The 45,162-nt window shown below is 74.8% G+C and carries 38 protein-coding genes and 1 pseudogene; 21 read left to right on the forward strand and 18 right to left on the reverse strand.

The annotated features are described in order from the left end of the window. Positions 1–156: 156 nt before the first annotated feature. The 4 genes and pseudogenes from EF918_RS04660 to EF918_RS04675 all read left to right on the forward strand — a co-directional run. Positions 157–1,872: pseudogene (locus EF918_RS04660) on the forward strand (SpoIIE family protein phosphatase); the annotation flags it as partial. A gap of 135 nt (positions 1,873–2,007) precedes the next feature. After that, positions 2,008–3,537, forward strand: coding sequence for a sugar ABC transporter ATP-binding protein (locus tag EF918_RS04665; RefSeq protein ID WP_125641154.1), 1,530 nt, complete (start codon positions 2,008–2,010; stop codon positions 3,535–3,537). Continuing rightward, on the forward strand, positions 3,534–4,586 hold the full coding sequence (locus tag EF918_RS04670) for an ABC transporter permease (RefSeq protein WP_125641157.1): 1,053 nt from the start codon (positions 3,534–3,536) through the stop codon (positions 4,584–4,586). Before EF918_RS04665 ends, EF918_RS04670 begins: the two co-directional genes overlap by 4 nt. A gap of 8 nt (positions 4,587–4,594) precedes the next feature. Further along, a complete protein-coding gene (locus tag EF918_RS04675; protein ID WP_125641160.1) occupies positions 4,595–5,770 on the forward strand; it encodes a substrate-binding domain-containing protein in 1,176 nt (391 codons plus the stop codon). Positions 5,771–5,844: 74 nt separating this feature from the next. Here the strand turns inward: EF918_RS04675 and EF918_RS04680 are convergent, their stop codons facing one another. After that, complete coding sequence (locus EF918_RS04680; RefSeq protein ID WP_125641163.1) at positions 5,845–6,480, reverse strand: DUF305 domain-containing protein; 636 nt, start codon at positions 6,478–6,480, stop codon at positions 5,845–5,847. Between the two features lie 132 nt (positions 6,481–6,612). Then, positions 6,613–7,104, reverse strand: coding sequence for a DUF6153 family protein (locus EF918_RS04685; RefSeq protein WP_125641166.1), 492 nt, complete (start codon positions 7,102–7,104; stop codon positions 6,613–6,615). A 95-nt stretch (positions 7,105–7,199) separates the two neighbouring features. Between EF918_RS04685 and EF918_RS04690 the strand changes: the two genes are divergently transcribed. Beyond that, positions 7,200–7,598, forward strand: a complete 399-nt coding sequence (locus tag EF918_RS04690) for a nuclear transport factor 2 family protein (RefSeq protein WP_125641169.1) — start codon at positions 7,200–7,202, stop codon at positions 7,596–7,598. Positions 7,599–7,600: 2 nt separating this feature from the next. Here the strand turns inward: EF918_RS04690 and EF918_RS04695 are convergent, their stop codons facing one another. After that, positions 7,601–9,286, reverse strand: coding sequence for an FAD-dependent monooxygenase (locus tag EF918_RS04695; protein ID WP_125641172.1), 1,686 nt, complete (start codon positions 9,284–9,286; stop codon positions 7,601–7,603). 138 nt (positions 9,287–9,424) lie between these two features. Between EF918_RS04695 and EF918_RS04700 the strand changes: the two genes are divergently transcribed. The 4 genes from EF918_RS04700 (at position 9,425) to EF918_RS38960 (ending at position 18,137) form a co-directional block, all read left to right on the forward strand. Further along, a complete protein-coding gene (locus tag EF918_RS04700) occupies positions 9,425–11,842 on the forward strand; it encodes a SpoIIE family protein phosphatase (RefSeq protein ID WP_125641176.1) in 2,418 nt (805 codons plus the stop codon). A gap of 111 nt (positions 11,843–11,953) precedes the next feature. Then, positions 11,954–14,014, forward strand: coding sequence for a discoidin domain-containing protein (locus EF918_RS04705; protein WP_125641179.1), 2,061 nt, complete (start codon positions 11,954–11,956; stop codon positions 14,012–14,014). Positions 14,015–14,043: 29 nt separating this feature from the next. Continuing rightward, positions 14,044–14,640: a TetR/AcrR family transcriptional regulator gene (locus EF918_RS04710; RefSeq protein WP_125641182.1), complete on the forward strand. Its 597-nt coding sequence runs from the start codon at positions 14,044–14,046 to the stop codon at positions 14,638–14,640. A gap of 92 nt (positions 14,641–14,732) precedes the next feature. Further along, on the forward strand, positions 14,733–18,137 hold the full coding sequence (locus EF918_RS38960; RefSeq protein WP_125641184.1) for a BTAD domain-containing putative transcriptional regulator: 3,405 nt from the start codon (positions 14,733–14,735) through the stop codon (positions 18,135–18,137). Here the strand turns inward: EF918_RS38960 and EF918_RS04720 are convergent. From EF918_RS04720 to EF918_RS37655, 3 genes are all read right to left on the reverse strand, one after another. Continuing rightward, on the reverse strand, positions 18,134–19,069 hold the full coding sequence (locus EF918_RS04720; RefSeq protein ID WP_125641187.1) for a TIGR03619 family F420-dependent LLM class oxidoreductase: 936 nt from the start codon (positions 19,067–19,069) through the stop codon (positions 18,134–18,136). The two genes, EF918_RS38960 and EF918_RS04720, sit on opposite strands and share 4 nt — an antisense overlap. Before the next feature lie 59 nt (positions 19,070–19,128). Further along, a complete protein-coding gene (locus tag EF918_RS04725; RefSeq protein WP_125641190.1) occupies positions 19,129–19,812 on the reverse strand; it encodes a hemerythrin domain-containing protein in 684 nt (227 codons plus the stop codon). Positions 19,813–19,896: 84 nt separating this feature from the next. Further along, a complete protein-coding gene (locus EF918_RS37655; protein WP_221889688.1) occupies positions 19,897–20,295 on the reverse strand; it encodes a hypothetical protein in 399 nt (132 codons plus the stop codon). A gap of 141 nt (positions 20,296–20,436) precedes the next feature. On the opposite strand from EF918_RS37655, the gene EF918_RS04735 reads away from it, so the two are divergent. Beyond that, positions 20,437–21,300, forward strand: a complete 864-nt coding sequence (locus EF918_RS04735; RefSeq protein WP_125641193.1) for a hypothetical protein — start codon at positions 20,437–20,439, stop codon at positions 21,298–21,300. Between the two features lie 22 nt (positions 21,301–21,322). On the opposite strand, the gene EF918_RS04740 is transcribed toward EF918_RS04735, so the two are convergent. Continuing rightward, the gene (locus tag EF918_RS04740; protein ID WP_260609786.1) at positions 21,323–22,891 is read right to left on the reverse strand and encodes a hypothetical protein; all 1,569 of its coding nucleotides are present in this window, start codon (positions 22,889–22,891) and stop codon (positions 21,323–21,325) included. Between the two features lie 295 nt (positions 22,892–23,186). Between EF918_RS04740 and EF918_RS04745 the strand changes: the two genes are divergently transcribed. Continuing rightward, positions 23,187–24,566, forward strand: a complete 1,380-nt coding sequence (locus EF918_RS04745; RefSeq protein ID WP_125641196.1) for an AMP-binding protein — start codon at positions 23,187–23,189, stop codon at positions 24,564–24,566. A 31-nt stretch (positions 24,567–24,597) separates the two neighbouring features. Here the strand turns inward: EF918_RS04745 and EF918_RS04750 are convergent, their stop codons facing one another. The 6 genes from EF918_RS04750 to EF918_RS04775 form a co-directional block, all read right to left on the reverse strand. Next, entirely contained in the window at positions 24,598–24,792 is a 195-nt protein-coding gene (locus tag EF918_RS04750; RefSeq protein ID WP_125641199.1) for a hypothetical protein, read from the reverse strand. A gap of 99 nt (positions 24,793–24,891) precedes the next feature. Next, entirely contained in the window at positions 24,892–25,551 is a 660-nt protein-coding gene (locus tag EF918_RS04755) for an ABC transporter ATP-binding protein (RefSeq protein ID WP_125641202.1), read from the reverse strand. Beyond that, a complete protein-coding gene (locus EF918_RS04760) occupies positions 25,544–26,548 on the reverse strand; it encodes an ABC transporter ATP-binding protein (protein ID WP_260609789.1) in 1,005 nt (334 codons plus the stop codon). The genes EF918_RS04755 and EF918_RS04760 overlap by 8 nt, the downstream gene beginning before the upstream one ends. Further along, positions 26,545–27,381, reverse strand: a complete 837-nt coding sequence (locus EF918_RS04765) for an ABC transporter permease (protein ID WP_125641205.1) — start codon at positions 27,379–27,381, stop codon at positions 26,545–26,547. The genes EF918_RS04760 and EF918_RS04765 overlap by 4 nt, the downstream gene beginning before the upstream one ends. Then, positions 27,374–28,339 carry an ABC transporter permease gene (locus EF918_RS04770; RefSeq protein ID WP_125641253.1) on the reverse strand — a complete coding sequence of 322 codons (966 nt, stop codon included), beginning with the start codon at positions 28,337–28,339 and terminating at the stop codon, positions 27,374–27,376. Before EF918_RS04770 ends, EF918_RS04765 begins: the two co-directional genes overlap by 8 nt. A gap of 41 nt (positions 28,340–28,380) precedes the next feature. Continuing rightward, on the reverse strand, positions 28,381–29,979 hold the full coding sequence (locus EF918_RS04775; RefSeq protein WP_125641256.1) for an ABC transporter substrate-binding protein: 1,599 nt from the start codon (positions 29,977–29,979) through the stop codon (positions 28,381–28,383). 194 nt (positions 29,980–30,173) lie between these two features. Here EF918_RS04775 and EF918_RS04780 point away from each other — a divergent pair, with 194 nt between their 5' ends. Together EF918_RS04780 and EF918_RS04785 are read left to right on the forward strand one after the other, a co-directional pair. Then, the gene (locus tag EF918_RS04780; protein WP_125641208.1) at positions 30,174–31,148 is read left to right on the forward strand and encodes a fibronectin type III domain-containing protein; all 975 of its coding nucleotides are present in this window, start codon (positions 30,174–30,176) and stop codon (positions 31,146–31,148) included. A 129-nt stretch (positions 31,149–31,277) separates the two neighbouring features. Next, a complete protein-coding gene (locus tag EF918_RS04785) occupies positions 31,278–33,311 on the forward strand; it encodes an NB-ARC domain-containing protein (protein ID WP_125641211.1) in 2,034 nt (677 codons plus the stop codon). 179 nt (positions 33,312–33,490) lie between these two features. Here the strand turns inward: EF918_RS04785 and EF918_RS04790 are convergent, their stop codons facing one another. After that, on the reverse strand, positions 33,491–33,682 hold the full coding sequence (locus EF918_RS04790; protein ID WP_125641214.1) for a DUF5999 family protein: 192 nt from the start codon (positions 33,680–33,682) through the stop codon (positions 33,491–33,493). A 154-nt stretch (positions 33,683–33,836) separates the two neighbouring features. Between EF918_RS04790 and EF918_RS04795 the strand changes: the two genes are divergently transcribed. Beyond that, entirely contained in the window at positions 33,837–34,271 is a 435-nt protein-coding gene (locus EF918_RS04795) for an SRPBCC family protein (protein WP_125641217.1), read from the forward strand. Between the two features lie 43 nt (positions 34,272–34,314). Here the strand turns inward: EF918_RS04795 and EF918_RS04800 are convergent, their stop codons facing one another. Next, on the reverse strand, positions 34,315–35,541 hold the full coding sequence (locus EF918_RS04800) for an acyl-CoA dehydrogenase family protein (RefSeq protein WP_125641220.1): 1,227 nt from the start codon (positions 35,539–35,541) through the stop codon (positions 34,315–34,317). Positions 35,542–35,724: 183 nt separating this feature from the next. Between EF918_RS04800 and EF918_RS04805 the strand changes: the two genes are divergently transcribed. Continuing rightward, complete coding sequence (locus tag EF918_RS04805; protein ID WP_125641223.1) at positions 35,725–36,372, forward strand: TetR family transcriptional regulator; 648 nt, start codon at positions 35,725–35,727, stop codon at positions 36,370–36,372. Positions 36,373–36,445: 73 nt separating this feature from the next. On the opposite strand, the gene def is transcribed toward EF918_RS04805, so the two are convergent. After that, positions 36,446–36,985 carry a peptide deformylase gene (gene def, locus EF918_RS04810; RefSeq protein ID WP_125641227.1) on the reverse strand — a complete coding sequence of 180 codons (540 nt, stop codon included), beginning with the start codon at positions 36,983–36,985 and terminating at the stop codon, positions 36,446–36,448. A gap of 124 nt (positions 36,986–37,109) precedes the next feature. Here def and EF918_RS04815 point away from each other — a divergent pair, with 124 nt between their 5' ends. The 6 genes from EF918_RS04815 to EF918_RS04835 all read left to right on the forward strand — a co-directional run bounded on the left by EF918_RS04815 (position 37,110) and on the right by EF918_RS04835 (position 42,452). Further along, positions 37,110–38,348: a MurT ligase domain-containing protein gene (locus EF918_RS04815; protein WP_125641230.1), complete on the forward strand. Its 1,239-nt coding sequence runs from the start codon at positions 37,110–37,112 to the stop codon at positions 38,346–38,348. A 20-nt stretch (positions 38,349–38,368) separates the two neighbouring features. Further along, positions 38,369–39,097: a type 1 glutamine amidotransferase gene (locus tag EF918_RS04820; RefSeq protein WP_125641234.1), complete on the forward strand. Its 729-nt coding sequence runs from the start codon at positions 38,369–38,371 to the stop codon at positions 39,095–39,097. A gap of 185 nt (positions 39,098–39,282) precedes the next feature. Beyond that, complete coding sequence (locus EF918_RS04825; protein ID WP_125641238.1) at positions 39,283–40,308, forward strand: 6-phosphofructokinase; 1,026 nt, start codon at positions 39,283–39,285, stop codon at positions 40,306–40,308. Positions 40,309–40,411: 103 nt separating this feature from the next. Beyond that, entirely contained in the window at positions 40,412–41,368 is a 957-nt protein-coding gene (locus EF918_RS04830) for a cytochrome c oxidase assembly protein (RefSeq protein WP_125641241.1), read from the forward strand. Positions 41,369–41,400: 32 nt separating this feature from the next. Continuing rightward, positions 41,401–41,559 (forward strand): hypothetical protein, encoded by a 159-nt coding sequence (locus EF918_RS36750; protein ID WP_185921592.1) that lies wholly within the window; start codon positions 41,401–41,403, stop codon positions 41,557–41,559. Positions 41,560–41,741: 182 nt separating this feature from the next. Next, a complete protein-coding gene (locus EF918_RS04835) occupies positions 41,742–42,452 on the forward strand; it encodes a 1-acyl-sn-glycerol-3-phosphate acyltransferase (protein ID WP_125641259.1) in 711 nt (236 codons plus the stop codon). Between the two features lie 60 nt (positions 42,453–42,512). On the opposite strand, the gene EF918_RS04840 is transcribed toward EF918_RS04835, so the two are convergent. Then, on the reverse strand, positions 42,513–44,177 hold the full coding sequence (locus EF918_RS04840; protein WP_125641244.1) for an alpha/beta hydrolase: 1,665 nt from the start codon (positions 44,175–44,177) through the stop codon (positions 42,513–42,515). A gap of 225 nt (positions 44,178–44,402) precedes the next feature. Continuing rightward, a partial coding sequence (locus EF918_RS04845; RefSeq protein ID WP_260609792.1) for a class I SAM-dependent methyltransferase occupies positions 44,403–45,162 on the reverse strand: 760 nt, incomplete at its 5' end.

Consider the following 45,162-nt stretch of genomic DNA (forward strand, 5'->3'; position numbering starts at 1 on the left):
CCCACGGCCGCGGGGTCACCCTCCTGAGCCACTCCGTCACCAGCCCGGCCGGGGTGGCCGGCGTGGTCGTGGAGGCCGTGCTCACCGGTGAGACCTCCCCCGCCGTGCATTCGCTCGCCACCGCCCGGCTCCGGGGGTTCCGCCCGCGGCGAGGTGCGCGGGCTGGTGCTCGTCGGCGAACCCGAGGTGGGCCGGTACGCGGTCGCGGCGCGCCGCCGGCTGGAACTGCTGGCGGAGGCGAGCACCCGGATCGGTACGACCCTGGACGTCAGCCGGACCGCCTGGGAACTGGCCGAGGTCGCGGTCCCCCGGCTGGCCGACTTCGTCACCGTCGACCTGCCCGAGGGCGTGCTGCGGGGCGAGGAGGCCGCGGCCCCCGCGGCCGACCTGTACCGCACGGTGGTCCACGGCATCCGGGAGGACTGCCCGTTCTACCCGGTCGGGCAGCGGGTGGAACTGCGCCCCGAGACCCCGCACATGAGGTGCCTCGCCAGCGGCGAGGCCGTGCTCGAACCCGATCTGACCGCGGCCGCCGGGTGGATCGTGCAGAACCCCGAGCACGCCCGGCGGATCCTGGCGCAGCAGGTGCACTCCCTGATCGCCGTGCCACTGCTGGCCCGGGGCAAGCTGCTGGGCATCGCCGGCTTCTACCGCTCGGAGGACCCGGCCCCGTACGGCGAGGACGACAGCCGCCTGGCGCAGGAGCTCGCGGCCCGGGCCGCCCTGTGCATCGACAACGCCCGCCAGTACACCCGCGAGCACACCCTGGCCCTGGCGCTGCAGCGCAGCCTGCTCCCGCGCGGTCTGCCCGAGCTGGGCGCCGTGGAGGTCGCGCACCGGTACCTGCCCGCCGAGTCGGGGGTGGGCGGCGACTGGTTCGACGTGATCCCGCTGTCGGGGACGAGGGTCGCCCTGCTCGTCGGGGACGTCGTCGGGCACGGCCTGCTGGCCGCCGCCACCATGGGCAGGCTGCGCACCGCGGCCCGTAACTTCGCCGAGCTGGAGCTCGCCCCGGACGAGCTGCTCACCCACCTGGACAACCTCCTGGTGCGGCTGGACCGCGAGGAGGGCGGCGACACCGCCGAGGACAGCTCCGGGATCGTCGGCGCCACCTGCCTCTACGCGGTCTACGACCCCACCACCCGGCAGTGCACCATGGCCCGGGCCGGGCACCCGCCGCCCGCGCTGGTCCACCCCGACGGCTCGGTCCGGCTGCTGGACCTGCCCGCCGGTCCCCCCCTGGGCCTGGGCGGGCTGCCGTTCGAGACGGCCGAGGTCGAACTCCCCGAGGACAGCACCCTGGTCCTCTACACCGACGGACTGGTGGAGGACCGCGAGCGCGACATCGAGGCGGCCCTGGAGCAGTTGCAGACCGAGCTGGCGCGGGCCGACCGCAACCCCGAGGACACCTGCCAGGCGGTCATCGAGGCCATGGCCCCCGAGCACCCCACCGACGACATCGCCCTGCTGGTGGCCCGGACCCACGGCCACCCCGCCGACCGGATCGCCTCCTGGGACGTGCCGGCCGACCCGGCCCGGGTGGCCGACGTCCGGGCGGCCGTCACCCGGCAACTGGCCGACTGGGGACTGGAGGACCTGGCGTTCGCCGCCGAGCTGATGCTCAGCGAACTGCTCACCAACGCCGTCCGCTACGGCGGCGAGCCCATCCAGGTGCGGCTGATCCACGACCGCACGCTGATCTGCGAGGTGGCCGACGGCAGCAGCACCGCCCCGCACCTGCGGCGGGCGGCCAGCACCGACGAGGGCGGACGCGGGCTGTTCCTGGTCGCCCAGCTGGCCCAGTCCTGGGGCACCCGCTACACCCCGCGGGGCAAGGTGATCTGGGCCGAGTGCGCCCTGGACGCGGCATGACGCGCACCGACATCCCGGCCCGCGAGCTCCCGACATGTCGGGAATGCCGCCCCGGCTCCCGTACCATCCTCGGCAGCAGCCGCACCGCCCCCGTCCCGTGCGGGAGACCCTCCCAGGCCGGCCCCGGAGACGTCCGTGCATGAGCCCTCCGACCCCGTGACGACCCCGCTCGTGCGCGTACGGGGCCTGTCCAAGCGGTTCGGCGGCACGGTCGCCCTGGACTCGGTCGGCTTCGACCTGCCCGGCGGCAGCGTGCTGGCCCTGCTCGGGCCCAACGGGGCGGGCAAGTCCACCCTGATCAAGGTGCTCGCCGGGATCCATCGCGCCGACGCGGGCGAGGTGACGGTCGCCGGGCACCCGCTCGGCTCCGAGGCCGCCGCCCGCACGATGTCCTTCATCCACCAGGACCTCGGCCTGGTGGAGTGGATGTCGGTCGCCGAGAACGTGGCCCTGGGCACCGGCTACCCGCGCCGCCTCGGCCTGATCTCGTGGCGGCGGACCCGCGAACGCTGCGCCGAGGCCCTGGCCCTCGTCGCCGGGCACCTGGACCCGGGCGGCCGGGTCGCCGATCTCGCCCCCGCCGAACGGTCCCTGGTCGCCATCGCCCGGGCCCTGGCCCGCGACGCCCGGCTGATCGTGCTGGACGAGCCGACCGCCACCCTCCCGGCCGCCGACTGCGCCCGCCTCTTCGACGTCCTGCACGGGCTGCGCGACCGGGGGCACGGCATCCTCTACGTGAGCCACCGGCTGGACGAGGTGTACCGGGTGGCGGACTCCTTCGTGGTCCTGCGCGACGGCCGGATCGTCAGCCAGGGCCCGCTCGCCGGACACGCCCCGGCCCGGCTGGTCCACGACATCGCGGGCGGGCAGCCGGCCGGACGCGGCGCCGGCGCCCCCGTACCGCGGGGCGGGCCGCCCGTGCTGAGCCTCGACGCGGTGACCACCGCCCGCACCGCGCCGGTCAGCCTGGACGTACGCGCCGGGGAAGTCGTCGGCCTGGTGGGGCTGACCGGCGCGGGCCACGCCCACCTGGGCCGGGCGCTGGCCGGGGCGCTGCCGGGGTTCGGCGGGCGGGCGCTGCTCGACGGACGTCCCTACCGTCCGCGGTCGGTGGCCGAGGCGGTCGGGCGGGGCGTCGGTCTGGTGGCCGGCAACCGTCAGGAGGAGGGCTGCGCCGCCGAGCTGACGGTCCGGGAGAACTTCCTCGCCAACGCCCGGGCGGCCGGGACCCCGGCCCGGCACTGGACGGCGCCCCGGCGCGAGCGGGCCGAGACCGCCGCGCTGATCGAGCGGTTCGCGGTACGCCCGCGCGACAGCGAGGTGCCCATCGCCACGCTGTCGGGCGGCAACCAGCAGAAGGTGGTCCTCGGCCGGTGGCTGCGCGGGCGGCCGCGGCTGCTGGTCCTGGAGGAGCCGACCGCGAGCGTGGACGTCGGGGCCAAGGCCACGCTGCACCGGCTGCTCGACCGGGCCCTGGCCGCCGGTCCCGCGGTGCTGCTGCTGTCCACCGACTTCGAGGAGGTCGCCGATCTGTGCCACCGCGCGCTGGTGTTCGTACGGGGGCGGGTGGCGGCCGAGCTGACCGGTGAGGCCCTGACCGTCGCCGAACTGACCCGGACCGCCTCGGCCGTGCCGCCGGTCACCGGAAGCCCGACGGGCCGGTGACGCCCCCGCCGCCGCCCGGGAGCCGGCCCGCGCGCCACCGGCCGGGGCCGCTGCACGGGCACGCCGTCGGCAGGTACGGGCTGCTGACCCTGACGGCGCTGGTGTTCCTGGTCTTCTCGCTGGCGCTGCCGCGGACCTTCCCCACGCTGGGCAACGTCTCCTCGATCCTGTCCAACCAGTCGATCCCCGCCCTGCTGGCCCTCGGCGCGACCATCCCGATCACCAGCGGCAAGTTCGACCTGTCCCTCGGCTACGGGCTGGGCCTGGCCCACGTCATGGTGCTGCACCTGATCGTGGACGAGGGCTGGCCGTGGCCGCCGGCCTGCCTGGTGGTCGTGGCCGGCGGGCTGGTGGCGGGGGTGGTGAACGGGGTCGTGGTCGAGTTCGTCCGGATCGACTCCTTCATCGCCACCCTGGGCACGGGCAGCATCATGTACGCGGTGACCGGATGGCTGACCGAGGGTGGCCGGATCGTCCCCGGCCCGCAGGGCCTGCCGCCCGCGTTCACCGCCCTCTACGACACCCGTTTCCTGGGCCTGCCGGTGCCCGCCTTCTACGTGCTCGCCGTGGTGACCGTCCTGTGGATCGTGCTGGAGCGGCTGCCGCTCGGCCGGTCCCTGTACGTGATCGGCTCCAACCCCCGGGCCGCGGTGCTGCTCGGCATCCCGACCCGCCGCTGCTGCATCTACGCCTTCGCCGGGTCGGGCCTGGTCGTCGGGTTCGCCGGGGTGCTGCTGGCCGCCCAGCAGCAGATCGGCAACCCCAGCGTGGGCCTGGACTACCTGCTGCCGGCGTTCGTCGGCGCGCTGCTGGGGTCCACCACCGTCCGGCCCGGGCGGGCGAACGCGCTGGGGACGCTGGTGGCCGTGACCCTGCTGGCCGTGGGCCTGGCCGGGATCGGGCAGCTCGGCGCCGCGTTCTGGGCCACCCCGCTGTTCAACGGCTGCGCGCTGCTGCTGGCCGTCGGCCTGGCCGGGTACGCCGCCCGCCGCAGGCTGCGCACCAGGGCCGAGGAGGACCCGCAGCCGTCCCCGTCCGCCCCCGTGTGAGGAGCACCGTGCACCCGTACCGCAAGAGCGTCCCCGTGACCGCGGCCCTGTGGGCGGCGGCCGTCCTGGCCGTCGCCGGCTGCTCGGGCGGCTCCTCCGCCGGGTCCGGTGCGGCCTCGGCCGCGCCGTCCGGCAACGGCTGTCCGGCGGCCCTGGCCAGGGCCGGGCAGGAGGTCGAGCGCGCGGAGCGCACCGACGCCGCCTGGACCGGCCCGACGACCGGCCCACGGGCCGTCCCCGGCAAGAACCTGGTCTACGTCGCCCAGACCATGACGAACCCCGGGGTCGCCGGGGTCGCCCAGGGCGTGCGGGAGGCCGCCGCGCGCCTCGGCTGGGACGTACGGGTGATCGACGGAAGCGGCACCCCGGCCGGGATCCAGGCCGCGTTCAGCCAGGCCGTCACCCTCAGGCCGTCCGGCATCGTGATCGGCGGCTTCGACCCCCGGCTGACCTCGCAGCAGCTCGCGCAGGCCGAGGCGGCGGGGATCCCGGTGATCGGCTGGCACGCGGTCGACTCGCCGGGGCCGAGCACGGCTCCGAAGCTGTTCACCAACGTCACCACCCGGGTGGAGGACGTGGCCCGGGTCAGCGCGGACTGGGTCATCGCCCGGTCCGGCGGCGGGGCCGGGGTGGTGCTCTTCACCGACGACTCGATCCCGTTCGCCCGGCACAAGGCCGAACTGATCCGGCAGGAACTGGCCGGCTGCCCGGGCGTACGGCTGCTCGCGTCGAAGAACATCCCGATCCCGGACGCCGCCCAGCGCACGCCCCAGGAGGTGTCCTCGCTGTGGTCCCGGTTCGGGGAGGACTGGACCCATTCGGTCGCCGTCAACGACCTCTACTTCGCCGACGCCGCCCCGGCCCTGCGTGCGGCGGGCCGGCCCGGGGCCGGGCCGCCGTTCAACGTGGGCGCGGGCGACGGCGACCCGTCCGCCTTCCAGCGGATCAACGGCCGGCAGTACCAGGCGGCCACCGTGCCCGAGCCGCTGGGGCAGCAGGGCTGGCAGATCGTCGACGAGTTCAACCGGGCCTTCGCCGGGCAGCGGCCGAGCGGGTACGTCGCCCCCGTCCACGTGGTCACGGCGCGGAACAGCGGCGGCGCCACCTCCTGGGACCCGCCCGGGTACCGGGAGGCGTACGAGCGGATCTGGCAGGGCGTGACCGCCGGCCCCGCGTCGCCCTGACGCGATCCGGGGCCGCCGCGGCCCGGCCGGCGGACACCCGGTGCGGGTGCCCGCCGGCCGGGCCGGTCGCCGGCTCAGCTCGTGCCGAGGAGCTTCTTCATCCGGTCGATCTCGGCGGACTGGGAGGTGATGATCGCCTCCGCCATGGTCCTGGCGTCCGGGAAGGCGCCCTGGGCCTTCTCCGTCTTCGCCATCTCCACGGCGCCTTCGTGGTGCTTGATCATCAGCTGCATGAAGGCGGTGTCGAAGGCCTTGCCGGAGGCGTTCTTGAGCTGGTCGAGCTCCGCCGCGGTCATCATGCCGCCGCCGCCCGCGCCGTGCGCGGAGTGGTCCGTGGCGCCCTCGGCGGGCACCGGGGCGCCCCAGGTGGTGAGCCAGCCGGTGAGGGTCCTGATCTCCGGGTCCTGGGCCTGCCGGATGGCCGCCGCGAGCTCCTTGACCTCGGCGGACGCGGCCCGCGACGGCGCCAGGTCGGCCATCTCCACCGCCTGCCGGTGGTGGGGGATCATCCCCTGGGCGAAGGCGGTGTCGGCGGCGTTGTGCGCCGCGCCCGGGGACGCGGAGGCCGGGGCCGGGGCGGAGGCGGAGTGGGCGCCGTGGCCCGTGGGCTCGTCGGAGGACGTGCCGCCGCAGGCCGCGAGGGTCAGGGCGGCGGCGCCGGAGGCGACGAGGACGGCGGTACGGCGGACGAGGGAACGCTGAACGGTCATGGTGGGAGGAACTCCTTGACGCGCGGTCCGTCCGGGGACGGTCCCGCGCAGCTGACGGATGACGAGGGATGCCCGGAGCACGGCACGCCGCGCCGCCCGCGGGGCGGGGCAGGGGCGGCCGCGCGGGCGGTCCTATATCCGCAGGAGCTGGAGTTCGGCGAGGTCGGGCGGGGCCCGCCCGGGCTGCGTCGCCACCGCCAGGGCGCCGGCCAGGGCCGGCCCGGCGGTCCGGACCACCCGTGCGGGGGCCGGCGCGGGCGGCGTCCAGGCGGAGACGGTGCCCGCCGCGGCACAGGTGGCGTCGGCGTGCCGCAGATGGCCCGAGCCACCGGCGCTGTGCCCACAGCCGGGCTCCGCCACGGAGGCCACGGACGCCCCGGGCGCCCCGGAGACCGAGGGCACCCCGGTCCCGGACGCCACGGCCCCGTGGGCCGCGGCCCCGTGGCCGGCGGTCGGGGCGTGGGGCATCGCGGCGTGGGCGCCGGTCGGGAGCGGGGCCGTGGGGCCGGGGGTCAGGGCGTGCATCCCGAACAGTCCGGCCAGGACACACAGCACGAGCAGCACGAAGCCGCGCCCGGCGGGGCGGCGGCTGAGGAGCTGGTCGGCTGCGGTCACGGGGGCCATCGTACGAGCAACCGCCCCCGGCCGGTCGCACCCCCTCGACCACGCCGCCTACCCGCACCAACTGTCCCCCGGTCGGGGCGTGTTACGGTCCCGCCATGTCCAAGGCCGAGATAGACCAGCTGACCGCCGAGTTCTTCGGCGCCTTCGACAACCGCGCCGGCGGCGCCGCCGACGTGGCACGGATCCGCCGGCTGATGCTGCCGACGGGGGTGGTCGTCAAGACCGGCCCGGACTTCACGGCGTACACGGTGGAGGAGTTCGTCGCGCCCCGCGAGGAGCTGCTGGCCGGGGGCCGGCTGGTGGGGTTCTCCGAGTGGGAGACCTCCGAGCGGACCGAGATCGCGGGCGACGTCGCCGCGCGGTTCGGCACGTACGAGAAGTCCGGTGTGCTGGACGGTGAGCCGTTCGAGGGCGGCGGGACCAAGTCCTTCCAGTTCGTCCGTACGGCGGACGGCTGGCGGATCTCGGCCTTCGCCTGGTCCGACCGGCCCTGAGCTCAGGCGCGGAAGACGCGCGCGAAGTGGGCCCGCAGCCCCGCCGCGTCCGGCTCCGGCAGGCGGGCGCCCAGGTAGCCGTCCGGGCGGACGACGAAGGCCGTGAGGCCGCGGGCCGCGTAGCGCAGGGCGAACTCGCCCGCGGTGTCGCGGTAGAGCGGCACCTGGGTCGCGGGGTCGGGGAGACCGTCCGCGAGGAGGGCGCAGACGTCCAGCAGGCCGTGGGCGGCCTCCCGCGCGGTCGCCGCGAGCGTGTCGAGCCTGCCGCCGACGGCCGTGGCGTCCTCGCCCGCGCCGCCCGTTCCGTCCGCGCCCTCCGCGCCGTCCACGTACAGCAGCAGGACGTGGCCCGGCCGGCGCAGCAGGTCGTACAGGCGGAGCGGATACGTGGCGATGCCCTGGGTCAGGCCGGCGCAGTCGGGGGCGCGGTCGCCGGGCACGGGCCCGGTGCCGCTCTCGGCCGGTGGGCGGTCCACGAGCGGGCCGCCGCGGTAGCCGACGAGCAGCTGGGCCTCGCGCAGCAGGACGGACTCCGGGGTGCCGGGGTCGGCCCGGGCGCCCACGTTGATGTTCCGCACGGTGCGGCCGACCACCTCCTCACCGACCGGCCGGCGCTCGGCGTCGTAGCTCTCCAGCAGGGTCGGGCGGCCGGCGCCCGCCACCGCGAGGGAGAGCTTCCAGGCCAGGTTGAAGGCGTCCTGGATGCCGGTGTTCATGCCCTGGGCGCCGGTCGGCGGGTGGATGTGGGCGGCGTCCCCGGCGACGAGGACGCGGCGGTCGGCGTACCGGTCCACGATCCGGTGGCTGATCCGGAACACCGAGGACCAGCGCAGGGCCGAGGCCGTGACCGGCCGCGGCGACAGCCGGTCCAGGACCTGCTGCATGTCCGCCAGGGAGGGGCCCCGGCCGGCCTCCAGCCCGTGGGCCACCTCGGCACCCCCGGCCCCGTCGGCCCCGGCCCGGCCCGTGGCGGACCGGTCGGGCGGGACCTGGGTGGAGATCCGGTAGCGGCCCGTCCCGGGCAGCGGGATGCACACCATCAGGTCGTCGACGGCGCCGTCGGGCCCGTGGTGCAGGACGCGGACGCCGTACCCGGGCGGCAGGTCCCAGTCGAGCTGCACGTCGGCGAGCATGTACGCCTCGGGGAAGGCACCGCCCTCGAAGGTGAGCCCGGCGCCCTTGCGCACGGCCGAGTGCGCGCCGTCACAGCCCACCAGGTAGGCCGAGCGGACCTCCTCCTCGCCGCCGCCCGGGGTGGTCAGCCGGCTGGTGACCCCGTCGGTGTCCTGGTCGAAGCCCACCAGCTCGGTGCCGCGCTCGATCCGGGTGCCGAACGTGTGCAGGAACTCCTCCAGGACCCGTTCGGTCTCGTACTGCGGCAGCGCGGCGAACCCGTACGGCACCTCGGGCGGCAGGGCCAGCTCGGTCCGCGGCCGCTCGGTCCCGTCGACGTAGAGGAGCTGTCCGCGCAGCGGCACGGCGGCGTCCAGGGCGGCCCGGACCAGGCCCATCCGGTCCCAGACCTCCAGGGTGCGGGGCATGACGCCGACCGCCTTGGCGTAGGGCAGCCGGGCGGGCAGCCGGTCCACGAGGCGGCAGGCGACCCCGCGGCGGCGCAGTTCCGCGGCGGCGGTCAGCCCCACCGGGCCGGCCCCCACGACGAGCACGTCCGTACGGCGGGTGTCCACGGCGCCACCTCCCGGTGCGAGGGCCCCCGGTCCTCCCTCATGGTCACCCGGGCGCCGTACGTCGGCCACCCGTGCCGGGCCGCCGTGCGGGACAATTGACCAGGGGTTGTCGCTACCGCCTGGTGAGGTGTGGTGTGTATGCGGAGTGCGGGCAGCGGGACCCCCTGGGACACGGCGGATCTGGCCGCCCTCGTCCTGGACGGGACGGGTGCCGTGCTCTGCTGCACTCCCGGGGCGGAGCGGCTGCTCGGCCGGTCCGCGGACGAGCTGTACCGGCGGTCCGTGCGCACCCTGCTGGCGGATCCGCGCCGCTGGCCGAACATGCGGCGGCTGCCCGGCACCGAGGAGTGGGACGGCGAGACCGTCCTACGCACGGGTGAGGGCGCCGAGCTGCGGGCCTCGTTCCACATCTCCCCCGTCGGCCGGGGGACCCGGGGCGGCGGCCCCCGGTGGCTGGTCCTGGGCGCGCCCGCCGAGGTGGTGGCCGCGGGCCGGCACGAGGTCGCGTTCATCCAGGAACTGTTCCTGCAGAGCCGGGTGGGGTTCGCGGTCTTCGACGAGCGACTGCGACTGGTCCGGACCAACAGTCCGCTACTGCCCTACACGGGACTGCCCGCCGACATGGCGGGGCACCGGCTCGGGGACTTCATCTGGGCGCAGGACGCCCGGGCGATCGACCGGCTCCTGAGCGAGGTGCTGGAGACGGGTGTGCCGGTGGTACAGGCGGACGTGCTGGTGCGCACGGTCGTCGATCCGCGCCAGGGCCGGGTGCTGTCCTTGTCGGCCTTCCGGCTCCAGGCCCCGGACGGCCGGGTCATCGGGGTGACCGCGCTGTTCACGGACGTGACCGAGCAGCAGCGGGCGACCCAGCGGCTGGAGCTGCTGCACCGGGGCACGGAGGCGCTGAGCGGTTCGCTGTCGGTGGACGACGCCGCACGGCTGCTGGTGGGCGTGCTGGTGCCCGAGTTCGCGGACGTGGCCGCCGTCGACGTGGCCGGCTGGGCGCTGGCCGGCCGGGAGCGCCCCGGCTCCCGGGAGGCCCCGGGCGGGCCGGGCGCCGACCGGGCGGCTCCGCTGCGCCGGGTCGCCACGGCCCCGGAGGGCGGCCGGGCGGTGGCGGCGGTGCCGGAGGCGGAGCTCGCGGGTCCGGACCTGATGAGCGTGCCGCTGCGCGCCCAGGACAGCGTGCTGGGGCGGATCGTCGTACGGCGCTCCCCGGACCGGCCGCCCTTCGAGGAGGACGACCTGTCGTTGCTGCGGGAGATCGCCTCCCGGACCGCCCTGGTGGTGGAGAACGCCCGCCGGTACGCGCGGGAGCGGCGGGTGGCGGTCCGGTTGCAGCGCAGCCTGCTGCCGCCGCCGGTGACCGAGAGCGCGGCCGTGCAGACCGCCAGCGTGTACCTGCCGACCGGGGCGGCGACCGGGGCGAGCGGGGACTGGTTCGACGTGATCCCGCTGTCCTCCGCCCGGGTGGCGCTGGTGGTCGGCGACGTCGTCGGGCACGGCCTCCAGGCCACGGCGACCATGGGCCGGCTGCGGACGGCCGTACGGACGCTGGCCGATCTCGACCTGGAGCCGGACGAGCTGCTGGCCCACCTGGACGACCTGGTCGCGCAGCTGATGCTGGACGAGCGGCGCGAGGACACCGACCGCGACGAGGAGGACGAGGACGAGGACGCGGCGGACGAGGAGGAGCAAGAGGCGTCCGGGTCCGAGCGCATCTTCGACTCGTACGGCGCGACCTGCCTGTACCTGACCTACGACCCGGTCACCCGGCACTGTGTCATGGCCAGCGCCGGGCACCCGCCGCCGGTGGTCCTCGGCCCGGACGGCACCGGCGGGTACCCGGACCTGAGCCCGGGGCCGCCGCTCGGCGTCGGTGGGCTGCCCTTCGAGCGGCTGGAGCTGGTGGTCGAGGAGGGCAGTGTGCTCGCCCTGTTCACCGACGGGCTGGTCGAGCCGGGGCGGACGGACCTGGACGTCGGCATGGCCGCCCTGTGCCGGGAGCTGCGGGCGGCGCTCCCGCTGACGCGGCCGCTGCGCGAGACCGGGCGGGGCGTGGTGGACACCCTGGCGCCCGGCCCGCTGGACGACGACGTGACGCTGCTGCTGGCGCGCACCCGGGTGGTGCCGGAGGCCGACACGGTGTGCTGGACGCTGGAGCCGGCGCCGGAGAACGTGGCCGTGGCCCGTGAGCTGGTGGCCCGGCAGCTCACCGGCTGGGGCCTGGAGGAGCTGGTGTTCACCACCGAGCTGGTGGCGAGCGAGCTGGTCACCAACGCCCTGCGGTACGGCGGCGGGGGTCCGGTCGAGCTCCGGCTGGTCCGCGCGGGCACGCTGATCTGCGAGGTGGCGGACGGCAGTTCGACCCAGCCGAGGATGCGGCGGGCGCAGACCGAGGAGGAGGGCGGGCGCGGGCTGTTCCTGATCGCCCAGCTCACCCACCGCTGGGGCAGCCGCTACACCCGGGGCGGCAAGACGATCTGGACCGAGCAGACGCTGCCCACGGCGGCGGCGGCCCCGTCCGGTCCTGCCACGTCCGGCCCTGCGACATAACGAAGTTGACGCGTTATCAGGTCAAGCGTCCCGGACTCTTGACTCCGTCACCGCACGTCGGGATTCTCGTCGCGCTCCCCCACCCTCGCTTCCGACGACGTGAGTGATGCCATGAGACGACGAACCCCCCACCGGCGAAGGCGTACGGCGGTCCTGACGCTGCTGTTCACCCTGCTGACGGTGGCGCTCGCCCCGGTCCCCAGTTCCGCCGCGGCCGACCCCGGCTGGTGGAACCCGACCGCACGCCCGGCGCCCGACTCCCAGATCAACGTGACGGGCGAGCCCTTCAAGGGCACCGACGCCCAGGGCAAGGTGCGCGGCACGGTCGACGCGCACGACCACATCATGTCCAACGAGGCCTTCGGCGGCCGGCTGATCTGCGGGAAGGCCTTCTCCCCGCAGGGCGTCGCCGATGCGCTCAAGGACTGTCCCGAGCACTACCCGGACGGCACCCTCGCCGTCTTCGACTTCATCACCAAGGGCGGGGACGGCAAGCACGACCCCGACGGCTGGCCCACGTTCAAGGACTGGCCCGCCCACGACTCGCTGACGCACCAGCAGAACTACTACGCCTGGATCGAGCGCGCCTGGCGCGGCGGCCAGCGGGTGCTGGTGAACGACCTCGTCACCAACGGGGTCATCTGCTCGGTGTACTTCTTCAAGGACCGCAGCTGCGACGAGATGACCTCGATCCGGCTCCAGGCGCAGAAGACGTACGAGATGCAGTCCTACATCGACTCGATGTACGGCGGCCCGGGCAAGGGCTGGTTCCGCATCGTCACCGATTCCGCGCAGGCGCGGCAGGTGATCGAGCAGGGCAAGCTGGCCGTCGTGCTCGGCGTGGAGACCTCCGAGCCGTTCGGCTGCAAGATGATCCTGGACGTCGCCCAGTGCAGCCAGGCCGACATCGACCGCGGCCTGGACGAGCTGTACGGGCTCGGCGTGCGCAGCATGTTCCTGTGCCACAAGTTCGACAACGCCCTGTGCGGGGTGCGTTTCGACGAGGGCGCGCTCGGTACGGCGATCAACGTGGGCCAGTTCCTGTCGACCGGCACGTTCTGGCAGACCGAGCCGTGCACGGGGCCGCAGCACGACAACCCGATCGGGCTGGCGGCGGCTCCCGAGGCGCAGAAGCAGCTCCCGGCGGGAGTGGCGGTGCCCTCGTACGCCTCCGGTGCGCGCTGCAACACCCGGGGGCTGACCGACCTGGGCGAGTACGCGGTGCGCGGGATGATGAAGCGCAAGATGATGATCGAGGTCGATCACATGAGCGTGAAGGCCGCGGGCCGGGTCTTCGACATCCTGGAGTCCGCCTCGTACCCGGGTGTGATCTCCTCCCACAGCTGGATGGACATGGACTGGCTGGAGCGGCTCTACCGGCTCGGCGGCTTCGCCACCCAGTACATGAACGGCGCCGAGGCCTTCAGCGCCGAGGCCCGGCGGACGGACGCCCTGCGGGACAAGTACCACGTGGGCTACGGCTACGGCACCGACATGAACGGGGTCGGCGGCTGGCCGGGCCCGCGGGGCGCCGACAACCCGAACCCGGTGCGCTACCCGTTCCGCACCGCCGACGGCGGTTCGGTCGTGGACCGGCAGACCACCGGACAGCGGACCTGGGACATCAACACCGACGGTGCCGCGCACTACGGCCTGGTCCCGGACTGGCTGGAGGACATCCGGCTCACGGGCGGCCAGGGCGTCGTCGACGACCTGATGAAGGGCGCCGAGTCGTACCTGACCACCTGGGGCGCCTCCGAGCAGCACCGGGCGGGGGTGAACCTCGCCGCGGGCCGGCCGGCCGCGGCCAGTTCGGCGGAGTGGAACCCGTTCGTCAGCTACGCGCCGGGCCTGGCCGTGGACGGCTCCCGGGGCAGCCGCTGGGCCAGCGACTGGAACGACGACCAGTGGATCCAGATCGACCTGGGATCCTCGAACCTGGTGCGGCGGGTGACGCTGGACTGGGAGCGGGCGTACGGGAAGGCGTACCGGATCGAGGTGTCGGCGGACGGCTCGTCCTGGCAGACGGCGTACGCGACGACCGCCGGTGACGGCGGCCTGGACACGGCCCGGTTCGCCGGGGTCCCGGCCCGCTACGTGCGGATCCACGGGGTGCAACGCGGCACCCAGTGGGGGTACTCCCTGTACGAAGTGGGCGTCTACAGCAGCTAGGCGTTCCACGGCACGACGAAGGAGGGTTCATGGCGCGGATGCCGTTGGCCGAGCGGCGGGTACAGCTGACCGAGGCGGCCATCCGCGCCATGACCCGGGACGGGGTCGCGGCCACGACCACCCGGTCGATCGCCGCCGAGGCGGGCGTGTCGCTGAGCGTGTTCCACTACTGCTTCGACTCCAAGCAGGCCCTGCTGGAGTCCGTCATGGCCGCGATCACCGAGCACTCGGCCTCGGTGGTCCGCCAGGCGCTGCGCCCGCAGAGCGGGCTGCTGGAGACGGTGCGGGCCGGGTTCCAGGCGTACTGGGACCACGTGGCCGCGCACCCGGGCGAGCACATGCTGACGTACGAGCTCACCCAGTACGCCCTGCGCCGGCCGGGGTTCGAGCACCTGGCGCGGCGGCAGTACGAGCTGTACTCGGACACCTACGCCGAGCTGCTCGGGCAGTTGCGCGACGTCATGGGGTTCGAACTGCGGGTGCCGGTGCCCGTCCTGGCCCGCTACCTGGCCGCGATGACCGACGGGCTGACCCTGAACCTGCTGGTCCTCGGCCCCGACACGGCCTGGAAGGACATCCTCGACACCATCACCGACCATGTGGCGGGGCTGGTGCGGCAGGACTAGGGCCGCCCTGCGGATCGTCCCGGATCCACGGCCCGGTCCGCGGCGCGGCGCCCCCTCGGGGTGCGGCGCCCGCCGTCTACGATGTTCTTGTCATGATCACATTGAAGGTGCTCGGCCCGTTCCGGGTCGAGGTCGACGGCCGCGCGGTCGACACCGGTGGCCGGCTCCCGCGCTCGGTCCTGGTCCAACTGCTGCTCGCCCGGGGGGACGTGGTGCCCACCGAGCGGATCGTCGAGCGGTTGTGGCCGACCCGCGTCCCGTCGAGCGCCCAGTCCTCCCTGCACGCCTACGTCGCCCGGCTGCGCCGCGTCCTCGAACCGGGCCGGGCCCCGCGCACCCCGGCGCGGCTGCTGGTGAGCGCCCCCTACGGCTACGCCCTCGCCGTGCCCCAGGACGCCGTGGACGCCTGGGTGTTCGAGGACCGGGTGGCGGCCTCCGCGGCGCCGGAGCTGTCCGCCGGGGCCGCCGCCGAGGGCCTGGCCGCGGCGCTCGCCGCCTGGGGCGGGCAGCCGTACGCGGAGTTCTCGGACGAGCCGTGGACCGCCGGTGAACGCGCCCGCCTGGAGGAGGTGCACCGCACCGCCCGCGAACGGCTCACCGCGGCGCGGCTGGGCTGCGGACAGGCCGCCCAGGCCCTCGCCGACGCGGGCGCCCTGACCCGTGAGCAGCCCTTGCACGAGGAGGGCTGGCGGCTGCTGGCCCTGGCGCTGTGGGCCCGCGACCGCCAGGGGGACGCCCTGGCCGCGCTGCGCCGGGCCCGGCACGTCCTGGGCGAGGAACTCGGCGTCGAGCCGGGACCGGCCCTGCTGGAACTGGAACAGGCGCTGCTGCACCAGCGGCTGGACGTGCTGCACCGGGCGACCGGGACGCCCGCCACGACGACGGCGGCGGTCACCCGGGGCGCCGAGGCGGTCCCCACCGCGGTGGCGGTGCGCGGTCCGGCCGCGGTGGCCGGACCGGGGACCCCGACGGTGCTGACCGCGGACCGGCTGCTGGGCCGGGACGAGGAGCTGGGGCGGCTCGCCGCCGCGGCGGACCGGGCGCGGGGCGGCCGGGCCCAGGTGGTCGTGGTCTCCGGCGAGGCCGGCATCGGCAAGTCGAGCCTGCTGGAGGCCGCCGTCCGCCAACTGCCCGCACAGGGCTGGCTGGTCGGCACCGGGCAGTGCCCGGAGACCGACGGGGCCCCGCCCGGCCGGGCCTGGTTCGACATGCTGCCGGACCTGGCGCAGGCGGCGCCGCCGGGCCCGTACGCCGAGGAGCTCCGCCCGCTCCTGGCCCCGGGCAGCGCGGGCGACTCCGCGCACCCGGACGGCAGCCCGGCCCGGCGCTTCCGGCTGCACCGGGCGCTGCTCGGCTGGCTCCGGGACACCGCCGTGCGCCGACCGCTGGCGATCGTGCTGGACGACCTGCACCGGGGCGACCGGGAGAGCATCGAGCTGTTCCTGCTCTGCGCCGAGGAGCTGCGCGACGTACCGCTGCTGCTGGTGGGCTCGTACCGGACCGGCGAGGGCGATCTGACCGGGGCGCTGGCCCGGCTGGCCGCCCGCTCGCCGGTGCGGCTGGCACTCGGCGGGCTGTCGGACGACCAGGCCGTGGAGCTGCTGCGGCGCGGCGCGGCGGACATGAGCGACCACGCCGCGGTGGCCCTGGCGGAACGGGCCGGCGGCAACCCCTTCCACCTGCGCGAGAGTGCGCTGCTGCTGGCCGGTGAGGGGGAGCAGCAGGCGCTGGCCCGGGTCCCGCAAGGGGTGCAGGACGTGCTGCGGCGACGGCTGGCCCTGCTCGCGCCGACCGTCACGGCCGGGCTGCGGCTGGCGGCCGTGGCCGGCCGCGAGGCGTCCGTCGCCCTCCTCGTGCGCGCCGCGGACAGCGACGCCGAGCAGCTCCTCGACGCCCTGGACGCGGGGGTGACCGCCGGTCTGCTCACCGAGCCCCGGCCGGGCACGGTCCGCTTCACCCACGCCCTCGTACGGGACGCCCTGGAGGGCGAGCTCACGCGCCTGCGGCTGGCCCGGATGCACTCCCGGCTGGGCCGGGGCCTGATCGCCCTCGGCTCGGACGACGTCGCCACCACCGCCCACCACCTGCTGCGGGCGGCCAGCGTCGTGACCGCCGACGCCGGGCCCGCGGTCCGGCACGCCCGGCTCGCGTGCGAGCAGGCGGTGCGCCGCTACGCCCCGCAGAACGCCGAGGCCCTGCTGGACGCGGCCCTCGCGCTGCTGGACGACCATCCGGCGGCCTTCGCCGACCAGGATGCCGCCCTGGTGCGGGTGATGCTGCTCGGGCAGCTGGTGGACTGCCGGATCCGGATGGGCGCCGTGGTCCCCGCCCGGGAGGCACAGGAGCAGGCCGTACGGGTGGCCCGGGCCGAGGGCCGGGCCGACCTGCTGATCGCCGCCTGGACCACCTGGACCGAGCCGACGCCCTGGCGGGTGCGTCCGTACGCGGCGTCCGACCCGGAGGGCGTGGCGGAGCTCGGCAGGCTGCTGGAGGAACCGGGGCTGACCGACCGGCAGCGGTGCCTGCTCCTGGACCAGCTCGCCGACGCCCTGGACGACACCGATCCGCGCGCGGTGGCCGTGGCACGGCAGGCCGTGGACCTCGCCCGGGCCGTGGGCGAGCCGCGGCTGCGGGGCCTGACCCTCACCTCCCTGCTGCGCAAGATCGACTGCGAGCTGGAACCCGCCGTCTACCAGGAGCTCCACCGGGAACTGGCCGAGGTGGCCGAGGCCCAGGACCACCCCGAGTACTCCTGGATGAGCGCCTACATCGCCGCCCGGATCGCCGCGGCCGGCAACGACCCGGCGGAGATGGAGCGGTGCCTGGTCCGGGCGGACGCGATCGCCCGGGCGTACGGGCTCCAGGGCGCGTTCGCGGTGGCCAGGCTGCGCCACCCCATGCTCGCCATGGCCCGGGGGCGGTTCGAGGAGGCCGAGGAGGCCATGGGGGCGGCGGTGGCGGAGCTGCGCGCCCGGGGGGCGGTGGACCTCAGCGGGCTGGCCGCCCTGGGCGTCGGGTGCATGCGGCTCCAGCAGGAGCGGCTGGCCGAGATGGTGCCGGTGCTGCTCGTGGTGTGGGAGCGGTACAAGCCGCACAACGAAGGACTCGCCGCGCTGGCGCTGCTGGCCGACGGCCGTCCCGAGGAGGCCCGGGAGATCTTCGGCCAACGCGTGCCGCTGCGGCGCGACTTCGCCTTCTCCATCCTGGCCGGGCTGCGCGGCATGGCCGCCGTCGCCCTCGGCGACCCGGCGGCCGCCGCCGAGGTGTACGCGGACCTGCTGCCCCTGGAGGGGCTGGCGGGCGGCACGAGCAGCCTCAGCCTGGCGTTCCGGCCCGTCGCCCAGACCCTCGGGGAGCTGGCCGAGTTCCTGGGCCGCCCCGAACGGGCCCGGCACCACTACCTCGAAGCCGCCCGGGTGGCGGCCGCCTGGGACTCCCCCCACTGGGCGGGCGCGGCGCGGTCCGGCCTGGCCGGACTGCCGCCGGCGCCCGCCTAGGGGCGGCCCTCACCGGGGGTGGGCGGGGCCAGTTCGGTCAGGAACTCCGCGGCGAGGTCGAGGAATTCCTTGGGCGACTCCGTCGTGAGCTGGAGGTCGACGAGCACCTCGTCGGCCCCGGCCGTGCACATCTGCCGCAGGTGGTCGCAGATCTGGCGCACGGTCCCGCGGTGGTGGGCCTCCGCGGGACCGGCCGCGGCCGGGGTGACCTCCGGGTTGACCCGGAACACCCGGCGCAGCGCGGCCGGGTCCCGGCCCGCCCGCTCGGCGGCCTCGACGGCGACCGACCACAGCCCGTGGAAGAAGGGCAGCGGCATCGAGGCCGCCAGCCAGCCGTCGGCGCGCCGGCCGACCCGCTCCAGGGCGTACGGGGTGAAGCCGCCCAGCAGGACCGGCGGCCTCGGGCCCTGCCGGGGTTTGGGCAGCACGGTCGACTCGGGGATGGTCCAGCGGGGGCCGCTGTGGACGACCGGGTCGGAGCACCACACGGCGTCGAGGACGTCGAGGGTCTCCTCCAGCCGGGCCCCGCGGCCCTGCCACGGCACCCCGACGGCCTCGTACTCCTCCCGCATCCAGCCCAGCCCGATGCCCACGTCCAGGCGCCCGTGGCTGATCAGGTCGAGGGTGGTCAAGGCCCGGGCGAGCACGAGGGGTGGCTGCCACAGGGCGTTGAGCGTGCTGCTGCCGAGCCGGACCCGCTCGGTGGCCGTGGCCGCCACGGCCAGGGCGAGCAGCGGGTCGAGGTGGGTGCCGTAGCGGACGGGCATCCGCCCTCCGCCGGCGTAGCCCTCGGGCGGGTCGAGCGGGGACAGCAGCCGGTCACCCACCCAGAGGCTGTGGCAGCCCAGGTCTTCGAGCGCCGCGCACATCCCGGCGGTGCGGTCGGGGTCGGCGAACGGGCCGAACTGGGGGACGGAGAAGCCGATGCGCATCGGTGGGGGTTCCTCGATCGGTACAGGCGGGGCAGGGCAGGTCGGGGCGGGGCGGCAGGTCAGACGGTGGTGCGCCGGCCGCGGACCCGGGTGGTCTCGCGGCGGTACTGCCGCTGCCCGAGCAGCTTCCACAGCACCCGGGCCGGCAGCGGCAGCCGGCCGAGGAACTCCTCGCGCTCCTCCGGCGAGGCGTCCTCCAGGATGGCGCCCAGGGCGATCATCAGCCGGTTGCGGGGCGTCTCGGCCAGGCCGCGCTCCCCGATCGCGTGCCACTGCTCCGCGGTCACGTGGAGCGCGACCAGCGGCATCACCTCCCGCTCCTCCTCGTCGAGGTGGGCGCACAGCTGCCGGTGGTGCCTGCGCAGCGCCTCGGCGAGCGCGTCGCGGTCCTCGGGCCGGGCCCGGTCCTGCCACAGGTCCATGAGCTGCTGGACCTCGGCGATCCCGTCGCTGAGCTCGTGGTGCTGCGCCTCCATCGCCAGGACCTGCTCGGCGTCGAGGTCCAGGTGGGGCAGCAGCACCGGCCAGAGCATCTCGTCCTCGCCGGTGTGGTGGGTGTGCAGGCCGACGGAGTACAGCCGCCAGTGCTCGGCGAGGATCCGGGAGCGGGCGGTGTCTCCGGGGCGGACCTCCTGGACGAGCTCGGCCAGCAGGCGCGACTCGCGGCGGAACACCTGGTGGATCATCGCCATCTCGCGGGTGTAGGGGTGGACGGTGGTGTCGGAAGGGTTGTTCGCGTTCATGACTCCCAGTCTTCGGAGCCCGGTTGCACGCCACTTGCAGCCGACTTGCCACGCCCACCCACCCGCGCGCCCGCGCGGGCCGGCCTAGGCCGGACCGGAGCCGTCGGGGCCGAGGTCGTCCGGGCCGAGGTCGTCCGGGCCGAGGTCGTCGGGGCCGAGGTCGTCCGGGCCGGCGTCCTCGCGGGCCAGGCCCAGGGCCACCTGCTGGAGGATCTCCTCGGAACTCGGTTCGGAGCCCGCCTCGTCGTAGGCGTCGGCGACCGCGTCGAAGGCCAGGATGAACCCGGTGATCAGGGCGCTCAGCGGGTCGGAGAGCTGGCGCAGCACCGCCAGTCCCACCTCCTGCGGGGTCCCGTTCGCGGGCACCACGAACTGGTCGGGGATCACCTCGCCGAGCAGGTCGGAGACGAAACCCTCCGTCGCCCCGCCGCGCAGGGCCGTCAGCGCCGCGATGGCCTTGAGCTTGATCTCGTTGTCGGTCACAGGGCGAGCGTAGGCCCCGCCGGCGGGTCCTGTCCGGATTGCAGCGGTGCGGGCAGGGGCCGCCTTGACGGCGTCCCGGCGAGTCCCAGAATCGACCAGAGCATGCCGTCCCCCGGTCCGCCGGAAGGAGAGGTGGTGACCATGGCCGCGACAGACGGCCCCGCTCCGGTCACGCTGACGGGCACGGTGCACCCCCCGGACTACTTCCGCGTGGTGGTGCGGGACGGCATCGACTGGGACGTGTGGACGGACGTGCTGCGGGGCCGGGTCGCCGTCGCGCACTTCCGCGGGGCGCTGGACCCCGGCGTCTGCGCGCGGACCGCCCGCGCCCTGTGGGACAGCCCCGGCCTCCAGCGGCCCGCCGGCACCCGCAGGGGCTTCCGGCTCGGCCCCGACCTGGTCGGGGCCCCGGACGTGGACGCGTACCTGGACGCGGTCGAGCGCACCCGGCCGGACGTCGACGCCGTGCTCGCCGCGGGCGGCGACCGCGGCCTGCCCCACCTGCTGGCGGACTACGCCGGGTACGCCGCCGACCGGGGCCTGGAGGTCCGGCTCGCGGAGCACGGGGGCCGGCGGGCGGCGGCGTACAAGCTGCGGGTGCGCACGAGCGCCGCGGGCTTCGCGCTGCTGCCGCACGACGATGCGGAGACCGTGCGGCAGGCGCCCCACCTGAAGGGCTTCGAGGTCCAGGAGACCGAGCACATCTGCGCCGCGGTCGCCTGTGTGGAGAACGACCGCGGCGGCGAGCTGGTGTGCTGGAACCTCTCCCCCGACGCCGGCTCCCGCGGCCTGGTGGGCCACGGCTACGACACCCACGGCTACCCGGAGCGCTCCCTCGCCCCGTTCCAGCGCCTCACGGTGCCGGTCCGGCCGGGCGACGTCCACGTGTTCGACGCGGGTCTGGTCCATGCCGTCGGCCGCCCGGCCGGGGAGGGCACCCATCGCACCGGCGTGCAGTGGAACATGGCCTTCCACGCCACCACGACGATCCTGCAGTGGGCCTGACCCGCGTCACCGCCGGCCCGCCTCAGCTGTGGTCGCGGACGGCCACGATGCCGTTGAAGACGCCCACGTACGCGGTGCCGTCGGGGCCGAGGGTGATCGGCGCCCAGTTGTTGTCGTAGAGCGGGCCGGTACCGGTCAGCCGGCGCCAGCGGCGCTCGCCGGTGCGGAAGTCGACGGCGGTCAGGTACCAGGCGTCGATGCCCCAGGCGTTCGGCTGCTTCTCGTAGACGTAGAGCAGGCCGTTGCCGGCCGACAGCTTCGGCACGGTCGAGGGCGAGCGGACGTCGCTCTCCCAGACGGTGTCGCAACCGCTGCCGTCGGGCCGGACGTCGATCCGGGTGAGCCCGCCGACCACGCTCTTGCCGAGCAGCAGGCCGGTGGGGTTCTCGTAGCCGTAGTTGTTCTCCACGATCACGCTGTTGCCCCAGCTGATCAGGGAGTTGTCGGTGGTCGAGGCCCCGGGGCGGAAGACCGGGACCTTGCACACCAGGCGGCGGTCGGCGGGGACGTCGGTGCCGCGCCGGTGGACCAGGACGTTCATCCGGTCGTCGGCGTTGTCGGTGATCGCGACGTACCCGTCGCCGAACAGGTCCGGGGTGGTGCCCGAACCCTGGTTCACCGAGCCGGGCTTGGTCCCGGTGCCCCGGTCGTAGGTCTGCCGCCACTGCACCTGCGGGGTGCCGTCGGCGGTGGCGCGGAAGGAGTACAGGGCGTGGTCGGTGACGAGGGAGACGCCGTCCTCGGCGACCGCGAAGGAGTTCTGGATCTCCTCGCCCGGGAGCCGGACCGAGCGGATCCGGCCGCTGCCCGGGTCGACCGTGCCCACCCGGCCCTGCCGGGTCACCCACCAGATGCGGCCGTCCCAGTCCGGCATCACGGAGGTGACCGGGTCGCAGGTGCCACTGGGCCACAGGTTGGTCCAGCTGACGCAGTCGTGCGGGACCTGGGAGGTCAGGTCCCAGTCGTCGACGACCTCGAACTGCCAGCGTCCGTCCGCACGTTGGGTGTGGGCCAGGCGCAGGACGTGCTGGCGGGAGTCGGCCAGGACGGCGCGGTCCTGGTCGTCGAGGTAGAAGTAGGCGCCGCCCGAGGTGTCCTTGAAGATCTTCGAAAAGTCGAGGGAGGTGATCGCCTCGACGGTCGAGGAGCGCTGCGGGAGCCGGTACTCGGCGAGGGTGGCCAGGGTGGCCGGGTCGAGCAGCTTGACCCGGAAGCCGGCGAAGGTGCCGCAGACGGTGACGATCCGGCCGCCCGCGTCGAAGGTCGCGGTGGCGCACTCGCCGCCGAGCGCGGCGATCCTCTCGCTGGTCACCTCCGGGTTCCGGCCGAGCGGCCCGGACCAGGGCACGGTGGCGCTGCCGGCGGCGTCGGAGTGCATGCCGCTGCGCCCGTTGGGCGCGAGGTACGGGTGCTGCGGCGGGGCCTGGCCGGGCAGCGGGACGGCGACCGCGGGCGCCCCCTCGTACGAGCTGACCAGGCGGTGTCCCGGGGCCTGCGGGATCTCCTGGCCCTGGACCGGGGAGACCCCGTAGGCCGCCGCGAGGGCGGCGAGGGCCGGGACCGCCGCGCAGTTCAGCGCTCTTCGGAACATCCGGTCGTCCTCCCACGGGTCGGGCACGCCGCGTTGCTGACATCACGTCCGATGTCGCGCCGGGCGCCGACGGTAGGCGGCCGGACACCAGGAGTCCATGGCGCCGCCGGTTCTTTCACGCGGCCGCAACACGGGCCGGACGGCTTGGACCTTCCGCCGAGGGAACCCGGTCCGCGTGGTGGGGACCGCGCCTTGTGGGCGGGGGGAACCGGGGGTTTGGATCGGACGGACATCCGCACGAGGCCGGGCTCGTGGACCGGCCCTGCCCCGGCACCGAAGAAGGCGAACGACACCCATGCTCGACGGCTGTACGCCCTGGCCCCAGGAGTTCGTCGACCGCTACTGGGCGGCCGGCCACTGGCGCGGCAACACGCTGGACAACCTGCTGCGCGGCTGGGCCCTGGAGCACGGGCCTCGGACCGCGCTCGTGCACGGCGCCACCCGGCTGTCGTACGCGGCCCTGAACCGGCGCGTGGACCGCCGGGCCGCCGGCTTCCACCTGCGCGGCCTGCGGCCCGGGCAGCGGGTCCTCGTCCAGCTGCCGAACGTCGCCGAGTGCGTCGTCACCGCCTTCGCCCTGATGCGCGTCGGCACGGTCCCGGTGTTCTGCCCCCTGTCCCTCGGCGCCCCCGCGACGAGCCGTGTCGCGCGGGTCACCCAGGCCGTCGGGTACGTCGGCCCCGCGGCGTACCGGGGCTTCGACCACCTGGGGACGGTCGCCCGGATCGCGGCCGAGCGGCCCTTCCTGCGCCGGGTGTTCACCTACGAGGAGCCGGGCACCTCGTCCCCGTACGGCGGCGTGCGGACCGATCCGTCGGGCTGCCACTACTTCCCGCTGGACTCCGTCGACTCCCCGCCGCGGCCGGCGCTCGTGCAGGGCGCGGACCAGGTGGCCTTCCTGCTGCTCTCCGACGACGACCGTGGCGGCGACGGCGGCGGCGACGGCGACGCCACCCGGCCGCTGCTCGTCCCGCGCACCCATGACGACTTCGCCCACCAGGCGCGGGCCGCCGCCGCGCTGGTGTCGCTCACCGAGGAGGACGTGTACCTGGCCGCACTGCCCGCCGGATCCCCGCTCGCCCTCGGCGGCCCCGGCATCCTGGGCACCCTCTCCGTCGGCGGCACCGTCGTCCTGGCCGGGGACCCGGGCCCCGAGGAGTGCCTGCCGCTCCTCGCGCGGGAGGGGGTCACCGTCACCACGGTGGTGGCCGACGTCGCCCGGCGCTGGGCCGACGCGCTCGACACGGGCGCGGCGGCCCCGGACGCCGGCCCGGGGCGTCTGCGGCTGGTCCAGTTCGCCGGCGCGCCCGTGCCCCGGACGGTCCTCGAACGGACCGGCCGCGCGCTGGACTGCCGGACGCAGCAGGTCCTCGGCGGGCCCGAGGGGCTGCTCGCGCTCACCCGGCCCGGCGATCCGGACGAGGCGGTCCTGACCACGCAGGGCCGCCCGCTCTCGCCCGACCACGAGCTCCGCCTCGTCGGCGCCGACGGGGCGGAGGTGCCGGACGGGGAGCCCGGCAGCCTGCTCGTGCGCGGCCCGTCCACCGTGCGCGGCTACTACCGGGCGCCCGAGCAGGACGCGCGCGCGTTCACCGCCGACGGCTGGTTCCGCACGGGCCTGAGGGCCCGGCGCACCCCGGACGGCGACCTGGTGGTGACCGGCCCCCGGACCTGAGCCCCAGGGCTCGGGCCCGGCGGCCGAAGCCTCAGGGCTTGAGGCTCTCCAGTGCGGTGGCGGTGGCCGTGAGGCCGTCGTGCAGGGTGGCGGCCATGCTGCTGGTCGCGAGCTGGAAGCCGAGCAGGACGCAGATCAGCGCGTGGCTGAACTTGAGACCGCCGCTGCGCAGGAACAGCCAGGCGAGGGCGAGGAGCAGGACGACCACGGAGAGAGAGATCACCATCGAGAACCTCCTGAGTCCCGCGCCATGGTGGCGCAGGGGGAGGTGCCGGCGGGGCCACTGGGTGTCCGCCGTACGGGTGTTGACCGTCCGTGACGGCCGTCAGCGGGCCGTGATCTCGCTCCATCGGGTCACGCGGTCGCACCAGCGTGCGAGCAGGACGGGGTCGTGGCCGACGGCGAGCAGACCCGCGCCCGACGCGGCCCGGTAGTCCTCGACGACCCCGACCAGGGCGGCGGTCGTGGAGGCGTCCAGCATCGCCGTCATCTCGTCGCAGACCAGCCAGCGCGGACGCAGCACCAAGGCCCGCGCCAGGCAAGCCCGTTGCAGCTGGCCGTCGCTGACCTCGTGGGGCCGGCGCGCCAGCAGGTCCGCCCCGAGGCCGACCCGTGCGGCCAGCGGGGGAACGGCCGTGGCCACCTCGGCGCGCCGGCCGGTGGCCCGTAGCGGCTCGGCGACCAGGTCGTACAGCCGCAGCCGCGGGTCGGCGGACAGCCGGGGCTGCTGGAAGACGACCCCGACCGCGGTGCGCAGGGCACGCGGCGCCCGGTGGCGGTAGCGGGTGACCGGGGTCCCGTCCAGGGTGAGCGTGCCGCGCTCGGGGCGGTGCAGCAGGGCGGCGACCTTGGCCAGGGTGGACTTGCCGCAGCCGCTGGGGCCGAGCAGCCCGACGGCCTCGCCGGGGGCGATGCTCAGGTGCGCGCCGCGGACGACCGGGGCCCGGCCGGTGTACCCGGCGGTGATGTCGGCGAGCTCAAGCATGGTGGCAGGCCGTCCCTTCGGTGAACTCGGGCCGCTGCGCGGTGCAGAGGCCGTCGGCGACCGGGCAGCGGGCGGCGAACGCACAGCCGGGCGGCAGGGCGCCCAGCTCGGGCGGGGCCCCGGGTACGGGGGTGAAGGCGCGCTCGGGCAGCGCGTCGAGCAGCCCGCGGGCGTAGGGGTGGCGGGGCCCCCGGGCCCCGAAGAACTCCGCGGCGGGGGTGATCTCCACGATCCGGCCCGCGTACATCACGGCGACGGTGTCGGCGATGCGTTCGGCCGCCGCCAGGTCGTGCGTGATCATCAGCAGGGCCCGGCCGGCGTCGCGGGTGTGGCCGCGCAGTTCGTCGACCGTGGCCTCGACGAGGTCCCGGTCCAGGCCCGTGGTCGGCTCGTCGGCCAGCAGCAGCGGGGCGTCGCCGATCAGGGCGAGCGCGGTGGCGGCCCGCTGGGCGATTCCGCCGGACAGCTCGTGCGGGTAGCGGTCGAGGTGGCCGGGCGGGAACGCCGCCCGCGCGGCGGCCCGTTCGGCGGCGGCCCGGACCCGCGCCGCACGCTCCCGCCGTCCGCCGGCCCCGGCCCGGTGGCCGCCGAGGGCGCGCACGGTCTCCTCCAGGTGGGAGCGGACGGTCCGTACGGGGGTCAGATGGGCGGCGGGACTCTGCGGGACCAGCCCGACCCGCCGGCCGCGCACCTGCCGGGCGAGGGTGCGCTCGTCGGCGGCGAGCAGGTCGAGCCCGTCGGCGAGGCGGGCGGAGCCACACGTCTCGGCGTTGCCGGGCAGCAGCCCGAGCAGGGCGGAGGCGAGCACGGACTTGCCGCAGCCGGACTCCCCGACCAGGGCCAGGCACTCCCCCGCCCCGAGCCGGAAGCCGACGTCCCCGACGGCGACCACGTCCGGCCGCCCCCGCATCCGGAACCGCACCGACAGCCCCTCCACCCGCAGCACGTCCCCGGCGGGGGCGGGCACGGTGTCGGCCGGGGCGGGCGTGGCGGTCACAGGGTCGGCTCCGAGCGCCGGCGCGGGTTCAGCCGGTCGCGCCAGGCGCCGGCCAGGCCCGCGATCGCGAGGGTGGGGAGGATCAGCAGCAGGCCCGGGAAGAGGGTCGGCCACCAGTCGCCCGCGAGCAGGGAGCCCCGCCCGTTCTGCACGAGCGTGCCGAGGCTGGACCGGTCGGCGGGCAGGCCCAGGCCCAGGAAGGACAGGGCCGATTCGTGCCACATCGCGTGCGGCACCATCAGGACGGCCGCCAGCCCGGCCTGCGGCAGCACGCCGGGGACCAGGTGGCGCAGCAGGATGCGGCCGCGGGAGGCGCCCCCGGACAGGGCCGCGTCCAGGTACGGGCGGGCGCGCAGGGACCGGACCTCGGCCCGGACGATCCGGGCGGTCGACAGCCAGTGGGTGACGGCGACGGAGACGACCACGGGCCACAGGCCCGGCCGGAACAGGGCGACCACGAAGATGCCCAGCAGCAGGGGCGGCACGGCGGAGAAGGTGTCCACCGCCCGCATCAGCAGCCGGTCCGGCCACCCCCCGAAGGCCGCCGCCACGGCGCCCACCGCGGTGCCGACCACGGTGGCGACCGCCGCGGCCACCACCCCCACGAGCAGGGACACCCGCAGCCCGTGGACGCAGCGCAGCAGCAGGTCGCGGCCCAGGTCGTCGGTGCCGAACGGGTGCGCCCAGGAGGGCGGCAGCAGTCGCGCGGCCAGGTCCACGGCCTGGGGGTCCACGGGGGCGGCGAGCGGCACCACGAGCGCGGCCGTCAGCAGGACGGCCGCCACCGCGGCCGAGGCCCGCAGCCGCCAGGTCCCGCGCGGGGCGTCAGCCATCGAAGCCCACCCTCGGGTCGGCCAGTCCGTGGAGCAGGTCGGAGAGGAGGTTGCCGGCCAGGACGGCGACGGTGGCGAGCACGGTCAGGGCGGCCAGCAGCGGGAAGTCCACGGAGGTGGCGGCCTGTACGGTCGCGGCGGCGATGCCCGGCCAGCTGAAGACGGTCTCCACCAACAGGGCCCCGGTGATCAGCTCCGGCACCCGCGAGCCGATCAGGGTCAGCACCGGCAGCATCCCGGACCGCAGCCCGTGCCCGAACAGGACGGTCCGCTCGGCCACCCCGCGGGCCCGGGCCCCGCGCACCGGGTCCTCGGCCAGGGCGTCGGCCACGCCCTGGCGCACGTAGAGGAAGAACCAGGGCAGTTGGGACAGCCCCAGGACCAGGGCGGGCAGCACCAGGTGACGGGCCACCTGGCCGGCGGTGACGGTGTCGCCGCCCGCGTCGGTGAGCCCGCCGGAGGGCAGTGCGCCGAGAGTGACGGAGAAGGCCCAGACGGCGAGCAGGCCGAGCCAGAACGGGGGTGCGGCCTCCAGGGTGTAGGCCGCCGCGGACGCGAGGCGGTCCAGCGGGCCGCCGGGGCGGCGGGCGGCGAGCACCCCGAGCAGGGTGCCCGCCGTCGCCGCCAGCAGGAACGCGGTGGCGGCCAGCAGCGCCGACCAGCCGACCCGTTCGGTGATCACGTCGGCGACCGGCTGGCGCATCACCGCCGAGGTGCCGAGGTCGCCGGTGAGGGCCGAGGTGAGCCAGTCCCACCAGCGGGTCACCAGCGGCACGTCGGCGCCGAGGTTGGCGCGCAGTTCGTCGAGCCGGGCCTGGGAGGCGGTCATCCCGGCCTGGCCGGCGTAGGCCTTGACCGGGTCGAAGGGCGAGACGGCGGCGACCGCGAACACCCCGAGGGTGACGGCCGGCAGCACCGGGACCGCGGCCAGGGCGCGGCGCCCGGCCATCCGGGTCATCGCCCGCCAGGGCGGGCGGCGTCGCGCGTCGGGGCGGAACGTCACTGCTTCGGCTTCCAGCTCTCCACGTTCCACCACGGCCCGGCGCCGAGGCCGTGGTCGTGCGGCTCGACCTGGGTGGTGAGGGGGCCCTGCGGCCCTTCCCAGCGGTCGGAGACGACGTACACGTGGTCGATGTGGGTCAGGAAGACATAGCCGGGGTCCTTCACCAGCTCGCGCTGGACGGTGTCGTACGCGGCCTTGCGCACGGCCCGGTCGCCGCTGCGGCGGCCCTCGTCGAGGGCGGCGTCGACGACCGGGTTGGCGTACCGGGCCATGTTGTTGAAGCCGTCGCCGGCGAGGGTGGACTTCAGCAGCAGGTACTGGTCGAAGTCGGGGTCGGCGGGCGAGCCGCCGCCCGCGAGCACCGCCTCGGCCGCCATCCGGGGCTCGATGACCTCCCAGGTGCCGGCCTGCGTGCGCACCTCGATCCCGGCCTTGCGGGCGTCGGAGGCGAAGGCGAGGGCGTGGTCCTGGCGGATCTTGTCGCCGGAGGTGTACCAGAGCGGGAAGGAGGCGCGTACGCCGTCCTTCTCGCGGATCCCGTCGGCGCCGGGCTTCCAGCCGGCCTCGTCGAGGATGCGGGTGGCCTGGGCCAGGTCGTGGGGGCGCTCGGTGCCCTCGGCGAACCAGGGGCTGCCGGTGGGGACGGGCCCGTACGCGGGTCGGCCCGCGCCCTCCAGGAGTCCGTCGACCATGGCCTTGCGGTCGACGGCGAGGTCCAGCGCCCGGCGGACGGCCCGGTCACCGGTGACCTTGTGCTGCGTGGGCAGGGTGACGCTGCGGTGGTCGAAGGTGGAGGCCGCGTAGGTGCGCCGGCCGGAGTCGCGGGCGAAGCCCTTGGCCAGGGCGGGCGGGAGGATCGCGGCGTCGAGCTCGCCCGCACGCAGCCGGGTGGCGCGGACGTCGTCGTCCTTGACGACGGCCATGGTGAACTTCTTCACGGCCGGGGCGCCGCCCCAGTAGTGCGGGTTGGCGGTGAAGCTCAGCTTCTCGCCCTTGGACCAGGCGGTCAGGACGTAGGGGCCGGTGCCGACGGGACGGGTGGTGAACTCGCCGCTGTTGACGTCCTGCCGGCCCGCGACGTGCTCGGGGGCGATGGGCAGCACGGTGCGCTCGGCGAAGGGCGCGTAGGGGTACTTGAGCGTGAAGACGACCGTGTCGGCGCCCTGTTCGGTCACCTCGGAGAGCGCGTCGAGCTCGGTCCTGGAGGCGTTGTTGGTCCTCGCGTCGAGGATGGTGCGGTAGGTGAAGACCACGTCCGTGGCGCTGAACGGCTGTCCGTCGCTGAAGGTCACGCCCTGGCGGAGCCGGTAGGTGTAGCGCAGTCCGTCGGCGGAGACCTCGGGCAGCGCCACCGCGAGGGCGGGCCGCAGGTTCATCTGCGCGTCGTGGGTCAGCAGTCCGTCGAAGATCTTGGAGTTGCCGTCCTTGCCGTAGCCCAGCAGCGGGCTGAGGCTCTCGGGTTCCTCGGCGATGCCCACCACGACGGAGTCGGCCGGGGCGTTCGGGGCGGGGCCGGAGCAGGCCGTCGCGCTCGCGACGAGTGCGGCGATGGCCAGCGCGGTCGCGGCCACCCCTCGTACGGTCCGGGCCGTCATGCTGGTGCACATCCCTGTATTGCGGTGTTTACGTTCATCTGTTCTTGCGAACGAGTCGCAATAATGACAGACGCGATCAGAAACAGACGAACCCGCCCCTCCCGCCCCGCCTCGTGCACGGGTCTTGCCGCACCCCGGATTCCCGTGCCATACATGGCTGACGAAGAGGTCCAGACCTTTCCGGGAGGGGTTCCGTGCGCCAGTGGCCCACCGCCGCGCCCGCCGCGGCCCTGGCCTGCGCGCTGGCCGTGGGCGGCCTGGCCGGCTGCGGCGCCGGGGACGTCCCGCTCCCGCCGGCACCCGCCGGGCTGACCGCGCAGGCGGGCAGCGCGACCTCGGTGCACGTGATGTGGGACGCGGCCACGGGCGGCGGCGGGGCGCGGGTGACCGGCTACCAGGTGTTCCAGGGCGGCACCCTGGTCCGCGAACTGCCCGCGGAGAAGACCATGGTGGACATCACCGGCCTCGCCCCGCAGACCGCCTACGCCTTCACGGTCCGGGCCAAGGCCGCTTCCGGGGCCCTGTCCGCGCCCAGCGCGGAGGCCACCGCCACCACCCCGGCCGCCCGCCCCGAGGACCGGCAGGCCCCCACCGCGCCGGGCACCCTCAGCGCCCGCGCCGAGGGACCGCGCGCGGTCCGGCTCACCTGGTCCCCGGCCTCCGACGACGTGGGCGTGACCGCGTACGACGTCCACCAGGGCGGCGTCCGGATCCACACGGTCACCGGCACCGAGACCGCCACCCTGCTGACCGGACTGCGGCCGGACACGGTCTACACGTTCACCGTGCGGGCCCGGGACGGCGCCGACAACTCCTCCCCCGACGGCCCGGCCGCCGACGCCACCACCCCGCCCGCCGCCGGCCGCGGCCCGAGCACCGCCCCGGCCGACCTCACCGCGGCCGTCTCCCCCGGCACGGTCACCCTGTCCTGGGACCCGCCGGACACCGGGCGGCCGACGACCGAGTACGAGCTCCACATCGACGGCCGGCCCACCACCACGGTCCAGTTCGGCGCCGGGGCGGTCCCCGCGGGCCGGGCCGAGTACCGGCTCACCGTCACCGAACCGGCCGGCACCGTCTGGGCGCTCAAGCTGCGGGCCCGGCTCCCCGACGGCACCTGGGGCGCCTTCTCGGCCGAACGCCGGGTCACGCTCATGGCCGGATCCTGACCACGGCCGGTCACGGGACATCACGCCCCGCCGAAGACCGGCCATGATCCGACGGCTGGACGAACGCATCCGGCCAACACCGGTCACGACGGTGACGGCGACGGTGGTTCTGAGCCAGACTCTGGCGCCGTGCTGGGCAATCTGCCGCCGGAGGCGGCCAGCTTCGTGGGCCGGAAGCGGGAAGTGGCCCTCCTCGACGGCCTGTTGCGCAGGAACCGCCTGATCACCCTCACCGGGGCCGGCGGTGTGGGGAAGTCACGGCTCGCGCTGCGCGCCGTCCGCGCCCACCGGCCGGCCCGCCCCGACGGCACGTGGTGGGTGGAGCTCTCCCCGCTGCGCGATCCCGCCCTGCTGGCCGCGGCCGTCGCCCACGCGCTGGGGCTCTCCCTGCAGTCCACCCGCTCCACCGACGAGGAGCTGTGCGCGTGGATGGCCGACAAGGAGCTGCTGCTCGTCCTCGACACCTGCGAGCACCTGGTGGCGGCCTGCCGCCACCTGATCGGCGACCTGCTCCAGTCCGCCCCCGGGCTGACGGTGCTGGTCACCTCGCGGGAGCCGCTCGGCGGCGCGGGCGAACTGCTCGTGGACGTCCGCCCGTTGCCCGCCGAGGGCCCCGACAGCGACGCCCTGGCCCTCTTCCGCGAGCGCGCCCTGGCCGCCGGCCCCGCGGCGGCGGCCGCCTTCGCCGACCCGGCCGGCACGGCGCTGGCCGCGGCGCTGTGCCGCCGGCTGGACGGCCTGCCGCTGGCCCTGGAACTGGCCGGGGCCCGGCTGCGCCGGCTGACGCTCGGGGAGCTGGCGCAGCGGCTGGACGCCCGCCTGGAGCTGCTCTGCGACGCCGACCCGGCCCTGCCGCCCCGGCACCGGACGCTGCGCACCGCGATCGGCTGGAGCCACGAGCTGTGCGAGCCGGTGGAACGGCTGCTGTGGGCCCGGCTGTCGGTGTTCGCCGGGTCCTTCGACCTCGCGGCGGCCCGGGCCGTGTGCTGCGGCGGCCCGCTGCCCGCCGCCCGGGTGCCGGGGGTCCTCGCGGGGCTGGTGGCCAAGTCGGTCGTGCGGCGCTCGGAGGAGCCCGGCGCCGGCCCCCGCTTCCGGATGCTGGACACCCTGCGCGAGTACGGGCACGGCTGGCTGGCCGAGCTGGACGAGGTGCGCCCCCTCGCCGACCGGCACGCCCACTGGTACGCGGCGCTGGCCGAGGCGGCCGAGCGCGAGTGGCTCGGCCCCCAGCAGGTGGCCTGGTACCGCCGGATGACCGCCGACCACATGCAGCTGCGTGCGGCGCTGGAGCACCTGCTGCGCACGGACGCGGTGGCGGCGCTGGAGATGGCCGGGGCGCTGTGGTTCCTGTGGTTCTCCTGCGGGCACGCGCACGAGGGCAAGGCGTTCCTGGAGCGGGCCCTGGAGGTGGGCCCGCGCACCGGAGCGGCGTACGCCCGGGCCGTCTGGGCGCTCGGGCTGACCTGTCTGCTGCTGGGCGAACTGGACCGGGCGGTGGACTGGGGCCTGGAGTGCATCCGCGCCGCGCGCGGGCTCGCCGACCCCGAACGGGAGCTGCGCGCGGCGTACCTGACAGGGGTCTCGCTGCTGATGGCGGGCGACCCGCACCGGGCCCTGGAGCTGGCCGGCCCGCAGGCCCGGGCGGCCCACGGCGGGCGGGTGGACGGCGTCGGGTGGCTGCTGTGCCGGCTGGCGACCGCGTACGCGCTGAGCGCCCTGGAGCGCTTCGAGGAGGCGGCGGAGGAGGCCCGCGGGCTGCGCGAGGCCTGCGCGGCGCTCGGCGAGCGCTGGCTGCGCGCCTACGCCGACTACGTCCTGTCCTCGGCGGCGCTGGGGCGGGGACGGCACGGGGAGGCGGTACGGCACGTGCGGGCGATGCTCGCGGGCAAGCAGCTCCTCGGCGACCGGATCGGGATCGCGGTGGGCCTGGACCTCCAGGCCGCGGCGGTGGCCGCGCTGGGCGACGGGGAGGAGGCGGCCCGCCTGCTGGGCGCGGGGCACGCGTGGTGGCGCACGGTGGGGCGGCCGCAGCTGGGCTCACCGTCGCTGACGGCCCTGCGGGACCGGGGCGAGCGGCAGGCCAGGGCGGCGATCGGCGACGCGGCCTACGAGCGGGCGTTCGCGTCGGCCGTCCGTGACGGTGCGGTGGCGCCCACCCGCTGAGCGGCAGCGGGCGGGCACCGGCGCGCCGCCTCCCGGCGGTGGCCGGGGGCCGGTAACAAGGCCGGGGCTCCCGTCAGTACGGGAGGGGTCTTCCCGACGGCGTGCGCAGGTCCAGTTCTCGCGGTGCCGGCTTCGGCACGGGCTTGCGGATGATCTGCTGGCGCATGGGGTTCCCCCGATCAGACCAGGGCCGGGACCGGGCGGCGGGGCTCCACCGTCCGGCCGTCGGGCAGCAGTTCGCCGGTGTCGTCGAACACGACCGCGCCGTTGCACAGCAGGCTCCAGCCCTGTTCGGGGTGGGAGACGATGGTCCGGGCCGCTTCACGGCCCGGGCTGTCGGCGGGCGGGCAGGGGGGCTGGTGGGAGCACATGGCGCACCTCCTCGCAGTGTGGGGCGGAGGGCCGGCGGTCACCCGGTCGATTCCGCGATCCACGGTGGCGAGGAGTATTACTGATCACACTGCTCCGGCGTAACCCGTATTCGCCACCCGGTTCACTGAGCACATGCCCGATTACCATGCGTTCATGCCCGTTTTTCGGATCGTTCGACGGACCGCCGCCCCCGCGACGGACGCCTGGCTGCGGCTGACGGACTGGGAACGCCATGGCGCACAGGTGCCGCTGACCCGGACGGTGATCGACACGGCCGGGCCCACCCGCGCCGGAACGGTCTTCACCGCGCGCTCGGGTGTGGGAAGGGTCACGGTCGACGACCCGATGGAGGTCACCCTCTGGCGGCCCCCGGAGGAGGACCGCCCGGGGCTGGTGCGCCTGGAGAAGCGCGGCCGGGTCGTCCTGGGCTGGGCGGAGATCGAGGTGCGTCCCCGGCCGGCGGGCGGCGCGGAGGTGCACTGGCGCGAGGACCTGCGCCTGCGGGGGCTGCCCCGGTTCCTCGACCCCGTGGTGGCGGCGGTGGGACGGCGCGTCTTCGGACGGGCGCTGGACCGGCTGCTGCGCTGAGCACCGCGGCCGGTCCGGCGGCCCCGCCGCCGCCCCTTGCGGGTCAGCGGATCGGCATGTCCGAGAGGGTGCGGGCGATCACCAGGCGCTGGATCTCGCTGGTGCCCTCGAAGATGGTGTAGATGGCGGCGTCCCGGTGCATCCGCTCCACCGGGTACTCGCGCGTGTAGCCGTTGCCGCCGAGGATCTGGATCGCCTGGGCGGTGACCTTCTTGGCCACCTCGCTCGCGTAGAGCTTGGACATCGAGCCCTCGGCGGAGGTGAAGGGTCGGCCCGCGACCGCCATCCAGGAGGCCCGCCACACGAGCAGCCGGGCGGCGTCGATCTGGGTGCGCATGTCGGCGAGCTGGAAGGCCACGCCCTGGTTGTCGATGATCGGCCGGCCGAACTGGGTCCGGGTCCGGGCGTAGTCGAGGGCCACCTCGTACGCGGCGCGGGCGGTGCCCACGGCCATCGCGCCGACCGCCGGGCGGGAGGCCTCGAAGGTGGCCATGGCGGCGTTCTTCACCCGCTCCCCGCCGCTCCTGGCCTTCTCGCGGGCCCGTGCCAGCCGCTCGTCCAGCTTCTCCTTGCCGCCGAGCAGGCAGGAGCCGGGGATCCGTACGTCCTCCAGCACGACCTCCGCGGTGTGCGAGGCGCGGATGCCGTGCTTCTGGAACTTCTGGCCCTGGGACAGGCCGGGGGTCCGCGGCGGGACGATGAAGGAGGCGTGGCCCTTGGTGCCCAGCTCCGGGTCCACGACGGCGACGACGATGTGCACGTTGGCGATGCCGCCGTTGGTGGCCCAGGTCTTGGTGCCGTTGAGGACCCACTCGTCCTTGGCCTCGTCGTAGACGGCGCGGGTGCGCATCGCGCCCACGTCGGAGCCGGCGTCGGGCTCGGAGGAGCAGAAGGCGGCCACCTTCACGTCGTCCGGGGTGCCGTACATCTGCGGGATCCAGGTGCCGATCTGCTCCTCGGTGCCGTTGGCGAGGACGCCGATGGCGGCCAGGCCGGTGCCGACGATCGACAGGGCGATGCCCGCGTCGCCCCAGAACAGCTCCTCCATGGCCATCGGGACGCCGAGGCCCGTCGGGTCGAAGAACTGCTGCGCGTAGAAGTCCAGGGAGTAGATGCCGACCTTGGCGGCCTCCTGGATGATCGGCCAGGGAGTCTCCTCCCGCTCGTCCCATTCGGCGGCGGCAGGACGGATGACATCGGCGGCGAAGCCGTGAATCCAGTCACGGACCTGCTTCTGGTCCTCGTTGAGCTCCATGGTGAACTCCGCCATGTCCCCTCCACTGACTATGCTTGATCCAGCACGCGTTACTTGCGGTAACAGCCACCGCGCGCACAGTCTGTTACTGACCAGTAAGGACTGTCAACGTCCCCCGCCGATTCGTTCGGCAGGGTGTGCGGGGTGTTACGTTGCGTGGGCGGCACGCACCATCGCACGGGCGGGGAGATACACGTCATGGGGACCACCCAGCAGACCGGACAGCAGCCGGCCACGGCCGAGCAGCGCCGACGGGAGCTGCTCGAAGCGGCGGACCGGGTCGTCCTGCGGGACGGGCCGAAGGCCTCCATGAACGCCATCGCCGCCGAGGCGGGCATCACCAAGCCGATCCTCTACCGGCACTTCGGCGACAAGGCCGGGCTCTACCAGGCGCTGGCCGTCCGGCACACCGACGCCCTGCTGGAGTCCCTGCGCGCCGCGCTCGACGCCCCGGCCGAGCGGCGCAAGCGCGTGGAGGCCACCCTGGACACCTACCTGGCCGCGATCGAGGCACGCCCCCAGGTCTACCGCTTCCTGATGCACCCGGCCGAGGACTCGCACACCGCCGAGCGCGGCTTCGACGTCGGCCTGCACTCGGCCCCGCTGCTGCGCCGGCTCGGCGAGGAGCTGGCCAAGGTGATCGCGGAGCGGGTGGACCTCGGCCCCGGCGGCGACGAACTGGCGCGGGTGTGGGGCCACGGCATCGTCGGGATGATGCACGCCGCCGGCGACTGGTGGCTGGGCGAGCGGCCCTGCGCACGCACCGCCCTGGTCGGCGGCCTGACCGATCTGCTGTGGGGCCGCCTGGGCACGGCGGGCAACCGGGCGGGCGGCCCCGGCTTCTGACGGCGCACGGGCCCGGGGGCCGTCCTCGGCCCTCCCCGGCCTCCCCGGCCTCTCCGCCGCCCCTGCGCGCCCCCTACGCCGACCAGGGCGCCCGGCGGATCTGCCGCTGGAGCTTACGGGCCCGCAGGCCCGTGACCCGGTCCGCGTAGACCGTGCCGTCGAGGTGGTCGCACTCGTGCTGGAGGCAGCGGGCGAAGAAGCCCGTGCCCTCGATCCGCACGGGCGCCCCGTCCTTGGTGAAACCCTCGACCACGGCCCGGTCGTGGCGGACCGTGCCGGCCTCCAGGCCGGGCAGGGACAGACAGCCCTCCGGGCCGCGCAGCTCGATCCCGTCGGCCTCCACCAGCCGCGGGTTGACCACGTGCCCGAGGTGGCGCACGTCCTCGTCGTCCGGGCAGTCGTAGACGAAGACCCGCTGGTCCACACCGATCTGGTTCGCGGCCAGCCCCACGCCCTGGGCGGCGTACATGGTGGCGAACATGTCCTCGACCAGCCGGTCGAGGGCCGGGCCGAACTCGGTGACCTCCCGGCAGGGCGAGTGGAGCACGGGCTCGCCCAGCAGGCTCATCGTGCGGACGTGACCGGAGGTGCCGGGAATGGGGCGCTGTCGCATGGCCGTAGCGTACGTCGCACGACGATATGAGTAGTTCCGCGGTGCTACCCGGACGCCGCGGTCAGGGGTCTGGCCGGTTCTGGATAGGCTGGGCCCGGGACCAACCCGAGGAGGAACAGGGACGATGGCAGGCAACACGGAGCCGCTTTCGCCGCGCGCCAAGCTGGCCGTGACGGCGGGGAAGGCCGCGGCGGCGGTGTCGCGGGCCGCGGGACGCGGAAGCGGATCGGTGATCGGAGGCAAGGTCGCGCTCAGGCTCGACCCCGATCTGCTCTCCGCACTGGCGCAGCATCTCGACGTCGTCCTCGTATCGGCGACGAACGGCAAGACCACCACCACGCGTCTGATCGCCGAGGCGCTGCGGGCCAGCGGCCCGGTCGTCTCCAACGCCCTCGGCGCGAACATGCCGGCCGGCATCACCTCCGCCCTCGCGGGCGGTTCGGACGCCAAGTACGGCGTCATCGAGGTGGACGAGAAGTACCTGGCGATGGTGGCCCGGGACGTGACGCCCAAGGCCATCGCGCTGCTGAACCTCTCGCGCGACCAGCTGGACCGCGCCGCCGAGACCCGCATGCTCGCGGAGAAGTGGCGCGAGGGCCTGTCGGGCTCCAAGGCCGTGATCGTCGCCAACTGCGACGACCCGCTGATCGTGTGGGCCGCCTCGTCCTCGCAGAACGTGGTCTGGGTCGCCGCCGGGCAGGAGTGGAAGGACGACGCCTGGTCGTGCCCCTCCTGCGGTGGCGTCATGCAGCGCCCGGGCGACGACTGGTACTGCGCCGAGTGCGGCTTCCGCCGCCCGACGCCCACCTGGGCGCTGTCCGGCGACCACGTGCTCGACCCGCACGGTTCGGCCTGGCCGATCCGGCTCCAGCTGCCCGGCCGCGCCAACAAGGCCAACGCCGCCACCTCGGCCGCCGTGGCCGCCGTCTTCGGCGTGCCCCCGCAGGTCGCGCTGGAGCGCATGTACCAGGTCCAGGCCGTGGCCGGCCGCTACGACGTGGTGACCTTCCAGGGCCGCCAGCTGCGGCTGCTGCTCGCGAAGAACCCCGCGGGCTGGCTCGAAACGTTTTCGCTGATCGACCCGGCGCCCGCGCCGGTGATCCTGGCGGTCAACGCGCGCGGCGCCGACGGCACCGACACCTCCTGGCTGTGGGACGTGGACTACCCGCGTCTGGCCGGCCACCCGATCTTCGTCATCGGTGACCGCAAGCTGGACCTGGCCGTCCGGCTCGACGTCGCCGGCCTGGACTTCCGGGTCTGCGAGACCCTCGACGAGGCCGTGCAGCTCGCGCCGCCCGGCCAGATCGAGCTCATCGGCAACTACACCGCTTTCCAGGACGTGCGCCGCCGCGTCGGCAACTAGTACCCCCGAAGGACAAGAGCATGAGCGACAACAGCCTGCGTCTGGTGTGGGTCTACCCCGACCTGCTGAGCACGTACGGAGACCAGGGCAACGCCCTGGTGGTGGAGCGCCGGGCGCGCCTGCGCGGACTCGACGTCCAGCGCGTGGACGTCCGCAGCGACCAGCCGATCCCGACCTCGGGCGACATCTACCTGATCGGCGGCGGTGAGGACCGCCCGCAGCGCCTGGCCGCGGAGCGGCTGCTGCGCGACGGCGGTCTGGAGCGGGCCGTCTCCAACGGCGCCATCGTCTTCTCCGTCTGCGCCGGCTACCAGATCCTCGGCAACGAGTTCGTCAACGACATGGGCGAGCGCCAGCAGGGCCTGGGCCTGCTGGACGTGGTCACCGTGCGCGGCGAGGGCGAGCGGTGCGTCGGTGACGTGCTGGCCGACATCGACCCGCAGCTCGGCCTGCCGCAGCTGACCGGCTTCGAGAACCACCAGGGCGTCACGCACCTGGGCCCGACGGCCAAGCCGTTCGCCCGGGTCCGGCTGGGCCGTGGCAACGGCACCGGCGACGGCACCGAAGGCGCGTACAACGACACGGTGTTCGGCACCTACATGCACGGCCCCGTGATGGCCCGCAACCCGCAGATCGCGGACCTGCTGCTGAAGCTGGCCCTCGACGTGAACGCGCTGCCGCCGGTCGACGACCGCTGGCACGAGGAGCTGCGCGCCGAGCGCATCGCGGCGGCCACCCAGCCCGCCTAGTCCGCACCCGGCGTACGGCCCGGATTCCCCGCGGGGAGTCCGGGCCGCCGTCTTTTCGTACGATCATCCGGACCAGCATGTGGAGGATGGTTCGGTCCACCCGCCCTCCGCTTGTAGGGTGGCCGGTAGTTCCAACCGGACGACGTGGTCCGGTCGTCGGCCCACGTTGCAAAGGTCTTCCTGCCATGCGCATTGGTGTGCTCACCTCCGGCGGCGACTGCCCCGGTCTGAACGCCGTCATCCGCTCCGTCGTGCACCGCGCCGTCGTCGATCACGGTGACGAGGTCATCGGCTTCCACGACGGGTGGAAGGGCCTGCTGGAGTGCGACTACCGCAAGCTCGACCTGGACTCCGTGGCGGGCATCCTGGCGCGCGGCGGCACCATGCTGGGTTCCTCCCGGGTCCAGCCGGCGCACCTGCGCGACGGCGTCGAGCGGGCCCGCGGGCACGTGGCCGACCTCGGCCTGGACGCGGTCATCCCGATCGGCGGCGAGGGCACCCTGAAGGCCGCGAACCTGCTGGCGCAGGCCGGCCTGCCGATCGTCGGCGTCCCCAAGACCATCGACAACGACATCGCCTCGACCGACGTCACCTTCGGCTTCGACACGGCCGTGACGGTCGCCACCGAGGCCCTGGACCGGCTCAAGACCACCGCCGAGTCGCACCAGCGCGTGATGGTCGTCGAGGTGATGGGCCGGCACACCGGCTGGATCGCCCTGCACTCGGGCATGGCGGCCGGCGCCCACGCCATCGTGGTCCCCGAGCGCCCCTTCGACATCGACGAGCTGACCGCGATCGTCGGCGAGCGGTTCTCCGCGGGCAAGCGCTTCGCGATCGTCGTGGTCGCCGAGGGCGCCAAGCCGCGGCCCGGCTCGATGGAGCTGGAGGAGGGCGGCAAGGACATGTACGGGCACGAGCGCTTCGTCGGCATCGGCAACCGCCTCGCCGTCGAGCTGGAGGACCGCCTGGGCAAGGAGGCCCGCCCGGTCATCCTCGGCCACGTCCAGCGCGGCGGCACCCCCACCGCGTACGACCGGGTGCTGGCCACCCGCTTCGGCTGGCACGCGGTGGAGGCGGCGCACCGCGGCGAGTTCGGCATGCTGACCGCCCTGCGCGGCACGGACATCGTGATGGTGCCGCTGGCGGAGGCCGTCCAGACCCTCAAGACGGTCCCGACCGAGCGCTACGACGAGGCGCAGAACGTCCTGTAGCCCCCGGTGGCCCCGGTTCGCCCCGTTTCGACGCCCCCGGCCGCGAGCGCGGTCGGGGGCGCCATTACTGTAGGGGGCGCACCACGGTCAAGGGAGTGAGCAGATGGATCACAGCGGGCACGGCATGGACATGGACATGGACCTGCCGCCCTTCACCCTCGGCCGGGGGCTGGAGTTCTCCTTCGACGCCTTCTTCCTGATCGGCTGCCTGCTCGGGCTGGCCCTGTACGGCTGGGGCGTGGTGCGGCTGCGCCGCCGCGGCGACACCTGGTCGGCCGGCCGGACCGTCTCCTTCGTGATCGGCGTGCTGAGCGTCGCCCTGGTGATGTGCACCAAGCTCAACGACTACGGCATGGTCCTGTTCAGCGTGCACATGGTCCAGCACATGGTGATCAGCATGCTCTCGCCGATCCTGCTGCTGCTCGGGGCCCCGGTGACGCTGGCGCTGCGCGCCCTGCCGCCGGCCGGCCGGGGCCGTAAGGGGCCGCGCGAGGTGCTGCTGATGTTCCTGCACAGCCGCTACGTGCGGGTGGTCACGCACCCGGCGTTCACGATCCCGCTGTTCATCGCGAGCCTGTACGCGCTGTACTTCACCCCGCTGTTCGACACGCTGATGGGCAGCAAGGCCGGCCACATCGGCATGATGGTCCACTTCCTCGCGGTCGGCCTGGTGTTCTTCTGGCCGATCATGGGCGTGGACCCGGGCCCGCACCGCCCCGGCTACGTGATGCGGATGCTGGAGCTGTTCGCCGGCATGCCCTTCCACGCGTTCTTCGGCATCGCGCTGATGATGGCGAGCGAGCCCATGATCAGCACGTACGCGCACCCTCCGGCCTCGCTGGGCGTGGACGCCCTGCAGGACCAGCAGTGGGCGGGCGGCATCGCCTGGGCCTTCAGCGAGATCCCCTCGGTGCTGGTGCTGATCGCGCTGGTCTACCAGTGGTACCACTCCGAGCAGCGGGCGGCGAAGCGCGCCGACCGGGCCGCGGACCGCGACGGGGACCGGGAGCTGGAGGCGTACAACGCGTATCTCGCCTCGCTCCGCGCGCGTGGCCAGTAGCGCACGGGCCGTACCAGGCGCCACCATGGGGCATGACCGGATCTGTGAAGGCGATGGCCGTGCTGACCTTCGCCGCCCTGGTGGTCGTCGCCACGTACTCGGTGGCGCTCGGCAGCAACGGCTGGCTGTGGTTCGGCTGGATCGTGCTGGGTCTGCTGACCGTCGCCATGGCCGCCTCCCGTAACGGCTGACCGCGGCCCGTCCCCGTAACGGCTGACCGCGGCCCGTCCCCGTACCGCGCTCGCCGCCGCCCGGAGCCGCGCTCGCGCGCCCGCCCGCGGGCCCGCTGCGTCCTCCCACCCCCTGCGCACGGGGGCTGACGGTCCGTACGATGAGCGTGACGGCGAGGAACGACGGCGACGGGAGCGACCGGTTGTTCTACCACCTGCTCAAGCACCTCCTGCTGGGCCCGCTGCTGCGGCTGCTGTTCCGGCCGCGGATCGAGGGGCTGGAGAACATCCCGGAGACGGGGCCCGCGATCGTCGCGGGCAACCACCTGTCCTTCTCGGACCACTTCCTGATGCCCGCCATCCTCAAGCGGCGGATCACCTTCCTGGCGAAGGCCGAGTACTTCACCGGGCCCGGGCTGAAGGGCCGGCTGACCGCCGCCTTCTTCCGCAGCGCCGGGCAGATCCCGGTGGACCGCTCCGGCAAGGAGGCCGGGCAGGCCGCCATCCGCGAGGGCCTGGGCGTCCTGGCCAAGGGCGAGCTGCTGGGCATCTACCCGGAGGGCACCCGCTCGCACGACGGGCGGCTGTACAAGGGCAAGGTGGGGGTGGCCGCGATGGCGCTCGGTGCCGGGGTGCCGGTCGTGCCGTGCGCGATGGTGGGCACCTTCGAGATCCAGCCGCCGGGGCAGAAGCTGCCGAAGCTGGGCCGGGTGACCATCCGGTTCGGCGAGCCGCTGGACTTCTCCCGTTACGCCGGGCTGGAGGGCGAGCGGGCGGTGCTGCGGGCCGTCACCGACGAGATCATGTCGGCGATCCTGGCGCTGTCCGGCCAGGAGTACGTCGACCGGTACGCGGGCGAGGTCAAGGCCGAGCAGGAGGAGGAGCGGAGGAAGGCCCGGCGCGCGCAGCGCTGAACCCTCCCCCGCTCCGGGTCGTACTGTCCCAGGCCCGGCGTCACCGCCGGGGCGACGGCGTCAGCGCCGCGGCAGGGCCGGGAGGTCCGCCTCCGGCAGGTCGGCCGGAGCCGGCGTGAGCGTGCGGGCCGAGGCCGCGGCCGGCGGGGCCGGGGTGGCGTGCGGGCCGCAGGTCACGTCGTAGGTGTCGACCTTGCCGGTGAGCAGGTAGGCGTCCACCCGGCTGTTGATGCACTCGTTCTTCAGCCCGGTGACCCCGTGCGAACCGGCGTCCTTCTCGGTGATCAGGCGCGACCCGGCGAGCCGGCGGTGCAGCTCGACGGCACCGTCGTACGGGGTGGCCGCGTCCCGCTCGGACTGGACGATCAGCACCGGCGGCAGGCCGCGCCGGGCGCCGACCTCGATCGGCTGCTGCTGCTTGGCCCGCCACGTGGCGCAGGGCAGGTTCATCCACGCGTTCGACCAGGTCAGGAAGGGGTACTCCTGGTGCAGCGCGGTGTTGTCACGGTCCCACTTGGCCCAGCTGGTGGGCCACTTGGCGTCCGCGCACTCCACGGCCGTGTAGACGGCGTTGCCGTTCTCGGCGGTCGCGTTGCCGGCGGTGTCGGACATGTCCGGGGCGATCGCGTCGACGAGGGCCTGTGTGTCACCGGCGAGGTAGGCGCTCCAGGTCCGGGCGACGGGCACCCAGGAGGAGTCGTAGTACGGGGCACTCTGGAAGAACCCGAGCAGCTCGGCCGGGCCGACCACGCCGCCGATCGGGTGGGCCTTGGCGGTGGCGCGCAGCTCCCGCCACTTGGCCTCGACCTTCTCCGCGGTGTCGCCGATGTGGAAGACGGCGTCGTTCTTGGCGACCCAGGCCTTCCAGTCGTCCCAGCGCATCTGGAAGGCGACGTCCTGGTCGAGGTTGGCCTCGTACCAGATCTTCTCCTTCGACGGGTTGACCACGCTGTCGACGATCATGCGGCGCACGTGCGTCGGGAACAGGGTGGCGTAGACCCCGCCGATGTAGGTGCCGTAGGAGACGCCGAGGAAGTTGAGCTTCTGCTCGCCGAGGGCGGCCCGGACGACGTCGATGTCCCGTGCGGTGTTCGGCGTGGTCATGTGCGGCAGCATCCAGCCGCTGCGTTCCTTGCAGCCGTCGGCGTACGCGGCGGCCAGCTTGCGCTGGGCGCGCTTGTCGGCCTCGCTGTCCGGGACGGGGTCCATCTTCGGCGCCTTGACGAACTCCTGCGGGTCGATGCAGGAGATCGGCGTGGAGTGGCCGACGCCGCGGGGGTCGAAGCCCACGAAGTCGTAGGCCTTGGAGGTGTTGGCCCACAGCGGGTTCTTGGTGGTCACCCGGCGCGGGAAGCGCATGCCGGAGCCGCCGGGGCCGCCCGGGTTGTACAGCAGCGCGCCCTGGCGCTCCTGCGGGGTGCCGGTGCTGGCGATCCGGTCGACGGCGATGTCGATGGTCCGGCCGTTGGGCTTGGCGTAGTCGAGCGGAACCTTCACGAAGCCGCACTGGATCGGCTTCTCCAGCCCCCAGTCGGCGGGGCAGTCCTTCCAGTCGATCCCGGTGCCGGCCGCGCGGGCGGCGGCGATCTGTACGCCGACTGCCTCGGGCACCCCGAAGTCACCGCCGGCCGGAGCGGCCGTGGCGGACGGGGCGAGGAGCAGTCCGGCGGCGAGCGAGCCGGTGACCAGAGCGGCGGCGCTGCCGAGCGCCGCGGTGCGTATCACGTGGTTGATCCCCCTGCGTCGGATCCGGCCGGTGAACGGCCGGTGTGGGTCTGAGCAACGAGGATCCTGTCGCCTCGTGCGGGCCGCGCGACAGTCCGGCGCGGTGTTCTTTGCCAACCCGATATTCGGTCCGTCGCGTACCGCTGAGCGGAGGGAACGGCACCGGAGCACTGGGCCGACGCTACGTCAGGTGCCCTGCAAGGGAGAGGGTTCGGGGCCGCTGAGTCAGTCGGACGGCCTACGGGCCGAGCCGAGGACGCAGTACGAGCTCGGCAGCGCCGGGCCGCGCTCGGGCAGCCTCAGGGTGCGCTGGGAGACCACGCGGAAGCCGGCCGCCTCGATCGCGGCCAGCGGGTCGCGGGCCGTGTGGCAGCCGCCGAACAGCCGGGGCCACACCGTGGTCCGGTCCAGGGCCCGCTGCACGGCGGCCATCCCGGGCCCGGGCGCCAACCCGTGTTCGAAGAAGCGCAGCTCGGCGCCGGGCCGCAGCACCCGGTACAGCTCGGCCAGGGAGCGCGGCAGGTCGCGTACGGTGCACAGCACCAGGGAGGCCACGGCGGCGTCGAACGCCTCGCTCTTGACCGGCAGGGCCTCGGCCGCGCCGGGAACGACGTCGACGGGGACCTCGGAGCGCAGGGCCGCCTCCGCGGCGAGCCGGCGGAGGGTGCGTTCCGGTTCCACCGCGACCACTTCGGAGACGGCCCGCGGATAGTGGGCGAAGTTCAGCCCGTTGCCCGCGCCGATCTCGATGACCCGCCCGGACAGCCCCGCCAGCAGCTCCCGCCGCAGCGGCGCGACCCCGCCGCGGAGAAGCTCGCCGCCGCGTACGACCTGGTGCTGGTCGAGGGGGCCGGCGACAGCGTGGCCAGGCCGCTGCGGCGCGCGGCGGTGTCCGGGGCCAACGGCTCCGGATAGCGGGCCAGTTCGACCGGGGTCACCCCGGGCCCGGCGAGCCGGGCCCGGGGTGACCCCGGTCGAACTGGCC

Source organism: Streptomyces sp. WAC06614, from assembly GCF_003949795.1.
GTDB lineage: Bacteria > Actinomycetota > Actinomycetes > Streptomycetales > Streptomycetaceae > Streptomyces.

What these genes read in the sequence shown, in the direction of transcription:
- EF918_RS04720 (WP_125641187.1), bottom strand. Translation starts at nt 19,069, where the DNA reads ATGCGCATCGGCTTCTCCGTCCCCCAGTTCGGCCCGTTCGCCGACCCC.
- EF918_RS04775 (WP_125641256.1), bottom strand. Translation starts at nt 29,979, where the DNA reads ATGACGGCCCGGACCGTACGAGGGGTGGCCGCGACCGCGCTGGCCATC.
- def (WP_125641227.1), bottom strand. Translation starts at nt 36,985, where the DNA reads ATGCGACAGCGCCCCATTCCCGGCACCTCCGGTCACGTCCGCACGATG.
- EF918_RS04825 (WP_125641238.1), top strand. Translation starts at nt 39,283, where the DNA reads ATGCGCATTGGTGTGCTCACCTCCGGCGGCGACTGCCCCGGTCTGAAC.
- EF918_RS04685 (WP_125641166.1), bottom strand. Translation starts at nt 7,104, where the DNA reads ATGGCCCCCGTGACCGCAGCCGACCAGCTCCTCAGCCGCCGCCCCGCC.
- EF918_RS04705 (WP_125641179.1), top strand. Translation starts at nt 11,954, where the DNA reads ATGAGACGACGAACCCCCCACCGGCGAAGGCGTACGGCGGTCCTGACG.
- EF918_RS04795 (WP_125641217.1), top strand. Translation starts at nt 33,837, where the DNA reads ATGCCCGTTTTTCGGATCGTTCGACGGACCGCCGCCCCCGCGACGGAC.
- EF918_RS04710 (WP_125641182.1), top strand. Translation starts at nt 14,044, where the DNA reads ATGGCGCGGATGCCGTTGGCCGAGCGGCGGGTACAGCTGACCGAGGCG.
- EF918_RS04770 (WP_125641253.1), bottom strand. Translation starts at nt 28,339, where the DNA reads ATGACCCGGATGGCCGGGCGCCGCGCCCTGGCCGCGGTCCCGGTGCTG.
- EF918_RS04750 (WP_125641199.1), bottom strand. Translation starts at nt 24,792, where the DNA reads ATGGTGATCTCTCTCTCCGTGGTCGTCCTGCTCCTCGCCCTCGCCTGG.
- EF918_RS04805 (WP_125641223.1), top strand. Translation starts at nt 35,725, where the DNA reads ATGGGGACCACCCAGCAGACCGGACAGCAGCCGGCCACGGCCGAGCAG.
- EF918_RS04790 (WP_125641214.1), bottom strand. Translation starts at nt 33,682, where the DNA reads ATGTGCTCCCACCAGCCCCCCTGCCCGCCCGCCGACAGCCCGGGCCGT.
- EF918_RS04700 (WP_125641176.1), top strand. Translation starts at nt 9,425, where the DNA reads ATGCGGAGTGCGGGCAGCGGGACCCCCTGGGACACGGCGGATCTGGCC.
- EF918_RS04745 (WP_125641196.1), top strand. Translation starts at nt 23,187, where the DNA reads ATGCTCGACGGCTGTACGCCCTGGCCCCAGGAGTTCGTCGACCGCTAC.
- EF918_RS04680 (WP_125641163.1), bottom strand. Translation starts at nt 6,480, where the DNA reads ATGACCGTTCAGCGTTCCCTCGTCCGCCGTACCGCCGTCCTCGTCGCC.
- EF918_RS38960 (WP_125641184.1), top strand. Translation starts at nt 14,733, where the DNA reads ATGATCACATTGAAGGTGCTCGGCCCGTTCCGGGTCGAGGTCGACGGC.
- EF918_RS04725 (WP_125641190.1), bottom strand. Translation starts at nt 19,812, where the DNA reads ATGAACGCGAACAACCCTTCCGACACCACCGTCCACCCCTACACCCGC.
- EF918_RS04830 (WP_125641241.1), top strand. Translation starts at nt 40,412, where the DNA reads ATGGATCACAGCGGGCACGGCATGGACATGGACATGGACCTGCCGCCC.
- EF918_RS04735 (WP_125641193.1), top strand. Translation starts at nt 20,437, where the DNA reads ATGGCCGCGACAGACGGCCCCGCTCCGGTCACGCTGACGGGCACGGTG.
- EF918_RS04815 (WP_125641230.1), top strand. Translation starts at nt 37,110, where the DNA reads ATGGCAGGCAACACGGAGCCGCTTTCGCCGCGCGCCAAGCTGGCCGTG.
- EF918_RS04740 (WP_260609786.1), bottom strand. Translation starts at nt 22,891, where the DNA reads ATGTTCCGAAGAGCGCTGAACTGCGCGGCGGTCCCGGCCCTCGCCGCC.
- EF918_RS04765 (WP_125641205.1), bottom strand. Translation starts at nt 27,381, where the DNA reads ATGGCTGACGCCCCGCGCGGGACCTGGCGGCTGCGGGCCTCGGCCGCG.
- EF918_RS04800 (WP_125641220.1), bottom strand. Translation starts at nt 35,541, where the DNA reads ATGGCGGAGTTCACCATGGAGCTCAACGAGGACCAGAAGCAGGTCCGT.
- EF918_RS04690 (WP_125641169.1), top strand. Translation starts at nt 7,200, where the DNA reads ATGTCCAAGGCCGAGATAGACCAGCTGACCGCCGAGTTCTTCGGCGCC.
- EF918_RS36750 (WP_185921592.1), top strand. Translation starts at nt 41,401, where the DNA reads ATGACCGGATCTGTGAAGGCGATGGCCGTGCTGACCTTCGCCGCCCTG.
- EF918_RS04820 (WP_125641234.1), top strand. Translation starts at nt 38,369, where the DNA reads ATGAGCGACAACAGCCTGCGTCTGGTGTGGGTCTACCCCGACCTGCTG.
- EF918_RS04755 (WP_125641202.1), bottom strand. Translation starts at nt 25,551, where the DNA reads ATGCTTGAGCTCGCCGACATCACCGCCGGGTACACCGGCCGGGCCCCG.